The following is a 57087-nucleotide window of genomic DNA, read 5'->3' as shown; positions in this document are numbered from 1 at the left end:
GAGCGGTCCGGTCAACGCGGCGGCACCCCACCCGGTGCGGCAGAAGGAATTCGCGAAGACCCTCGCGTCGATTCTGCACCGTCCGAGCGCGGTGCCCACGCCCAAGCAGGCCCCCGGCCTGCTTCTCGGGAAGCAGGGCGCTCGCGAACTCGCGCTGAGTTCGGCCGCCTTGGTCCCCCGGGCCCTGGAGAACCGCGGGTACACGTTCCGATTCGATCACCTGGAGCCAGCACTCCGACACACCCTGGGAAGGACCTCGCATTGACCCCACCGCACGAACCGTCCGGGAACCGGCCCACTTCCGAAGGCCTCCCGGGCGGCGACGCCCTTGACTCCACGGCGTCGAGCAACGAACCCGCCACGATCACCGGAGCGCTGCCCGAAGTCATCGTCTCGGACGAAGCGGACGCACCCAAGGCGACCAACAACCTGAAGACCGGATTCATCCTCGCGTTCGTCTCCTATGGGCTCTGGGGATTTCTGCCTCTCTACTTCGCGGCGATCAAACCGACCGGGGCATTCGAGATCCTTGGATGGCGCATCTTCTTCTCGCTGATCCTGTGCGTCCTCCTGGTGACCGTGACGCGCTCCTGGGGCAAGGTCGCGGCCGTGTTCCGGAACAAACGGGTCAACTTCACGCTCGGTCTGGCCGGCGGGATCGTGTCCATTAACTGGCTGGTCTACATCATCGCGACGACGACCGGGCACGTTCTGGAAGCTTCGCTCGGATACTTCATCAACCCCGTTGCGACGATCGTCCTCGGGGTCTTCGTGCTGCACGAAAAGCTTCGTCGCCTCCAGTGGGCGGCGGTGGGTGTCAGCCTTGTCGCCATCGTGGTACTGAGCGTGGAGTACGGCGCGCTGCCCTGGATGTCCCTGGCGATCGCGGGCAGCTTTGCGCTCTACGGGCTCGTCAAGAAGAACGTGGGTGGTCGCGTCGACTCCCTCACCGGGTTGACCTTCGAGACCGCGTGGTTGTTCATTCCGGCCGTCGTCGCGCTGGTCCTGGTCCAAACCGTGGGCGGAGGGCTTGCCTTCGGTCATATCGGCGCCCTGCGCACGACCCTGCTCGTGGGCACCGGCGTGATGACCCTGGTGCCGCTGCTGACCTTCGCCGGTGCCGCGTCCCGGCTCCCGTTGTCCTACGTGGGGATGGTCCAGTACTTCAACCCGGTCATGCAGTTCCTGGCCGGGTACCTGTTGCTGGGGGAGGAGATGACCACGGGCCAATGGTTCGGTTTCGCCATCGTGTGGGTCGCGATTCTCCTGCTCATCATCGACGCCGCGCGGGCCGCACGGACGTATCGTCGGGCGGTGCGCCGTGCTGGACGGTCCGGCGAGTCCTGACCGCCCGGGATCGCTGATGGTGCGGCTCATGGAGGTATGTGCTGGCGGCCACTGAACTCTTTGGTACGATTTCGTCGCTGGCCTATCCCGGTCCAGCACGACCGCCCCCTCGAGAGGCTCACATGACCAACAACAATCGTTCCGGGAATGCCCAGGACATGCCGTGGGCAGACGATTCGGGCAGCCACGATCCGGAGAATGCCGAAACGGCCGTCGGCGACGTCGTCACCAAGAGTCGGTTGCCCAAGCCGGAGTCCAAGCGCTCCATCCTTCTGGGCGCCCTGTTCCTCATGGCCACCTCGGCCATCGGCCCGGGATTCATCACCCAGACCGCGACCTTCACCGTGAAGATGGGGGCCGCCTTCGCGTTCGCGATCTTCCTGTCGATCATCGTGGACATAGCGGTCCAGCTGAATGTGTGGCGCGTGATCGGCGTGAGCGGTCTTCGGGCCGGCGAACTCGGGAACAGACTCCTGCCCGGAGTGGGTGTGCTGTTGGGGATCTTCGTGGTCTTCGGCGGGTTCGTGTTCAACGTCGGCAACGTCGCGGGCGGCGGCCTGGGCATCAATGCGATGACCGGGCTCGATTCCACGTGGGGCGGGATCCTGACCGCGGTGCTTGCGGTCCTGGTCTTCCTGTCCAAGAAGGCCGGGGTCGCTCTCGACAAGATCGTGGTGGTCCTCGGCGTCGTCATGATCCTGATTACCGGGTACGTGGCCGTTGTCTCCGGCCCGCCCATTGGTGATGCGCTCCGCCAGACCGTACTGCCTGACACCGTCGATGTCGCCGTGATCACGACCCTGATCGGGGGAACCGTGGGCGGCTACATCACGTATGCGGGCGCGCACCGAATGATCGACGCGGGTGTCTCCGGGCCCGACGACGTCCGTTCCATATCCAACGCGTCCATCACCTCGATCATCGTGACCGGTGTGATGCGCTACCTCCTGTTCCTGGCCATCCTGGGTGTCGTGGCCGGAGGCGTCGCGCTGACGAGCTCGAACCTCGCCGCCGAGGCGTTCCAGCACGCCGCCGGAGACATCGGTCTGCGCTTGTTCGGCGTGATCCTGTGGGCCGCCTCGATCTCGAGCGTCATCGGGGCCGCCTACACCTCGGTTTCGTTCATGACCACTCGGGAGACCAAGACCTGGATCCGCAATGCTCTGACGGTCGGCATGATCGTGCTGTCGACCCTCGTGTTCATGACCCTGGGGAAGGCTCCGGGAACCTTGCTGGTCATCGCCGGAACGATCAACGGACTGATCCTTCCGCTCGGGTTCACGGTGATTCTGGTGGTCGCCATCTTCCGGCGTGACCTGTTGGGTGGTTACAAGTATCCCAAGTGGTTGTCCTCGGCCGGCGTCCTCGTGTGGCTGCTGACCCTCTACCTCGGCGCGGGGGCGGTCGGGAAGCTCTCGACCCTGTGGAACGGGTAGGGCAGGTCAGCTCGCCGGACCAGCCCGCGCCACCGCGGCCGCGTCGACGCGGCCGCATCAATGCGACCGCCTCGGCGCGCGTGGTGGCCTATCCGGCGTTGCCGACCACGCCCATCACGGTCCCGGCGGCGATTTTCTCGCCCGGTGTGATGGACCCCCGGCGGAAGACGCCCGCGGCCGGTGACTCCAGCGGCATCTCGGTCTTCATCGCTTCCAACGTCGCGAGGGTCTGACCCTCGTCGACGGTTTCTCCGTCCTCGACCTCCCACCTGACCAATGAACCGTTCAAGGACGCGCTGACCTCGACCTCCGAGGCGTCGGTGCCGCTCGAGGAAGCGCCCTGTGCGGCGTCGTCGGGGGAGAACCGCACCCCTCCGAGCCCTTCGGCCAGACCGCGGCCCAGGGCGGACAAGGCGTCGGCGGGGAACCTGACTCTGGTCAATCTGCCGTCGACCTCTACCCCTGCCGTGACCGAGCCGCGGGACCCCGTGTCCTGGTCTCCGAACAACGTGTTGTCCGCGTACCGGGGTGCCGCGTACCCACCGTCGGGTTCCAGGCTCGGCGTCAGGACCTCCTCGATCCAGGTCGTGTAGATCGCGAACGGGGAATTCGTGAAGTCCTCCTGGTCGAGGACCGCGCGGTGGAAGGGGAGCGTCGTAGAAACCCCGGAGACCGTCAATTCGGCCAGCGCGCGTCGCGCTCGAGCGAGCGCCGCATCGCGGGTTGCCCCGGTGACGATGAGCTTGCCCAGCAAGGAATCGAAGTCACCGGCAACCGTGGACCCTGCCACGACCCCCGCGTCCCACCTGATGCCCGGTCCGGTGGGAACGGTGATGCCCGAGATCGTTCCGCCCGCCGGGAGGAACCCACGACCGGGATCCTCCGCGTTGATGCGGAACTCGAGGGAGTGCCGTTGCGCACGCGGTGCTTCCTCGAAAGGCAGGCGTCCGCCCGCGGCGACATCGAGCTGCAAACCCACCAGGTCCACTCCGTAGGTTTCCTCCGTGACCGGGTGCTCGACCTGGATCCGCGTGTTGACCTCGAGGAACGAAATCAGACCGTCGGAAGCCACCAGGAACTCGACGGTCCCGGCATTGACGTATCCGGCCTCCCGGAAGATCGCGGCAGAAGCCCGTTCGATCTCCGTTCTCTGCTCATCGCTCAGGAAGGGGGCCGGGGCCTCCTCCACGAGCTTCTGGTTCCGGCGCTGGAGGGAGCAGTCCCGGGTGCCCACCACCACGACGCCGCCGTGCGAGTCAGCTACCACCTGGGCCTCCACGTGACGTGGCTTTTCCAGGAAGCGCTCCACGAAGCATTCGCTGCGACCGAAGGCGCCCTGGGCCTCGCGGGCGGCTGATTCGAAGGCGGACTCGACGTCGGCGATGTCCTTGACCACGCGCATGCCCCTGCCGCCGCCGCCGTGAGCGGCCTTGATGATGATGGGCAAGCCGTGCTCTTCCGCGAAGGCTCGGGCCTCGTGAGCATCGGCCAGTGGGCCATCGGTTCCGGGAGCGAGGGGTGCTCCGGCGGACGTGGCGATCTCCCGGGCGCGGATCTTGTCTCCCAGTGCCTCGATGGTTTCGGGGGAGGGCCCGATCCAGGTGAGGCCGGCGCCGGCGACGGCTCGTGCAAAGTCCGCCGACTCGGCCAGAAAGCCGTACCCCGGGTGGACGTCGGTTGCCCCGGAACGCTGCGCGATGTCGATGAGCTTGTCGATGTTGAGGTACGTCTCTGCAGGGGAATCCCCTTCGAGGGCGTAGGCCTCGTCGGCGAGGTGAACGTGTGGGGACTCGGCGTCCGAATCCGCGTACACGGCGACGGTTCCGATGCCCCGCTCGGCGCAGGCGTGCAGCACGCGGACTGCGATCTCGGACCGATTCGCGATCATGACTTTGCGCATGGTGTTTTCTCCGGTGTGTGTGATGGGCATGAGTTAGGAAGCATCGAGGACGAGTCGGATCAGCGAGCCGGGAGGCGCTTGTGCCAAGAGGCGGAGGTGGTCCGGCTCCACGATTCCGATCACGGGATAGCCGCCGGTCACGGGATGGTCCGCCATGAAGATCACTGGATTGCCGGACGGTGGAACCTGGACGGCCCCCTCCACGATGCCCTCACTGGGCAGTTCGCGGCCCTCGGCCTCGGCGGTACGTTCAAGGGGAGAAGGCAGCTCGCCCGTTTCCGGGTCCGGTGACCATCGTGCGAGCCGGGCACCGACCCTGTTGCTGGCCTCCGTGACGTTCCACGTCGTTTCCGCCAGCTTGCGCACCGATGCGGAAGTGAACCAGTCGAGCCGTGGGCCGGGCGATATTCGGATGTCCGTGACCTCCCGTCCCAGTGGCAGGCCAACGCCGGACGCCGGCGAGTCGACGGAGCGGCGTGGCTGGTGACCACAACGGACGACGTCGTTCTTGGCCAGCGGTTTCGGACCGAGAGAAGCCAGCGTGTCCGTCGCAGAACTTCCCAGAACGGGCGGGGTCCTGATTCCACCGCGCACGGCAAGATAGAACCTCAACCCCCGGTCCGGTGAGCCGATGGTGAGCCTTTGCCCGGCGAGAAGAGCGAAGGGGCGGTTTCCGGGCACACGGACGGCGGCGTCCGAATCGCGGATCCTCAGGTCACCTTCGGCACCGGTGACAGCCAGCACGACGTCACGGAGCGCGGTGACTGACAACTGCCCGGCCGTGTTCTCGAGTACTGCCTCCGAGAGGTCGTTGCCGACCAATCGGTTGGCCGATTCGGCGGCCGCGGGGTCGGCCCAACCCGAGGGGCTCACTCCCCAGCCCGTGTGTCCCTGACGGCCCCGGTCCTGGACCAAAGTCGCGAGCCCGGGACTGTCGATGCGCAGGGCGTCGCTCGCGCCGTCCTTTTCCTCGTCCGGGACGGCTGTCCGATTCTCGGTCGAGTGGTGGTCCTTGCCGGGGACGATGTCCCGTGACGCATCAGCCTTGTCCCGGACCGTCACAGACTCCCGACGCGGGCAGAACCGAACGGTCGTGCCGGGCGTGATCAGGGCCGGCACTTCTCGTTCGAGGTCCCACACGCCAGCATCGGTGGTTCCGATCAGCTGCCAGCCGCCGGGCGACGCGCTCGGGTACACCGCGGAGAATTCACCGGCCAGGCCGACCGAGCCCGCCGGAACCCTGGTCCGCGGGCTGCTGCGTCTGGGGACGGTCGGCGGAGCCTCACCCTCGGCGGCGACGAGGTAGGCGAATCCCGGGGAGAAACCGGAGAACGCGGCCCTCCAGGTGGTTTCGCTGTGGCGGCGCACGACTTCCTCCACGGAGGCACCCACGAGCCGGGCGACGTCGTCCAGGTCCTCCCCGCTGTACTCCACCGGGATCTCGACCACGCTCGCTCCGACCGTGAGTCCTTCTTTCCCGGGCATGCTCGACAGGTGGCGCACGTACGCCCGTTGTTCCGCCGGCGAGAGAGGGCAACGGAACCGCACCAGCAGAGTCGATGCCGCGGGAATGAGTTCGAGCTGGCCCCGCAAGGGATCTTCGGAGAGAGCCGTGTGCAGGGAGAGAACGTCTTCGATTCCGTCGCAATCGACCAGGAGGGCGGAGCAGCCCGTGGGGTGTATCCGACGGGCCTGCCGATTCAGCATCTGTGCTCCTGTCATCTCGCCGCCATTGCTTGTTTCATCGTAGACGACGGGACAGCCGTGAGAACGGGTTGTCCACAGACCGACGGCCGCCCCGCGCGAAGTGCGGGGCGACCGTCGGGGTGCGTCGTTGATGCCGAGCGGGAGCGAATCAGCGGTAGGACATCTTCCACTTTTCCTCGACGTGCGTCGTCCTCACTTGGACGAGGATGTTGTCGTCATCCTTGGTCGCGTCGGGGAAGGAAACATCCTTTTTCTGCCCCTCGGAGACGTTCTCGTGAAAGGTCCGGTTGCCCTTCAGGTCGTAGGCCTCGATCTCGAAGGATTCGTGACCCAGGTTCTCGAAGGTCGCGTCCTTCTTCGGGCCCTGATAGACGTAAGCAACGGTCCCGTTGCTTTCGAGGGGCTTGTCCCCTTCCGACTGGATGGCATTCTTGTCGTACAGCTTGACCTCCCAGGAACCTTCGGTCGCGTCCATGTGGAATCCCTTGGGGTTGCCGTAGAGGCCGTCCAGATCGATCCAGCTCGATCCGGCCGAGGTGTCGATGTCATTGGCGTACAGGCCCGAGTCCTCGCCCTTGTCGTCCATTCCCCAGATGGCGAAGTTGGACTCGCCCTCGAACCAATATTCGGCGTAGTAGACGTGGCCGTCCTTGAGCTTGTCCGTCTTGACTCTCTGATCGCCCTCGCCGGAGAGCGTCTCGACAGGTTCGGCGTCATTCCCGGGAATATTGGCCTGATCCGGGCGCGAGCCCGAGGGTGCGGAACCCGTCCCGGAGGCTTGGGGCGAGCCACTGGCGGTGCTGGACTCCGTGGCGTACGACGACGCCGTCTGTGATTCCTCCGGGTCCCCGGACTTTCCGATGATCCCGGCCAGAACGAGAACCAGGGCGACGATCAGGACCAGCAGGATCGCGCCGATGATCGACAGGATGCCTGCGGTCGTCGTGAAGAAGTTCTTTTTTCGCGGTGCCTGGCCGCCGGGATAGCCGCTCCACTGGGTGCTGCCGCCCTGGCCCGGCCCGCCCTGGCCACCGTTCCAGCCGCCGTTCCAACCGCCGGACGTGCCATGGGGCGAGGCTCCCGCCGTGGGCTGCTGGGCTCTGTCCGAACCTTCCTGCGAGGATTGGTCCTCCGGGGGATGCTGGGAGCCCTGGGTGCGGTCGCCGAATCCGCTCTGCCCCTGGTCCTTGGGGGATGAACCGTCCGCTTCGGGTTCCGGCGGGATGAACGAGGGGTCGTCGGGGTGATCGGAGGGAACGGGGTTGCCGTTGTCGTCGACCCAGAAGGGCCATCCTTGGGGTGCGGGACCCCAGCTGGGATCGGGGCGCCACCCGGGGTCCGGCCTCCATCCCTCGGGCGGGGGCGGCCAATGCGGTGGGGGATTGAACCGTAGTGACATAGGAGGATTCCTTTGGAAAGAAATGTGATTAACGATTCAAGTGTGGCATGAATGCTCAAAACTTTCTCAGAATTTTGTCCGCGTCAGGTGGCGCATTGTTCAGTCGTATGACGACGTCGTCGCCGGTGCGGACCCAACCGAAATCCTGGGATTCGCTTCCGAAGATCGCGCATCGTGGGAACCACAGGCGGCCACCCCATAGAGTGGAGGGCATGGAAGACCCCATCTCCCCGAAGTCCTCAACGCCCCCGTGGGCATCCGGAGAACAGCCGACCCCGGCCTCGCAGCCCGGATGGCCCCCAGCGGCCCGGGAAGCAGGGTCGGGGCGCGGTGACGGCACGGAAGAAGCGGCTCGCGCCTACCAAGCAGCCGGAGCCCCCAAATTCAACGATGTCCCCGTGGAACCGTTGCCGTACCACCGTTTGTGGAAAGCGGATCCCTTTCATCGGTGGTGGAAGCCGCTGGTCGAATTCTGCATTTCCGGCCCTGTTTATCTCGTGCTGGCCATCCTTGTCTCCATACCGATGCTCGTGGCACCGCTGCTGACCGGATCCGCGCCGGTGACCATCGGCCCCAATGGTTATCCGGAAGGGATGTTTTCGAGCCCCTTCACTTTCCTGATCATGTTCTTGAGCATTGCCCTCATGGCCCCGTGCGTGATTCTGGGGCGACTCATCATGGGGCCCCGGCCGCTGGGTCTGCTCTTCTCGGTCGCCGGGAGGCTGAGATGGACCTGGCTGGCAACCTGTCTCACCATCGGATTCGTCCTCTTCGTGATCGTCCAGGGGCTCACGGTCCTGCTGTCGGCGGCCACGGGCGAGGAGACGCCGACGCCGAGCTTCGACCCCCGAACCGGCGTGTGGATTCTCCTGATCATCCTGATTGTGGTGCCGATTCAGTGCGCCGCGGAAGAGATGGTGTTCCGAGGATTCCTCATGCAAACGGTCGGCCGGTGGCTCAAGCATCCCCTCTGGGCTGTCCTCCTTCCGGCGCCGTTCTTCGTCCTGAGCCACGGGTACGGCCTGTGGGGGCTGATCAGCGTCGGGATCCTGGCGGTGATCGCAGGCGTGCTCTGCATCGCCACGGGCGGGCTGGAAGCCTCGATCGGCCTGCACGTCGGCAACAACGTGACCACTGTCCTGCTGGGTCTCTTCGGGCTCGCCGACCCGTTCGGCGCCGTCGCAACCGGTCCTTCGGACGCCATCGTGACCCTGGTGGTCGAAGGGCTCTATGCGGTCCTCGTCCTCTGGGCCGCACGACGTCGCCGCATTCCGGCCCGGCGCGACCCCGCGGTCACCTGGCAGGCCTGGCCGGGCTGGGCCCTGCAGAATGCGGGCGTTGGCCCCCGCGTCCCCACAACTCACTGACAATCAGGAGGAACCCATGACCGACCACGGCCCCGGAACCGCACCCCTCGACCCGCGCGGCAATGCGGAGGATCTCGCACACTTCGTCGCAGCGTCGCCCTCGTCCTACCATGCGGTTCGTCAGACGGCCCGGCGACTGGAGGCTGCAGGCTTCGTCCGACAACACGAAACGGAAGATTTCGACGGTGGCCCGGGCGGACGGTACGTCGTCCGGGACGGAGCCATCGTTGCCTGGTACACCCCGGCCGCGGCGACGCCTGACCAGGGTTTCAGGATCGTGGGGGCACACACCGATTCGCCGACGTTCAAGGTCAAGCCGCAATCGTCGATCGATCGGTTCGGGTGGCACCAGATCGGCGTCGAAGTATACGGCGGCGCTCTTCTCAACTCGTGGCTGGATCGTGAATTGTGCCTTGCCGGTCGGCTGAGCGTGAGAGCGGATGATGGGCGAATCGAGGAGAAGCTCGTCGCGACAGGGCCGGTAGCCCGCATCCCCCAGCTGGCGATTCACCTCGATCGTTCCGCCAATGAAGGCCTCACATTGGACCGCCAGAACCATGTTCAGCCCGTGTGGGGCGCGGGGGACCCGCCGAGCGACGTCCTGGGGTATCTCGCCGCTCACGAGGTGAACGGTGAAACGATCGATCCGGGGTCGGTGACGGGGTACGAGATTGTCCTCGCCGACACCCAGGAAGGCCGGCTCTTCGGGCAGAACCACGAGTTCCTGGCATCAGGTCGCCTGGACAACCTCTCCTCGGTCCATGCCGGGCTCGAAGCACTCGTCCGCGCATCCGACGGCGAAGCAGCACGGGACGAGACCCTGGTCCTGGCCGCTTTCGATCACGAGGAAATCGGGTCGTCCTCGCGCTCCGGGGCAGCCGGGCCCATCCTCGACGACGTCCTGGTCCGGATCGCGGCCGCACGCGGCGGAGGGCCGGCCGAATACCGACGCGCGCTCGCCGGCTCCGTGTGCCTTTCGGCGGATGCCGGTCACTTGGTGCATCCGAATTACCCCGGACATCACGACCCCGTGAACCAGCCGAAGCCGGGCGCGGGCCCCTTGCTCAAGATCAATGCGAACCAGCGGTACGCGACCGACGCCGTCGGCGCGGCGATCTGGGCGCGAGCATGCGAGAGTGCCGGTGTCGGGTATCAGGAATTCGTGTCCAACAACGATGTTCCGTGCGGCTCGACGATCGGGCCGATCACCGCCACGCGCCTGGGCATACGGACCATCGACGTCGGACTCGGGCTTCTGTCGATGCACTCGGCCCGCGAAATGTGCCACGTCGAAGACCTCTGGGCCCTGGGGCGGGCTCTCGAAGGCTTCTACCGCAACGACTGAGCGCCGGCAACGCACGACGCCGCCCCGAGCTGCCTGCCGCGACATGCTTCTCGCGACTCAGGACGGCCCGGGGCGGCGTCGTGCGGCGTGACGATTACTCCTTGGGGAAGCTGGCCGGATGGGCCCCGGCCATCTCCTCGACCACGCGAATGACCTGGCACGAGTACCCGAACTCGTTGTCGTACCACACGTAGACGACCACGGAGTTGCCGGAGACGATCGTTGCCAGACCGTCGACGATGCCGGCCCTGCGCGATCCGACGAAGTCCGTCGAGACGACTTCGTGCGAGTCCGTGTAATCGATCTGCTTCCGCAGGGTCGAGTTCAGGGACATGTCACGCAGGTAGGCGTTCAGCGAATCCTTCGAATCGGGCGCCTCGTCCAGTTGCAGATTCAGGATTGCCATCGACACGTCGGGGGTGGGAACGCGGATGGCGTTGCCCGTGAGCTTCCCCTTGAGCTGGGGGAGCGCCTTGGCCACGGCCTTCGCCGCCCCGGTCTCGGTCAACACCATGTTCAATGCTGCCGATCGGCCTCGGCGGTCTCCCTTGTGGAAATTGTCGATGAGGTTCTGGTCGTTGGTGAACGAGTGCACGGTTTCGACGTGGCCGTGCGAGACGCCGTATTCGTCGTCCAGAACCTTGAGGACCGGCGTGATCGCGTTGGTCGTGCACGAGGCGGCGGAGACGATGCGGTCGTCGTCGGAAATGATGTCGTGGTTGACCCCGCAGACGATGTTCTTCAGCTCCCCCTTGCCCGGAGCGGTCAGGAGAACCTTCGCCGCGCCCTTGGCCCGGAGATGCTGGGACAGCCCCTCTTCGTCCCGCCAGCGGCCCGTGTTGTCGATGATCAGGGCGTTGTCGATGCCGTACTCGGTGTAGTCCACGGTGGCCGGGTCCGAGGAGTAGATGAACTGGATCGGCACGCCGTTGGCGGTCACGACGTTGGTTTCGGGGTCCACCTGGATGGTTCCGCGGAATGCTCCGTGGACCGAGTCGCGACGCAGCAGGGATGCCCTCTTGAACAGGTCCTCTTCGCCGTTCTTGCGCACGACGACGGCACGCAGATTCAGTCCCGACCCGAGGCCGCGCTCGATCAGGATGCGAGCCAGGAGCCGGCCGATTCGGCCGAAACCGTAGAGCACGATGTCCTGGCTCTTGCGTTCCTCCTGGCCCTGGAGGCCGACGACGTCGGCGAGCTGGTCGCGCAACCATCCTTTGACTTCGGAGTCATTGCCTTGGGTCTTGTGCAACTTGTTGAGCCTGGCCAGATCCACGGAGGCCGGGCCCAGTTCGAGTTCGTCCAGCGCCTCGACCAGCGGGTACGTCTCCTCGAGGCTGAGTTCGACCGTATCGATCTGCCTGGCCCAGCGGTGGGCCTTGATGATGTCTGTGACCGACTGGTTGAGCAGGCTGCGGCCGTGAATGTTCACGACCACGCGGTTCTCGCGGTGCAACCGACCGATCAGCGGGATCATGGCTTCGGCGAGCTCTTCGCGGCGGGACCATTCGGTGGGGGTGACAGGGCTGGTCACGGTTAGACCTTCACTTTCTCGTTCCGGGGCTTCGCTGACCCGGACGTGATCTTCGAACGCATGCTCGTGCTGAGCATTTTCCAGCGTAGATGATCGCGGCGGGCAATTTTTGCGAAATGTGGGGTTTGTGGATGGAAAACAACGTGTCGCGTGCCACATTTGAAGATCGGTATCCACGACCCTTCACAAGGATGGTCCCTCGGCTTCCGGCCTCGATAGACTGAGCGCATGCTAACTGTGATCGGCGAGGCACTCGTAGACATCGTGAAGAAGGGCGGGGAGGTTCCCAGAACCCACCCCGGAGGCAGCCCCCTGAACGTTGCCGTGGGGCTGTCCCGGCTGGGTCACAGGACCAGATTCATTGGCAGGTACGGCCGGGACGAACACGGCAACGTCATCGACGAGCACCTTCGGGACTCCGGGGTCGAACTGCCGATCGGTCCCGACGACGAGCCGACGTCGGTCGCCGAGTCCGAACTCGACGAAACCGGTGCCGCATCCTACGATTTCCGGCTGGACTGGAATCTCGAAGCGGCTCGCGACAGATTGGGCGAGCTCCTGGCGGAGACCGATCTGCTGCACGTCGGCTCGATTGGGGCGATGCTCGAACCGGGAGCCTCGACCGTTGTCGAGGCCGTCCGCCAAGCCTCGCCGCACGCTCTGATCGCCTACGATCCCAACTGCCGTCCGACGATCATTCCCGACTCGTCCGAGGCCCGGGAGCGGGCCGAATCCGTGGTCACCTCCGCCGACGTCGTGAAAGCATCGGACGAGGACCTGCTGTGGCTCTATCCTCACCGTACGGTCGAGGAATCCGCCCGGGCCTGGCTCGAAGCCGGGGTGGGCCTCGTGGTGGTCACCCGCGGAGAGTGGGGCCCGTGGGCCATCAGCCGGGGCTCCGGCGGGAACGGGGTTCGTCTCCAGCCTCCCCGCGTGGAGGTCTCGGATACCGTGGGCGCCGGAGACTCCTTCATGGCCGCCCTCCTCTCGGCCCTGGTGGACCGGGGCATCTGCGGCGCACGGAGCCGAGAAGGACTCGATGCGCTGACGGCCGTGGACTTGCAGGATCTGCTGCGGCGAGCGGTCGTGGCGGCCGCCGTGACCGTTTCCCGGAAAGGCGCCGACTCGCCGAGCCGTGAAGAACTGGAAGAGTATCTGAAGCGAGAGAAGGAGAACGAGAATGCTGGATCGTGAACCGTACGCCGGTCTGCCGCAACTGCCCGAATTCACGCTGACCTCTGATGACGTGGCAGAAAACCAGCCTCTGGCGCTCGACCAGGCCTCAGGCGCCATGGGTATCGAAGGCGGCAAGGACATCGCTCCCCATCTTTCATGGTCGGGAGCCCCGGAAGGGACCAAGAGCTACGTGGTCACCTGCTTCGACCCCGATGCTCCCACCCCCTCCGGCTTCTGGCATCTGTGCGTGTCCAACATTCCCGCGGACGTCACGGAGCTGCCGAACGGTTGGGCTTCGCGAGCGATCGACGGTGCCGTCAAACACCTCAACGACGGCGGCAATCGCGAATTCACCGGGGCCGCGCCGCCTCCCGGTCACGGCGCACACCGGTACATCTTCTGCGTGACTGCGGTGGACACCGAGAAGCTCGATGTCGATGAGAGCGCCAGCCCCGCCGTCGTGAACTTCAACCTGTTCTTCCACGGAATCGGACGGGCGTTCCTGACCGGGACCTACGAGGTCACCGCGTGATCAAATTGATCGCGACCGACTTGGACGGGACCGTCCTCGGCCCGGACTTCAAGTTTCGCGATCGCACGCTCGATGCGTTGCGTGCCGCCCGGGCCGCCGGCGTGGAGATCGTCTACGTCACCGGGCGGCCGCACCGTTGGCTCGACCCTGTCCGGGAGCAACTCGAATACGACTCCGTCGCGATCTGTTCGAACGGGGCCGTGGTCTACGACGTCGCGCGGGAAGAGGTCGTCCAGGCCGAGACGGTGCCCACGGACGTGATCCTCGACCTGCACTCGGAACTCCGTCGGTTTCTGCCCCATGCGCACTATTCGACCGAGACCCTTGAAGGGGTGGTCTCGGAGCCCGGATGGCCGCAGACGAATCTGCTCGAAACCGGGAAACGAACCATCGGCGACCTGCCCGACCTCCTGTCGGAGAAGTCTCGCATCATCAAGTTCCTGGTCCGGGACGACTCCATGGACCCTCGCGCCCTCTACGACGTCGTGCGCGAAGCGGCCGAGGACAAGGTCTCCGTCACGCACGCGGTGGCAAATATGCCGCTCGCGGAAATCGGGCAACCGGGACTCTCCAAGGGGCGGACCCTGTCGCGTTGGTGTGCCGCAGAAGGCATCGGCCCGGAGGAGGTTCTGGCCTTCGGTGACATGCCGAATGACACCACGATGCTCCAATGGGCCGGCCACGGTTATGCCATGGCCTCGGGGTGGCCAGATGTCATCCAGGCCGTCGGGCGGACGTGTCCCGGCTTCGAGGAAGACGGCGTCGCACAGGTCATCGAGGAGCTGCTCGAGCGTGACTGAACGGCAGGATGCGCGCGCCGTCCGGATCCTTGCCCATCGTGGGCTGGCCGTGGACGCGGACGAGAACTCGATCCGGGCTTTCCGGGCCGCGGGCGACGTGGGAACGCGGTGGATCGAAACGGATGTTCACACGACGTCCGATGGCGTCGTCGTCGCGATCCACGATCCGGACATCGAACGCGTTGCCGGGAAACCGGGCGACGTCGCGACGACGGATGCCTCGGATCTGGCCGCCCTTCGTATGGTCGGCGGGGAAGCGATTCCGACCATGGCCTCAGTCTTCGAGGCCTGCCCCGACCTGTGTTTCAACATCGATATCAAGGACGAGGCGTCGGTCCTTGCCCTGCCGCGGGTCATCGACCGGGCCGAGGCGTGGGACCGAGTGCTCATTGCTTCCTTCTCCGAGTCCCGACGTCGTCGCGCGATGCGTCATGCCCCGGATGGGGTCCCCTCGAGCGCCGGATACGGCGGCATCGCGGCATTTCGCCTCGTCAGCGCCCTTATGCCGGTCAAGGCATGTGTGCGCGTGTGGCCCGTGGTCCGCCGAGCCCTGAGGCCGTGGATCGCCGCCTTCCAGGCCATGCAGGTTCCGATGTCGCACAAGGTCGGTCCCTTCCGGGTCCCGGTCGCGGACCGCAGGTTCATCAGGGCCGCCCACGCCTGCGGCATGCGCGTCGACGTCTGGACCGTGGACGACCCGCGGGACATGGAGCGCCTCGTCGGACTCGACGTCGACGGGATCGTGACCAACAGACCTGACCTGGCCTTCGCCGTCCTCGATCGGCTCTGAGTCCGACCCGGCGGCCGCACACCGGCCCCATGAGTCACCATCGACCCCCGGCCGCGCAACGATCCCGAGCACGTCGACCCCTTGAATTCTCCGCGTGGTCCGGAGCGGAGCCGATCTCCTCGTTCGCTGTTCGCCTCAAACCCTGGCCATTGCCCTGCGCGCGTGTACACCATGGGGTCACCCAATGATGCGTGAGGAGCGACACCATGGAATACACCCGTCTCGGCAACTCCGGTCTGTACGTGTCTCGTCTGGCCCTGGGAACCATTACCTATGGCCAGGGTGGAGGCTTCGAGAAAATTGCCGGTGTGGATGCGTCGGAAGCGCGGAAACAACTGGATGCCGCTTTCGACCGCGGCGTCAACTTCATTGATACCGCGAACATCTACAGCGCCGGTGACGCCGAAAAGGTCCTGGCCAAGGCGCTCGGCGGTCGACGCGATGACGTGATCCTGACGTCCAAGGCCAGGTCACCGGTCGGTGACGGCCCGAACGATTCGGGCGCCAGCCGCTACCACCTGACGCGGGCCGTGGAGGACAGCCTGACGAGGCTCGGGACAGACCACCTGGACCTGCTCTACATCCACCAGTGGGACGGTCAGACGCCTGTTCGCGAAACGGTCGAGACGGCCAACGAACTGATCGCCTCCGGCAAGATCCGGTACTGGGGCGTCTCCAACTACACCGGTTGGCAACTGACCAAAACGGTTTACGAGGCAAAGGCCCTGGGCCTCACCCCGCCGGTCGAGCAGCAGGTCTACTACACGCCGGAGGCGCGCGAGATCGAATACGAGATCCTGCCCGCGGCGCGGGACCTCGGGGTCGGGACCTGGGGCTGGTCGCCGTTGGGCGAGGGCCTGCTCAACGGGAAGGTTCGACGAGGGGAGGAAACCTCGTCCGCGACGAGGCAGGGAACGGGGTGGCCCGAGCCCCACGTGACGGACTGGGACCGCGCTTATCGCGTGATCGATGTTCTCGACGAGACGGCCCGTGAGCTCGGGTGGGGTCTGCCCCAGGTGGTCATTTCCTGGCTCCTGGGCCGCCCGGGGGTCGACGGCATCGCGATTGCGGCACGCGAATTCGACCACTTGATCGAAGACCTGGACGCCGCAGATCTTTCGTTGCCCGACGACGCCCGCCGACGCATCACAGAAGCCTCCCAACTGCCGGCCTACTATCCCGTGTGGCACCGACTCCTCAACGGTATGGACCGTCCCGACCCGGCCGATCGGCCGTTCTTCGACGAACACCGCGCGAGCGTGCTGGGGGAGTAGTTCCGGAGGTCTATCCCAGGGGCGAGGGGTGTTCCGTGGCGTCCGGTTCCAAAGGGTCGTGGCCCACCGAGCGACGTCGGCGCGCGATGAAGGTCATCAAGTGGTAGACCACGAGGGTGGCCCCCGTGCCCAGGGCGATACCGGCGAATTGGAGACCGAAGATGTCCCAGGTGTAGTCGGCGATGCCCACGATCAGGGCGACCGCTGCGGTCGTCAGGTTCACCTGATTGGAGAAATCGACGCGGTTCTGCACCCAAATTCGTACGCCGAGCATGCCGATCATGCCGTACAGGACGGTCGCGGCTCCGCCGAGAACTCCCGCGGGCACGGTCGCCACCGCGGCACCGAAGACCGGCATGACCGACAGGAGGAGAGCGACGACGGCCGCGACCCAGTACGCGGCCGTCGAATAGACCTTGGTCGCGGCCATGACGCCGATGTTCTCCGCGTAGGTGGTGGTCCCGGAACCTCCGCCGGCTCCAGCGACCGTGGTGGCCAGGCCATCGGCCATGATGGCACGTCCCGCATAGTGGTCCAGGTTGGTCCCGGTCATCAGGGCCACGGACTTCACGTGACCGATGTTCTCGGCCACCAGGACGAGGACCACGGGCACGAAAAGTCCGGCGAGGGCGAGATGGAATTCGGGGGCGTGGAAGTGCGGAAGGCCGAAGAGACCCTCGGTCTCCCACGCCTCACTGATCGACCCGAAGTCGACCTCACCCCGGCATACCGCGGTGATGTACCCGATGACCACGCCCAACAGGATCGACAGCCGGCCGAGGATCCCACGGAACAGAACTGAGATCAGAACGATCGAGGACAGGGTCACGAGCGCGGTCACGGGCGCCTTCATGAAGCTGTCCTTGGCTGACGGCGCCAGGTTGAAGCCGATCAGGGCCACGATCGACCCCGTGACCAGGGGAGGCATCAGCGCCTGGAGCCAGGCCGTCCCGGCAACCTGGACGACGAGACCGATGACGAAGAGGGTCAGCCCGGACATGACGACGCCCCCGAGAGCGCCGCCGGGGCCGTACTGGTTCATGGCCGCGCCGATCGGTGCGATGAATGCGAAGGAGGATCCCAGGTAGGAGGGGACCCGTCCCGCCGTGAGGAGGAGGAACAGGAGCGTTCCGACGCCGGAGAAGAACAGCGTGGTGGCCGGAGGGAAACCCGTGAGCAGCGGAACCAGGAACGTGGCCCCGAACATGGCGACCACGTGCTGGGCTCCGATGCTGATGGTGCGCCCCCACGCGAGCCTCTCCTGGGGAGCGACGACCTGCCCCGGGGCGACATGTTTCCCGTCCCCGTGGAGCGACCACTTCAGGCCCAGCTTCTGGAACGTCGAATCGGATGAGGGTGCAGCGCTCACGCGTACTCCTGAGTCGTTTCATGGGTCGATGGCCGGGGCACCGGGATGCGATTCGGGCCAATGGTGCACGAACGATTCTACGGACTCGCGGACCCGCTCAACGCGTTGTCCACATGTCAGGGGTTCGTCTCGGCGTCGTCGGACGACGACGCGGCCGACCGGATACACCGAGGGCGGGACTCCCCGTCGGGAATCCCGCCCTCGTCGTGTGAGGCAGTCGGCCCTACTTGAGCCCGCGCATCATCGTGAGGATCGGCTTGCGGAAGAACCACAGGATCACGCCGGCGACGACGCTGATCAGACCCATCGTGAGGAAGTACGGGACCTCGTTCGGCTCGGAGTAGAACTGTGCGAGCCAGCCCGACATCGCCGTGCCCATCGCGACCGATGTCCAGTACCACGCCATCATCTGCGCCTTGTGTGCTTCGGGGGCGAAGCGCGTGGTCGCGGATGTGCCTGTCGGTGAGAGCGTGAGTTCGGAGATCGTGCACACGAACAGGATCAGCACGAGCCACCAGAGGCTCACGATGTGGTGACCCGCCGGGAGCAGGAAGATCAGGAATGCGATGCCGACGCCGACCATGCCCAGCGAGAACTTCGTGACCGTGGACGGCTGGCGGTTCCCCAGCTTGGTCCACATGGTCGCGAAGACGGTCCCCAACAGGATGATGAAGACGGGGTTGATCGACTGGAACAGACCCGGCTTGAATTCGAGCCCGAACAGGTGCCAGTCGAGGCGGCTGTCCGAGTACACGGCCATGACGGTGAACTGCTGCTGGTACAGGGACCAGAACACGGCGTTGCCGATCCACAGCGGGATGAAGGCCATGACCCGGGAGTGCTCGGTCTCGTCGGTCTTCTTGCTGCCGATCAGGATGTAGCCCAGCACGATCGCGCCGGCCAGGGTCAGACCGATCACCCAGTTGGAGATATTGCCAGGCGTAATGAGTCCGAGCATGCACAGGATCAGAACGATCACGACGGCCACGACGAGGCCGCCGACGAACATGCCCTTCTGTCGTCCATTCGCCGGGTTGTTGACGTAGTGGACGCTCTCGGGCAGGTTCTTGCGGGTCAACGCATACTGCAGGAGGCCCAGCGCCATGCCGATCGCGGCGAGCAGGAATCCGAAGTGGAAACCGAAAATGCCCCAACCGGTATTGGTGAACAGCGGCCCCACGAGGGCGCCGATGTTGACGCCCATGTAGAAGACCGTGAAGCCGGCCTCCCGTCGCATGTCCTTGACGTCATAGAGAGAGGCCACCAGAACCGACGCGTTGGTCTTGAGGCAGCCGGAACCCACCGCGATCAGGATCAGTCCAATGATCACGCCGGCGAAGTTGGGGATCAGGGACAGGGCCAGGTGGCCGAACATGATCGCGACCGCGGAATAGAACAGCGTCCGTTCCGGGCCGAAGACCCGGTCGCCCAGGTATCCGCCGAGGATGGCCATGAGATAGACCATGCCGCCGTAGGCGCCGATGATGCCGGTGGCCGCGGCCTTGTCGAGGCCGAGGCCGCCCTCGGCGGCCGAGTAGTACAGGTAATAGACGAGAATGCCTTGCATCCCGTAGAAGGAGAAGCGCTCCCACATCTCCACGGAGAAGAGATTGGCGAGCATTCGCGGGTGGCCGAAGAAGGTTTTTCCGCTCGGGTTCCGAGGGTCTGCTTCTGTGCCTTCAGCGATGTGACTGGACATCGGGTAGCACCGTTCATTTGTTGGATGTTTAAGTTTGCCGTCCGCAACTCTAACCCCAAAGTGTGAAGCGGCGCATAATCGGGTGTGGTATGAGCGGGGTGCGGACCCCCTGGTCAGGCCCAGTCTCGGCGGCGATTCATGCCTCTCTCGCGGCCATGTCGCCTCATGGTCACCAAAATTTTGGATGACGATGAGCGACTATGTGATTAGCATCATGACTATGAGAGGTACCAGGCAACTCGTCAAGGAGCTCCGGGCCTCGGGTTCGGAATCGACCGAGGTCGAGGTCAAGTCGGGTCTGCACGGCTTCCCGAAATCGGCTTTGGAAACCATGAGCGCCTTCGCCAACGGGACCGGTGGAACCATCCTCTTCGGCCTGACCGACAAGACGTTCCGGCCCGTCAAGGGTTTTGATGCTCAGCGGGTCCACGACGCCGTGTCCAATGCCGTCCGGTCCAAGCTCACCCCGCACCCCTCCGTCGAATTGTCGGTCGAGGAATTCGAGGGGGTCAGGGTCGTCCGCGCCGACGTCGAGGAGCTGCCCTACTTCGACAAACCCTGTTTCGTCGCGGCCAAAGGCGCATATGGCGGTTCGTACATACGTATTGGAGAAGGCGACCACAAGCTCTCCGAGTACGAGGTCAGCCAGCTCAGGGACAACCGAATCCAACCGGGATACGACCGGGAACCGGTCGAGAACGGAAACCAGGACATACTCCACACCCAGGCGGTCGACAACCTGCTGGCCAAGGCCCGGGCCAGAACGCCGGCGGCATTCAGCGGCGTCGAACCCCGCATAGCCCTCAAGCGACTGAACGTCACCCACGATTCCGCCCGAAGGGCCCGACCGACCCTCGCCGGGCTCCTCGCGCTGGGCGTCTATCCCCAGGAGTTCTACCCCCAACTGAACGTCACCTTCGTGGCGGTGCCAGGAACTTCTCTCGGTGAGGTGGATGCGGGCGGTGTCGCCTTCACGGACAACCAGTCCTTCAATGGACCTATCCCCTCGTTGATCAACGCGTCCGTGGATGCCGTGCGTCGAAATTCCAATCGCGCGGCCATCATTTCCGCCGAAGGTCGCCGGGACGTGTACGACTATCCGGACGTCGCCGTGCGCGAGGCCATGACCAATGCCCTGATGCACCGGGACTACAGCCCGTACGCGCGCGGCATTCAGGTGCAGATGGAGTTGTACTCGGACCGGCTCGAAATACGGAACCCGGGCGGTTTGTACGGGGGAGTGCGTGTCGAGGAACTGGGGCGGGTCTTCACGTCGTCGTCGCGCAACGCGGCGTTGGCGAAGTTGCTCGAGGAAGTCGAGATGCCCCGGACCGGGGCATCGGTCTGCGAAAACCGTGGGTCGGGCATCGCCCGCATGGCTTATGCGATGCAGAGGGCGGGCAAGCCGGCGCCGGAATTCAGGGTCACGCCGACGTCGGTCACCGTGATCTTGCGGCTGGCCCCCGCACCGTCCGTCCCCGATGCACCACCACGATCGGAGGAGTACGTGGACGTCTCCGGGGCGACCAAGGCGTCGGATTCCCGGGAGCAGCAACTGATCGACCTCTTGGCCCGCGGGCGCGACCCGGTCACGAGCCAGCGGGTCCAAGACGCTCTGTGCCTGTCCCAGTCGGCGGCAAACCGGTTGCTTCGGCAGATGATCGATTCCGGCCGCGTGCTGCCCACCGCACCTCCGCGCAGTCATCGAAGAGCATACGTGCTGGCGAAAGGCGCAGTGGGCGCCGCGGTTCCCGACCGCGTTCCTAGCGGGAGATCACTACCTTGACTGCTTGGTGATCGGCCGCGTTCGCGAACAGGTCATAGGCTTCTTCGAACTGGTCGAAGCCGAAACGGTGCGTGGCCATCTTCCGCGCCTCGAGCTTGCCCGAGGAGACCATGCTGAGCAGTTTGTCGACGGTCGAACAATCCACGAGACCCATGGTCACGGTCACGTTGGAGATCCAGAGATCCTGGATCGGCAGGTCGACCGGCTTGCCGTGCACGCCAACGTTGGCCACGGTCCCGTACGGGCGGACGATGTCGAGGCAGGTGCGGAAGGTCTGCGGTATGCCCACCGCCTCGATCGCGACGTCGACGCCGAGACCGTCCCGGGACAGAGCCTTGATCTGATCGATGGCGTCCGGGTCACTCGCGTTGACCGCATCCGTGGCACCCAACTCCAGTGCCTGGTCGAGTCGGTTCTGATCCATGTCGACGGCGACCACGCGTCCAGCACCGCACAGACCCGAGGTCATGACCGCGCCGAGACCCACCGGGCCCGCGCCGACGACCGCGACGGTGTCACCCGGTTGGGTGCGGCCGTTCAGGACGCCGATCTCGAATCCGGTCGGCAGCGCGTCCGTCAGGAACAGGACGTCTTCGTCGTCGAGCCCCTCGGGAACGCGATGCACCGACGTCTCTGCGAAAGGCACTCGCACGTATTCGGCCTGCGTGCCGTCGATGAGGTGGCCGAAGACCCAGCCGATGCCTCCGAGGGTCTGGCAATGCGATGGCTGGTTGACCTTGCAGTAGGAGCACTTGCCGCAGTTCGTGACGGCCGGAATGATGATGCGGTCACCTGGTTCGAGATCGGTGACCGCGGACCCCACCTCGGTCACGGTTCCCACGGCCTCGTGTCCCAGGATCCTGCCGTCGGTGACCGCCGGGACGTCGCCCTTCAGGATGTGCAGGTCGGTGCCGCAGATCGTGGTCGTGTCCACCCGGGCGATCACGTCGGTGGGATCGACGATGCTCGGGTTGGGGACCTCTTCCCACGCCTTGGACTGGGGACCGTGGTAAACAAGAGCCTTCATTGTTTTCTCCTAAACTCAGACTCTGCCAATAGTTGTGTCATGAGGTTTTTCTGCCTCGATTTATATGATATTGAGCCGGAGGCCAAAAAGACCTCAGGGCCCCGGCATCTCGCGGATGCCGGGGCCCTGAGGCGGAGAATGAGCGGGGGCCTCGTCGACCGGGCCGGCCCCGGGCGTGTCGTGGCCCGCGGGTCAGGACAGGGCGTCGTCGACGAGCGCCTTGGCCTCCTTCTGGACCTCGGCCAGATGTTCGTCGCCCCGGAAGGATTCCGCGTAGATCTTGTAGACGTCCTCGGTTCCGGAGGGGCGGGCCGCGAACCAGGCGTCATCCGTGACGACCTTCAGGCCGCCGATCGGTTCACCGTTGCCCGGGGCCTCCGTGAGTTTCGCGGTGATGGGCTGACCGGCGAGTTCGGTGGCCGTCACATCGGCCGCGGACAACTTCTTGAGTCGAGCCTTCTGCTCCCGGTCCGCGGGGGCGTCGATGCGCGCATAACTCGGCGCACCGAATTCCGCGGTCAGCTCCGCGTAACGCTGAGAGGGAGTCTTGCCGGTGACCGCGGTCATTTCGGCCGCGAGCAGGGCCAGAATGATGCCGTCCTTGTCCGTGGTCCACACCGAGCCGTCCTTGCGGAGGAAGGAAGCCCCCGCCGATTCCTCGCCGCCGAAGCCGAGCGAACCGTCGATGAGTCCCTCGACGAAGTACTTGAAGCCCACGGGCACCTCGACCAACGGCCGGCCCAGGGACTCGGCGACCTTGTCGATGATGCGGGAGGACACCAGCGTTTTTCCGACCCCTGCGTTGCCGGACCATTCCGGACGATGGCGATACAGGTAGTCGATCGCGACGGCCAGGTAATGATTCGGGTTCATCAGCCCGGCGTCGGGAGTCACGATGCCGTGGCGATCCGCGTCGGCGTCGTTCCCGGTCGCGATGCCGAACTCGTCACGGGATGCGACGAGTGACGCCATCGCGTCGGGGGAGGAGCAATCCATGCGGATCTTCTCGTCCCAGTCCAGGGTCATGAAGGCCCAGCGGGGGTCGACCTCCGGGTTCACGACGCTCATGTTGAGGCCGAAGCGCTCGGAGATCGTGATCCAGTATTCGACGGCCGCGGAGCCCATCGGGTCGGCCCCGATGCGCAACCCGGAATCGCGGATCGCGTCCAGGTCGATGATCTCGGGAAGCGCAGAGACGTAGGAGGCCATGAAGTCGAAGCGACCGGTCGTGTCCGCGGCCTTGGCGCGTGCGAGAGGTACGCGTCGCACCTCCTTCAGGCCGTTCTCGAGCAAGTCATTGGCGCGATCGGCGATCCAGCTCGTGGCGTCCGAACCGGCGGGACCCCCGTGGGGAGGGTTGTACTTGAAGCCACCGTCCGTCGGGGGATTGTGGCTCGGAGTGATCACGATGCCGTCCGCACGTTCTGCCGAGGGATCGGCATTGTGAGTCAGAATCGCGTGGGACAGGGACGGTGTGGGCACGTAGCCGTCGTTGGAGTCGACCAGAACTCTGACCCCATTGCCTGCCAGGACCTCGAGCGCCGTGTCCTGGGCGGGGCCGGACAAGGCGTGGGTGTCGCGTCCCATGTAGATCGGGCCCTTGTAGCCCTGAGCGGATCGATACTCGACGATTGCCTGGGTGATCGAGGCAATATGTGCCTCATTGAAGGATCCCTTGAGCGCGCTTCCTCGGTGTCCCGAGGTGCCGAAGGCGACACGCTGACCCGGATCGGCCGAGTCGGGGACCACGGAGTAGTACGCCTGGGTCAATTCTTCGAGGTCAACGAGATCCTCGGGACGAGCTGGAGTTCCTGCACGGTTAGCCATGTCTTAAACCTAACTCTTTGCGGCTGTGCCACCGCTGAGAAACGGCTCGAAAGGCCACCCGAACTGCGGTGGCCTCCACGGTGGGCCGGGACCCGTGGGTCGTCAGGACAAGCCCTGGGAATGGAGCGCGCGCTGGCGCTCGGCCAGCAGCTCGCGATGTTCCGGGGTGTCCGCGGCGTCGGCGGCCGGGCGCCCGAAGGCCGTCAGCGTCGCCTGGTCGATCAGTCGAGCGGCCGCTCGGGCGGTCCGATGATCCAAGTCGAACTCCGGGATGGCCCCGACGACGTCCATGATCGCCAGCTTGCCGCTCTGGGCGATCCTCTTGACGGCCTCCAGCAGAACGATCATGGGCACACCGAGGGACGACGGCGAACTGACTCCCGGCGCCTGATAGCCGGGCAGAACATCCATGTCCACGCTGAGATACACGAGATCCAGGTCCGCCAGCTGCCGGTCCACGAATTCGAGCACGTCCTGGATGCGGCATTCGGCGCACTCCTCGTCCTTGAGGTAGGAAAGCTCGAGGTCGCGCGCGTGCTCGAACTGGGCGCGGGTGTTGGAGACTTCGCTGACGCCGACGACGCTGCACGAGAAGTCGCGTCCCGCCTTCTTCTCGTCCGTGATGACCTGGCGGACGGCGGTGACCGCGGTGGGCTGGGGTGTGTTGCGCACCGCGAAATGGGAATCGAAGCTGATCATGCCCCACTTCTTGACGCCGTTCAGTTCGCCGGAGGCGGCGAGCCCGGAGTAGGCCGCGTAGGTGGTCTCGTGACCACCGCCGAGAACGACCGTCATTCTGTGCTCGGGAATGATCTCGGCCAACTTGTCCGCGGCGTCGGCCTGGGCCTTTTCCATGTCGTGTCCGTCCACGGCCACGTTGCCGCGGTCATGGACGATCTGCCCGCCGTGGAAGGCCAGTTCGGCCAGGGCGTGGCGGATCTGGAACGGCCCCTTCGCCGCTCCGGGGCGGCCTTGGTTCCGGATCGTGCCCTCGTGGGACTCGAATCCGAAGATCGCGAGACCCTTGGGGTCGTCTTCCTTCTGGACCCGACCGGCGTAGACCATGTGGTGCCACCGGGTGTGGATTGCTCCCGGGCCTTCGTCTCTTCCCATCCACGGTGTCGTCTCCATGACCGGTTCCTCCGAATCTGAAATGTCGCCTGTCTTGACCACAGGTAACACTCAGTGTGACGCAAAAGGCAAGTACTGGGCCCGTGTCGTCCCGAATCCTGGGACCAATCGAGATTTCTCCCCCAATCCGGGACGGGGGCGTGCGCCCTCGTGGTGCGTCGGCGTCGCGGGGTAAGTTGGACGAAGAGCAAACGACGAGTGCGGTTCTCCGCCTCGGGTGAGGAGCAAGCATGGAAGAGAACGTTCCGAACGTGAAAGTCGACGACATCCCGGAGGGCGCCAAGATCCTCGACGTCCGCGAGGACTACGAGTGGGAAGAGGGGCACATCGACGGGGCCCAGCACCTTCCCCTGGACCAGGTTCCCGCGCGATACGGCGAGATCCCCTTGGACGAGGACGTCTTCGTGATCTGTCGCAGCGGAGGCCGCTCCCTCCGAGCCACCGCTTACCTCAACCAGTACGGATTCGACGCCTTCAACGTGGTGGGTGGCATGGGCGCATGGCAGGATGCGGAAAAGCCCATGGTTTCCGAAAACGGTCAGCCCCCGCAGGTTCGATAGGCGGAGAATCCATTCGATGAAGTACACCTACCTGGGGCCCGAGGGGACGTTCTCCGAGGCCGCACTGCTTTCTGTGCCCGGAGCCGATGACGCCGAGCGCATCCCCTCGGTCTCCGTCCCGGCCGCGTTGGCCAAGGTGCGCGACCGCTCGGTCGACGCCGCCATGGTCCCGATCGAAAATTCTGTCGAAGGCGGCGTCACGGCCACCTTGGACGCCATCGGGGCAGGCGACGACCTGCGGATTGTCCGGGAAGTCCTGGTTCCGATCCGCTTCGTCCTCATCGGGGCCCCGGGAAAAACCCTCGACGACGTGCGCGTGGTATCGACCCATTCCCATGCGTGGGCACAGGTCCGCGGCTGGATGGACGAGGCGCTGCCCGAGGTCGACTACCTCCCGTCCAGCTCAACGGCCGCGGCCGCGGTCGCCTTCCTGGACAACGAGGCACCGGGGTACGACGCCGCCGTGTGCTCCCCGATCGTTCCCGAGCAGCATCCCGAACTGAACCTGCTGGCGACCGACATCGGCGACAACGTCAACGCGGTCACCCGCTTCGTTCTGGTGACCGCGGCCCGCAACGGGTTGCCGCGGCCGGAACCGACCGGGGCCGACAAGACGACCGTGGTGGTCCCTCTGCCCGAGGACAGCGCGGGCGCCCTGATGGGCCTCCTCGAACAATTCGCCGCCCGAGGGGTCAATCTTTCCCGCATTGAGTCGCGACCCACGGGTGAGGCGCTGGGATCCTACTTCTTCTCGATCGACGCCGAGGGACACTTGGACAACCTCAGAATGCGCAACGCCCTGCGTGGGCTGCACCGGGTCTCGCCGGGCGTGAAATTCCTCGGCTCCTATCCTCGGGCCGACGGCAAGGAACCTCTCCTCGACACCCACCACTCGGACGAGGCCTTTTCCCGTGCGGACGAGTGGGTGGACAATCTCTGACCCGGTCCGACGGGCCGTGCGGACACGCTCCGTTTGACCCGATTTTGCGGATACTGAACACTTAAGGGCGACGAATACGAGGGAGAGACCACATGCGAGTTACCGGTTGGTTGCAGGCGGGCGTCATTATGCTCATCCTGGGTATTTTTGTGGGCGCCTACGGCGTCGGCATCTGGGCGCTCGTGGTGGGGCAGGACACGGACGCCGACAGCGGCGCGAAGATCGCCTCGCCGATCATGATGCTGTGTTCGGTGCCCCTGCTCGCGGTCGGTCTGGGCATGACCATCACCGGAATCATCTCGGAGAAGTGGCATTTCGAGGACATGATGGAGAAGCGCTCCGAGGAGGCCGCCGTCACTTCCGCGTCCCGTTCAGCTGACGAATCGACCCCAACGCCACCGCGGTGAGCCCGAGGCGCCGGTTCTGCGCAGGTTGGCCAGGCTGCGGAACGGCGTGATGTTCTCCGGGTACGTGTTGACGGCCAGGACGGCCGGCCTCACCTCGGCCTCGAGGCGCCCATAGGTTCCGAGCAAGTCCCCGTCCAGCTCGACCGGCTGGGGACTGGCTCCGAAATCGACAACCACTTTCTTGCCGTGGATGTGTTCGATCACGGGCAGACCGTTCCTGCGCCTCGAAATGACCTGGCTGGTCAGCGAGGCCCAACCGATGAGATTCCTCGGCGTCATCAGAATGACTTCCAGGAGACCGTCGTCGGCCGTGGAATCCGCCGCGAGGTGGAGGCCCGCCGTGATTTCACCGCAGTTCGCCACCAGAACCGAGCGGATCTTCCGTCGAATCGGATCCTGGTCGTCGATCTGGATGACCACGGGATGCCGCACGGAGACCAGGTTGCGCAACCCCGCCTCCACATAGGCGAGCCACCCGAATTTCGACTTCAGGTCATCTCGGGTGTCGGTCATGATTTGGGCGTCGAAACCGGCGCCGCCCATCACCAGGTAGGTCAGGTGGTCCCGGGTTCCGTCCGTGCGTGTTGCCTGGAGGCCGATCATGTCGATGCGCCGCGGTCGGCCGTGCAAGGCGGTATCGATGCAGGAGTGCAGGTCGGAGAGGCTCATCTCCAAGTTCCGTGCCAGCAGGTTCCCGGTTCCCAACGGGATGATGCCCATGCCCACGGTCGAGTTCTCCAGGACACCGGCGACCTGGCGCACCGTTCCGTCGCCGCCCATCGCGATGACCAAATCGCACCCGTCCTCGACGGCCTGCTCGGTCATTCCGCGGCCGGGGTCCTCGGGGGTGGTCTCGTAGAACCTGGGCTCCGGCCAGTCGATCGAGCGTGTCGCGTGGGCCAGTGCGTCGCAGGAGAACTGGGCCAGGGACTTCGCGGGGTTGTACACCACGCCCACCTGTCGCGGCACGCCCGGCTCAAGGCGGGGCCGCCACGGAACGGGTTGTGTCAGTACGGGAGGGCGTCCGCGCCACGAGGTGACGACGCTGGCCGCAGCGGCTGCGGCCAGGCTCAGGAAGCCCACCACACCCAGGGCTTTTCCGGAAGGTCGCATGGTCCCCAGGTTACCGGCCTCGCGACCGTTTGAGCCGGTGGTTCAGGTGATTGCGCACCGCGGGCCACTCATCGCGAACGATCGAATACGAGCACGTGTCGCGCAGGGAGCCATCGGGCATCCGGCGGTGATTGCGCAGGATTCCGTCCAGCTGGGCCCCGAGGTCCTCGACAGCCCGCCGGGACTGCCGATTGAATTTGTGGGTCTCGAAGCGCACGCTGATGCATTCGAGAACGTCGAAGGCGTGGGTCAGCAGAAGCAATTTCGACTCGATGTTCAAACCGGTCCGTTGCGTGGATGCGGCATTCCAGGTGTGACCGATGCTCACCCGCGGAGCTGACCAGTCCAGGTCGTAATAACTGGTCACTCCCGTGATCTTGCCGTCCGAGAGGCGCCGCGCGGCGAACGGAATCATGGAGCCCTTTTCCTGGAGGTCCAGCCGACGGCGTATTTCGGCCGCAACACCGTCGGGCCGGGGCACCGGGGTGTACCAGAGGTTCCACAGTTCGCCGTCGCGCACGGCGTCCTGCAGATCGGAGCAGTGTTCGGGACGCAGTTGTTCCAGGTGGACGGTCTCGCCATCGAGGGTCGGCGCCGTCAGAGTCTCCGGCGCAGGAGGAACGAGGTCGGAGTTGTTCATGGGACCCAGCGTATCCCTCGTTGTCCACCGCGAGAGGTTGTCCACAGGCTGATCCTGCGACGTGGGAACCTCGTCGGCGTTGCGGTAGGTTAGGGGTCGTGATCGACATTAATCTTCTTCGCGAAAATCCAGACCTGTTCCGGGCCTCTCAGCGGGCCCGCCAGTCCGACGTCGGGCTCGTGGACCAGATCCTCGAGGCCGATGCCCAACGTCGGCAGTCGATCAATGAATTCGAATCCCTGCGGGCAGAGCAGAAGTCCTTCGGCAAGAAGGTCTCTCAGGCGCAGGGAGAGGAGAAGGAAACCCTCCTGGCCGAGGTCAAGACGCTCGCCCAAAAGGTCAAGGCCGCGGAGAATGCCTCGAACGAAGCCCAGGCGACACAGGATGAACTCCTGTCGCGCATGGAGAACCTCATCATCGACGGCGTTCCGACGGGCGGCGAAGAGGACTACGTGACTATCAAGACCGTGGGGGAGCCCAGGGACTTCGCCTCCGAGGGGTTCGAACCGCGTGACCACCTCGAGATCGGGGAGCTGCTCGATGGCATCGACATGGCCCGCGGTGCCAAGGTCTCCGGGGCACGGTTCTATTTCCTGAAGGGCGCGGTCGCGAGGCTCGAACAGGCGCTGCTGTGGATGGCCCTCGACCAGGCGACCAAGGCCGGTTTCATGATGCTCACCACACCGACCCTGGTTCGCCCCGAAACCATGGCCGGAACCGGTTTCAACGTCAAGCACGACGACGAAATCTACCGCCTGGAACGAGACGACCTGTACCTCGTGGGAACCTCCGAGGTGGCCATTGCGGGGTACCACGCGGACGAGATTATCGACTTCGAGTCGGGCCCCCGGAAATATCTGGGCTGGTCCACGTGTTACAGGAGAGAGGCCGGCTCCGCCGGCAAGGACACCCGCGGCATCATCCGCGTCCACCAGTTCAACAAAGCGGAAATGTTCGTGTACTGCCCGGTGGAAGAAGCCGAGGCGATGCACGAGAAGATGTTGGCATGGGAAGAGGAGATGCTGACCAAATGCGGCCTCTCCTACCGCGTGATCGATACCGCCGCGGGTGATCTCGGTTCCTCGGCCGCCCGCAAATTCGACTGCGAGGCCTGGATCCCGACCCAGGGAACCTACCGAGAACTGACCTCGACCTCGAACTGCACCACTTTTCAGGCCAGGCGGCTCAACATCCGTGAGCGCAAGCCCGACGTCGTCGGGCCCAACGGAAAGACCAAGAAGGGCGGCACCCGCACGGTGGCGACCCTCAACGGGACGCTGGCAACCACCCGGTGGCTGGTTGCGATTCTCGAAACGCACCAGCTGCAGGACGGATCGGTTCGGGTCCCGGAGGCGTTGCGCCCCTACATGGGTGGGATGGACGTGATTCCCGCGGTCACCCAGAAGTAGGAATGGTGCCGGCACGCCGCCCGCTCGTCCGGACCACGGGTTCCATGAGGAACCGGGTCCGCGTACGGCCGGGCGGCGACGCGTATTTTGGACAGAACACTTTAACCGCCGATTCATCGCGGATTCGCTGAATCGGCACGCACCCGTTATACCGGGTGGATCAGATGAAAGCATGGAATTGATGACTCAAGAAACAGTTCGCCCGCCGGTGCAGGAGCGCTGGCACAAAGAAGCAGGGGTGAAGTATTTGGTGGCCCTCGACGTGGACGGCACCCTCGTCGACCACGACGGCCACATGACGGAAGACGTCAAGCACGCGGTACGCGCCGTGGCGAAGGAAGGGCACCACGTCGTCGTCTCGACCGGTCGCTCGAAGGGCGCCACATTGCCGATCGTGGAGCTCGCCGGCATGGGCACCGGGTACGCGGTCAGCTCCAACGGCGGCGTCACCCTGGAGATCGATCCGCGGTACCCGAGTGGGTACGAGATCGTCGACGCCGTGACCTTCAAGCCCGCGAAGGCGCTCGCGGCGCTGGGTGAGAAGTTGCCGGACGCAAAATTTGCCCTCGAGGCCGCCGACGGATCCTTCTTCTCGACCGCCCACTTCCAGGACCGCAGCTTCGGCATGGAGGCGCAGACGGTCTCCCTGGAGGACCTGCTCGACATGGAGGCCGTTCGCGTGGTCGTGTTCTCGACCGAAACGGACATCGACTCGTTCGCCCGCATCATCGACGAGGTCGGCCTGCACGGAGTGACCTACTCGGTCGGCTGGACCCCCTGGCTGGACATTGCGGCCCACGGCGTCTCGAAGGCGTCGGCGCTCGAACAGATCCGCAAGCGTCTCGGAGTGGATCCGGCGCACACGATCGCGATGGGCGATGGACGCAACGACATCGAGATGCTCGAATGGGCCGCCCGCGGCATCGCGATGGGGCAGGCCCCGGACGAGGTCGTACAGGCTGCCTCTGAGGTCACGACCTCGGTCTACGACGACGGCGCGGCCCACGTGCTGCGAACGCTCGTGGACTGATGCGACCCTGTGCCGCGGCGAGCCCGAAGGCGCCGAATGAAAATTTTCGCGTCGTCATGGATGCGGGCCGGCGAGCATGACCGTAAGCTCGTGCTGAGAAACCAGCCCTAAGGAGACCCATGAAGATCGCCGTAGCGCAGATCAACAGCACCGAGAACGTCCCGGAGAACCTTCGGAAGGTTCAGGACGGCGTCCGCCGAGCTTCCGAAGAAGGGGCCGGCGTCGTGGTTTTCCCGGAGGCAACCATGGCGGCCTTCGGGAGCCGGCTGTACGACGTCGCCGTGCAACACGCCGAGACGTGGAAGACAGAGATGCAGTGGCTCGCGGCGGAGCAGGAGATCACCGTGGTCACGGGCGAATTCGCGCCTGCCGACGACGGCAAGGTGCGCAATGTCCTGGCCGCCTACACCCCCTCGGGAGAGCGACTCGATTACGCGAAGATCCACCTGTACGACGCCTTCGGGTTCAAGGAATCCGATGACGTCGCTCCGGGCAACGACCCCCTCGTGATCAACGTCGACGGCGTTCCGGTGGGGCTCGCGCTGTGTTACGATATCCGATTCCCCAAGCTGTTCGCCGAAATGTCGCGCAAGGGCGCACAGGTTTGCCTGGTCGCCGCCTCCTGGGGTGCGGGCCCGGGAAAGGTCGAACAGTGGGAGACCCTGGCACGCGCCCGTGCCCTGGACAGCAATAACATCGTTGTGGCCGTGGACCAGGCGGACCCCCAGGTCTCGGGCGTGCAGGTCAGCCCCAAGGCCCCGACCGGGGTGGGACACAGCATCGTCTCGGATCCGTTCGGCCAGACGATCGCCTCATTCGGTGAGGACGAGGAAATGCGCGTTGTGGAGCTGGATCTCGACGTGGTCGAAAAGGCTCGCACCGCGATACCCGTGCTGGAGAACGCCCGCCTCGGTTACTGAGGCCGCACCCGCCCGGGTCATATTCCGTCGAACCCCCGTCGTCTCGGGTCGAAGCGTTGACTTGGCACCCCGTCGTTGAAATTCTTAGTAAAAGCATTCCGGCTTGCCGGTCAAGCGGTGGAGGATGTGGAACGGTGGTGTCGACGAAATACAACAGAACCGGGGCGTGTCTGCTCATCCTGGCGTTGTCGGCATGGGCCACGGCAGGATGCACCGACGCGACCAGTGACTCGAGCGTTGCGAGCCTTCCCGCGGAGTCGAGTGCGTCGTCGTCCGAACCCGCGGGGGACTCCTCGTCCCCGTCGGACAACTCCGAGAAGGATTCGTCGGGGAAGCCCAAAAAGCTCGAGACAATCGATGATCCTTGTGCCGACGAATGCGTCAAGGGCGGAAGCATCGAGGTCGATCACCCCGTGTACGGCGGCATGACGGTCGTGCCCTACTGGAAGAAGCAGTCCGACGACCAGGAATCCCCGCGGGGGAGCGCGGCCTATGCCCTGTACCAGAAGGGCAAATCCGTGGGATACGTGGAGGACACCGACCGGCAGCTTCTCTGGTTCGGTACGAGGCCGGTGGGAGAACCCAATCTGGACACGTGGAACCTCGAGAACAATTCCAACGTCGACAAGTACGGGAACGTGTACCTCAGCTACAACGGCGGCGTCACCGTGCTGACGCCCACGGATCAGGGCTACAACTCCTACGAGTCGTTGCCGAGCGAGCCCAACGCGTTCGAGAACGCTTCGTTGAAAATCGACCCTTCGGGCGAGCCCACGCTGACCTTTGACGAAGACGGTATATCGAAAGATCACCACTGGGACGGCAATCAGTTCGTCGAAACACGGGGTGAGCAACACCCCGAGTGACCGCCGAGCCGCGGATCAGCTGTCGATGACGTAGACGGCGCGCGTGCCCGGTTCGAGCGCCTCGAAGCTGTGCTCGAGGTCGCCCGCGAAGGTCAGAAAATCTCCCGGCTCCAGAATGGCCTCCTCGCCGTCGCACACGGCGCGGGCTTTCCCGGAGGCAAGGACGATGTGCTCGACCGTTCCCGTCTGATGGGGGTTCGACTCCCGGGCACGGCCGGGTTCGGCGCTGATCAAGTAGACGTCGCGCCGCTGGCCGGTCTGCCCGGCGGACAAGAGCGCCGCGGAATAGCTCGCGTTGGACGAAGGCAACTGGGGCAGGTTTTCGAGCCTGACCAGGGAGATGCGGCCCCTTGGCGGGTCGAGGAGCTGGGCAAGCTGCACGCCGTACGACGTCGCGAGCGCCCACATGGTCTCTACGCTCGGGTTTCCGGTTCCCGCCTCGAGCTGGGAGAGGGTCGACTTGCTGACTCCGGCTCTTTTCGCCGCCTCGCTCAAGCTGAGCCCATGGCGGGCGCGTTCCCTCTGCAGGGCCTGTGCCATCCGGAGTTTCTGTGCCTCCGATTCCTCGGGGGCATCGGGCGTGCCGGGATGCTCGACGTCGAAGTTCATGTCTCCAATATATTGGACGTTTGTAGGGTTTGACGAACGTTCTCACCGAGGGGCACCATAATAACCATGCGTTCGGTATACAGAACGGTCTTCGGGAAGATCCCGCGGGCCATAGCCCCCACCCAGCGACGCAGCGCGCTGGCCATATTTCTGACGCTCGCCGCGGTGGGCCTGTCCTATGGTGCGCTCTCGCAGTCCTCGGGCTTCGCGCTGTGGCAGACCGTTCTGCTGGCCGCTCTCGCGACCGGCGGGGCCGCCGAACTGACGTTCGTCGGTGTCATTGCCGCGGGCGGTGCTCCCGTATTCGCCGTCCTCGGGGGTCTGCTGGTCAACTCCCGCAACTTCGCCTTCGGCCTGAGCGCGGGCGAATATGTTCCGCGAGGGTGGCGCCGGCTTCTGGCTTCTCACCTCGTCAACGACGAAACCATTGCCTTCGCTCGCTCCGTCAGAGGCAGACAGGCCAGGTGGCAGCACTTCGTGTTCATGGCCATTCTGCTCTTCCCGGCCTGGGTCGGAGGTGCGGCCCTCGGCCAGTTGCTCGGTTCCGTCGTGGACGCCGATGCCCTCGGTCTCGACGCCGCGTTCCCCATCATTCTGTTCTGCCTGGTCGTCCAGGACCTCAAGAATCCTCTCCTGGCCATCATGGCCGGTGGCGGCGCCGTCCTGGCCGTGGCGGCCACTCCGGTGCTGCCTATGGGTCTCGGTGCCGTTGCCTCGCTCGTGGTCCTGATTCCAGCCGCCTCCTTCCTGTGGACCAAGAATCGCTTGCGCCGCAGCGACAGGACGCTCGAGAGGAGCGAAGTATGAGTGTCTTTCCTTTTCTGGTGGCCCTGGCAGGGCTCGTGGTCGGCACGTACCTTCTCCGCTATGTGGGCGTGCGCATCGGTTCACTGTCCGGGACCGATGAAGACGCCGAGGAGCCCACAGTGGCCCGGCTCTGGATGGATCGGGCCACCGTGGTTCTCATTTGCGCGGTCGCCGCGACCACGATGGTCTTCGAAGGACAGGATCTCGCCGGCCCCTCACGCATCATTGGCACCTCGGTCGGGATCGCGGCCGCCATCGTGAAGGTTCCGCTCCTGATCTGCGTGATCCTCGGGATGGCCGTGTGCGCCGGACTCAGACTGCTCGGCGTCGCGTGAGCACGTCGGCGATGTGATCCAGGGCTTCCTCGTTCTGCAGCGAGGAGCGGTCTCCCAGGTCCCGTCCCTGGTACAGCTCGCCCAGAAGGCGGCGGGTGATCTTCCCCGACCTCGTCTTGGGAATGTCACGAACCACGACGACGTCCTTCGGCTTGGCAATCGGCCCGATCTCTCGTGTCACGTGGGCGCGGAGCGCGTCGCGCAACCCGGCCTCGTCGAGGTTCTCAGGGTCCGTGATCGTCACGAAGGCGATCGCCGCATGGCCGGTGAGCTCGTCCTCCACGGGGCAGACCCCGGCCTCGATGACCGTCGGGTGCGTCACCAGGGCCGATTCGATTTCGATCGTCGAGAGCCTGTGTCCGGAGATGTTGATGACGTCGTCGATCCGCCCCAGGATGTAGGTGTCGCCTTCCTCGTCGACCTTGGCCCCGTCCCCGGCCAGGAACCAGCCGCGCTCGCCGTAGTGCTTCCAGTACGAGTCCAAGTACCGCTGGGGGTTCCCCCACACGGTTCGCGCCATCGAGGGGCCGATCCCGTCCACCACGATGAATCCCTGGGTCGAGGCGGGTACGTCGTCGCCGTTCTCGTCCACCACGCGGGTCGAGACGCCGGGGACGGCGCGCGTGGCGCACCCCGGCTTGGTTCTCGTGTGCGGTGCATGGTCCGGAAAGGTTCCGGCCGGCGCGAACTGGGGGTCGTGGGGCCGTGGTGAGCACACGGTCGAACCGGTCTCGGACTGCCACCACGTATCGACGAACGGAACCTCTCCGTTGCCGACATTGTCCCGAAGCCAGCGCCACGCCTCAGGGTTGATGGATTCGCCGACAGATCCGAGGAGGCGGACCGAGGCCAGGTTGTAGCTTGCGGGCAGACCGTTCGGGAAGGCGCCCATGAGAGAGCGGATCAGCGTCGGCGCCGTGTAGTAGTTGGTGACCCCGTAGCGTTCGATGATTTCGAAGTGGCGCCCGAAATGCGGGGTGTTGGGGGTCCCCTCGTAAATCACCTCGGAGACGCCGTTGAGCAGTGGTCCGTAGATCTCGTAGGTGTGGGCCGTGACCCAGGCCAGGTCGGCCGTGCACCAGTGGACGGTCGAATCCACCTTGGACATGTCGTTCTCGGCGGACAACTCGTCCGGGCGCACCTCGCCCTGTTCGTCCAGGGTCTCGGGAAGCAGATCGAACAGGAGCGCATGGGTGTACGCAGTCTGAGTCAGGTACCCGCCCGTCGTGTGCACGAGGCCCTTGGGTCGTCCGGTGGTTCCGGAGGTGTAGATGATGAACAGCGGGGTTTCGGCGTCGAAGAATTCCGGCTCGTGGACCGTGGAGGATGCCTCGAGCAGGTCGTGCCACCAGACGTCGCGCCCGGGCGTCCACGGAACGGCCTGCTCGTCCTTGGAGCGGAAGCCTTTGTCGGAGGGGGACAGGGGGACCCCAGCGGGGGTCTTGCGTCCGGGTCGGGAGGTTCTGCGCACGACGACGACGTGCTCGATCGAGTTCTCGCCGGCGCACGCGTCGTCGGCGTTCTGCTTGACCGGAACCACGTGTCCGCGTCGATTCTGTCCGTCCGTGGTGACCAGGACCTTGGCCCCGGTGTCCTCGACGCGGAACCTGAGCGCCTCGGCGGAGAAACCACCGAACACGAGGGAGTGCACGGCGCCGATGCGCGCGCAGGCAAGAGTGATGATCACGGTCTCCGGGATCACCGGTAGATAGATCACGACTCGATCTCCCTTCCCGACGCCCAGGGACAGCAGGGCGTTGGCGGCTCGGGAGACCTCGTCCTTGAGCCGAGCGTAGGTGTACACCTCGCGGTCGCCGGGTTCGCCCTCGAAATAGAGGGCCACGTGCTGGCCACGGCCGGCCTCGACGTGTCGGTCCACGCAGTTGTAGGCCGCGTTCAGCTTTCCGCCGTCGAACCAGGCGATCTCGGGGACGCTGAATTCGGGGAGGCCGTCGTCGTCCGTGCCGACGATGCGCGGCCTCTCGAACCGGTGCGCGGTGTGCCACGGCTCGGCCCAGTCGAGGCGGGCGGCCTGCTTCTCCCAGAAGGCAACCCGGGCGTCGTCGGATTCCTCCGCCGGGTTCGGGGTCGGGGAGTGCGGGTCGGAGAACACGAAGTTCTTCGGAAGAGTCATGATCGTTCCTATCCGTTGCGGATGCTCTACGACGCGGCCGGGGCAGTGCCCCACCGGCGCTGAGTCCATCGTTCAAAGATTCCTATCAGGGCATCGGTGATCTTGCCCAGTATTGCCAGCAGAATGATCGCCAGAATGAGACGGTCGGTGCGGCCGTTGCTCTGCGAATCGGTCAGGAGGAAACCGAGGCCCATCGAGGCACCGACCAGTTCCGCGGCCACCAGGAAGAGCCAGGCCTGGGCCAGGGCCAGCCGGAGCCCCGAGACCACGGACGGCATCACCGCCGGCAACTGGACCGTGGTGAAGAGCCTGATCCCGTGGATGCCGAAGGACCGAGCCGCTTCGATCAAGTGGTGGTCCACGTGCTTCAGGGCCCCCGCGACCGTGGTGTAGACCGGGAAGAAAGCGCCGATGGCCACCAGGATCACCTTGGAATTCTCACCGACGCCGACCCACAGGAGCATGAGCGGGACCCAAGCCAGGGAAGGGACCGCGCGGATCGCGCCGATGGTCGGCCCGGCAAGGATGCGGGTCCATCGGGAGAGGCCGATCAGGGCACCGATCACGAGCCCGAGCGCGCTGCCGATCACGAAGCCCAGGATCACGCGCTGGGTCGAGATACCGACGTGCTGCCAGAGCTCGTGCCGGCGCATCAGTTCGATGCCCGCGGCCGCGACCTTCGACGGGCTCGGCAGCTGAATCGGGGTGAAGACGCCGGTGGTCGAGAGCAGGTGCCACGCCACGAGGACGAGCAGGGGAAGGACGACCCCCAGGCCGGCCATGGTCCAACGGTTCTTCGGAAAGCTTGTCACGCTCTATTTCCCCTTGATCCGCCGGGCGGCCGCGGATGCATCGGCGGCTCGGGCATACTTCTTCTCGATGATGTTCTCGACGGCGTCGTCCGCATCCTTTCGCTCCGACACGTCCCCCGAATCGACCAGGATCGGCGCGATATTGCGCAGCACCCGGAGCTGGTCGTCGCCCGGTACCGGGTCGATATCCAGGTGGGTGCGGTCCCAGACCGTGCGGGCGACGTCGTCAGATATGCCAGCCTCCTCGGCGAACACCGCGATGGCTTCCTCCCGGTGACTGATGGCCCATTCGCGCGCGAAGGCGTACATGTCGATGACGAGTTGGGCTCCTTCCGGGTTCTGGTCGAGGAATTCCTCACGGGCATTGAGGAATCCCCAGGTGTTGAAGTCGAGATTCCGGTAGAACAACTCGTCGCCGCCTTCCTCCTGGGCCGTCGCCATGATGGGGTCCAGCCCCGCCCAGGCGTCGACCTGGTGCGTGTCCAACGCGGATCGTCCGTCGGCGTGCTGGAGATTCACGATGGTCACATCGTCGGCCGACATCCCGGCCTCATCGAGGGCCTGGATCAGGAGGAAGTAGGGGTCCGTGCCGAGGGTCGCCGCAATACTGCGACCGGCGAGATCCTCGACGCCGCGAATGGGAGAGTCCGGGGTCCTGGCCAGGGCCGACCACTCGGGCTGGGAGAACAGGCCGATCGTCGTGATCGGCGCACCGTTGGCACGTGCCAGAAGGGCAGCCGAACCCGCGGTCGAACCGACGTCGATCGCGGCACCGATCAGGCTCTGGTTGGCCTTGTTGGAACCGGCAGATTTCAACCAGGAGACGGACTGCCCGATTCCTTCGGCGGCGGTTTCGAGCCACTTCTTCTTGCGCATGATCAGCGACAAGGGGTTGTACGTCGCGTAGTCCAGGGTGATGCTTCCGGAAGCATCCGCGTTGATGACGCCACGGCCGGCTCCTTCGCCGGACATGCATCCGGACAAGGTCAGGGCGACGGCGCCGAGGCCGACGCCTTTGAGGGCGTCGCGACGGGAAAAGGTGGTCATCGGGATCGGGTCCTTGCTGGGCATGGGCGGTTCACGGGCTCGACGTCGTGGGGCTAGTGCGCCGTGGTGTCGACGCCGAGCAGCCCCAGAAGGTGTCCGCGCATTCGCGCCAGATCCGAGTCCTCGCGAGAACGGGGTCGAGGGAGGTCGACCTCGATGTTCTCCACGATTCCCGCCGGCTCACCTGGGGCCGGGCGCCCCAGGACGATGACATGGTCGGAGAGGTACAGCGCCTCGTCGACGTCGTGCGTGACGAGCAGAACCGTGGTGGGGTCCTGCCGATGCAGATCGAGGAGCAGATCCTGCATCTTGAGTCGGGTCAGGGCGTCGAGCGCGCCGAAGGGTTCGTCGAGCAGGAGCACCTGCGGATTCCGGGCCAGGGCCCTGGCCAGGGCCGCGCGCTGGGCCATGCCGCCGGAGACCTCGCCCGGCCGGTGGTTCGCGTGCGGGGTCAGACCGACGAGCTCGATCAGTTCCGCAACACGTTTCCGGCCGCGGGACGCGGGGGTCTTTCTTGGCAGGCCGAGGGCGACATTGTCCGTGATCGAACGCCAGGGCAGCAGGCGGGGCTCCTGGAATCCGACGGCGCACCGAGGATCAATGTCCCGAACCGGGCTGCCATCGATCGTGACGGAGCCCTCGGTTGCGGTGTCCAGCCCCGCCGTCGCGCGCAGGAGAGTGGACTTGCCGCACCCGGACGGCCCGACGACGGCGACGATCTCACCCGGTTGCACCGTGAAACTCACGTCGCGAAGGACCTGAGTACGCGTCCCGCCACGGGACGAGGTGCCGAAAGACTTCCCGACATCGTGGAATCGGACCGACGCGACCTCGGCCTCCAAGGCACGGGTGTCCTCCGGGGCGCGGGCCGAACTCACAATCAATCACTCCATCGAACCCTGGCGTTAGCACCGTATTCTCCCCGGGCCCTGTGGAATATGCGGGCCATTGCGGGGGAGAAGGTTGCTGCGACGTCGTCGAGCCAGGTCTCTCGGTCGCTCTGGATGGTTTTCCACTCCAGATTAAGCGTGCCCTCCGGGGCCGCTCCAACTCGGCCCGGACTGTTTCGACAGATGAAACGGCACGCGTCAAAGTGCGTCATCAGGGCGGTCGATCGGTCCGTGCCGAGAGTGGGCAGTCTGCGGCTCCACCGAGGGGCGCATTGCGCGTGGTTGTCATCACGTTATCGTGGCAAGCGGCCTCGACGGCTCAATGGAAGAGCCTCCTCGGGTCCCGGCTGATACGACCGTGATCGCACAGTGCGGTCGCGGATTGATCGAACCGGCATCAGGTAGTGGATCAGTCGCGTCAGGAGATTCGGTGTCAGAGGGAGCAACCAGAATGTTTGGGGTAGCGGCCGGTCTGGGGCTGCTGAGGTGTGTCTTGGGGATCGGGGTGCTTCCGCACTCCTCGGAAAGTGCCGTCAACATCGTCGCCGGCGTCGGAATCCTGACTTTTGTCATCGCAGGAGTCGTTGCCCAATCGGCCAAGAACAAGAGAGATCGTTGGGCCGGGCGACAAGCGGACTTGAACAGCGAATAATTCGTCGCCAGCACAAAGGCGCGGCGCACTCGTTCGGTTTTCGACGGTACCTTCGGAAATATGGTGCTGGTTCCCCGATTCGGTGGCAGTTACCCCTGTTACGTGGCGGTTCAGCGGCCACGTAACAGGGGTAACTGCCACCGAATCGGGTAAGCGCCAAGCTTTGGCGACTGCTCCTCGCGGTCTCCTCGGAAACGTCCCTTGCCTGTGGCTCTCATGGGGGCCTCGTCGCTTGTTGACGCCAGACCTCGGAATTGACGCACATCACACCAGGTGCCATATTAGTGAACGAACGGTCGGTAATTCCCCGCAGGCCGAACAGTTGGAACCGAACGCCTGAACAGGAGCTTCCATGCCCGAAATGCCAGCAGCCTTTCTCGTCGGCGGAGCCCGCACCCCGGTCGGGCGGTATGGGGGTGCCCTGTCCTCGGTCCGGCCCGACGACCTTGCGGCACTCTGCATCAAGAGCGTCGTGGAAGAGGCGGGCATCAACCCCGCCGACGTCGACGAGGTCATCCTGGGAAATGCGAACGGTGCCGGCGAAGAGAACCGCAACGTCGCACGCTTGGCCTGGTTGCTCGCGGGGTACCCGGACACCGTGCCAGGGATGACTGTCAACCGCCTGTGTGCCTCCGGAATGTCGGCCATCACCACGGCGTCGCAAATGATCAAATCGGGGGCCGCGGACATCGTCGTCGCCGGCGGCGTGGAATCGATGTCCCGCGCACCCTGGGTCATGGAAAAGCCCACCCGTCCCTTCGCCAAGCCTGGGGAGGCCTTCGACACCTCGATCGGGTGGCGTTTCGTGAATCCCAAGTTCCTGGACGGCCCCCTGTCCCGCGACGGCAAAGCCACCTATTCGATGCCCGAGACCGCGGAAGAAGTGGCCCGCACCGACGGAATCACTCGCGAAGAGGCCGATGAATTCGCGGTGCGCTCGCAGGAGAACGCGGCGGCCGCCATCGAGGCCGGGAGATTCGCGGACGAAATCGTCCCGGTCGAGGTTGCCGGCCGGAAGGGCGAGATCACCGTGGTCGATACGGACGAAGGCCCCCGCCCCGGCACGACCGCCGAGGCCCTGGGCAAGCTCAGGCCAGTGGTCGGTGGGGGATCCGTGGTCACCGTGGGCAACTCGTCCGCGCTCAACGACGGCGCGTCGGCCATCATCGTGGCCAGCGAGAAGGCTGTCGAGAAATACGGCCTCACGGCGCGCGCACGCGTGGTGGACGGTGCATCCGCCGGTGTCCCACCGGAGATCATGGGCATCGGTCCCGTGCCGGCGAGTCGGAAAGTGCTCGAACGTTCGGGGTGGGACATCGATGATCTGGGGGCGGTCGAGCTCAACGAAGCCTTCGCCACGCAGTCTCTCGCCTCGATCCGCCGCCTCGGACTGAACCCTGACATTGTCAACCGCGACGGCGGTGCGATCGCCCTGGGACACCCCCTCGGCTCCTCCGGGTCCCGTATCACGATCACCCTGTTGGGCCGCATGGAGCGCGAAGGCGCGTCCAAGGGCCTCGCGACCATGTGCATCGGCGTCGGGCAGGGCGCGGCATTGCTTCTCGAAAGGGCGTAAACCATGGAATTGACCGGAGACTTCACCGCAATCGAGATCGAGAGCCGCGAGGACAGGCTCCACGTCCGCCTCAACCGGCCCGAAGTCCGCAACGCGATCGACGCGACCATGATCGAGGAGCTGCACAGGGTGTGCGCCCACCTCGAGGCTGAGCCCAAGATCCTGATCCTGTCCGGGACGGAGGTCAACGGCAAGGGGGTTTTCGCGTCCGGCGCCGACATCGCCCAGCTGCGCGAACGCCGTCGTGACGACGCCCTGCGCGGGATCAATTCGCGGCTGTTCGACCGGCTGGGAAGCCTCCCCATGCCCGTCATCGCGGCGCTGGACGGATACGCCCTCGGCGGCGGTGCCGAACTCGCGTGGGCGGCGGACTTCCGCATCGGAACACCCCAGACCAAGGTCGGGCAGCCCGAAACCGGACTCGGGATCGTGGCAGCGGCCGGCGCCATGTGGCGTCTCAAGGAGCTGGCAGGGGAGCCTCTGGCCAAGGAGCTGTTGTTTGCGGGTCGTATGCTGGACGCCGATGAGGCCCTCGACGCCGGGCTCATCACCGAAATCCACGAGCCCCAAGATCTTCTCGACGCCGCCCACCGACTCGCGGACCGCATCGCCAAGCAGGATCCCCTCGCGGTTCGCATCGCCAAGGGCGTGTTCCACGCGCCCCGCGAGGCCCACCCGTACGTGGACGAGCTCGCTCAGGCGGTTCTGTTCGAGTCCCCCGCCAAATTCGATCGCATGCAGTCCTTCCTGGACCGCAGAAAGGAGCGCACTCAGTGAACGCTCTGAACAGCCAGAATGTCCCCGAACGTGTCGGCGTGTTGGGCGGGGGCCGCATGGGCTCCGGCATCGCCCACGCGTTCTTGATCTCGGGGGCCCACGTGGTCGTCGTCGAGGTCGACGACGCCGCCGCACGGGCCGCCCGCGAACGCATCGAGAAGGACCTCGGTGCGTCCATCGACCGCGGCAAGATCGAGGGTGCGGTCGGGGAGTGGAGCGCCCATCTGGAGGTGGCCACGGATGCCTCCGCATTCGCCGACCGCGACCTCGTGGTCGAGGCCGTGCCGGAAGTCTGGGACCTCAAAGTCGAGTCCCTGCGCCGCGCCGAGTCGAACATGGGCCCGGACGCGTGGCTGGCGACCAACACGTCGTCGATGTCCGTGGATGGTCTGGCCGAGGAACTCGAACGCCCCGATCACTTCTGCGGCCTGCACTTCTTCAACCCCGTCCCGGCATCCAAGCTCGTGGAAGTGGTGGTCGGTGAGAAGACCTCGGAGCAACTGGCTTCTCTGACCCAGGACTGGGTCAGTGGGCTGGGCAAGACCCCGGTCACCGTGCATGACGCCCCGGGCTTCGCTTCTTCGAGGCTCGGGATCGCCCTGTCCCTGGAAGCCATTCGCATGGTCGAGGAAGGCGTGGCCGCGCCCGAGGACATCGATCACGCCATGACTCTGGGCTACAAGCACCCCGTCGGCCCGCTGGCGCTGACCGACATCGTGGGCGTGGACGTACGACTGGATATCGCCGAGTACCTCGAGTCTCGGTTGGGGCCGAGGTTCAGCCCGCCCCAACTCATGCGCGACATGGTCGAACGCGGCGAACTCGGCAAGAAATCGGGCAAAGGCTTCTACACGTACGAGTAGAGGCTGGGGCCAGTAGAGGCTGGGGCCAGGCGCGGCATGGTCGGCTCCTGGCCCCGGTTCGATCAGTCGAAGAACCCCTCCGGCGCGGGTTTGAGGTAGTTGCTGATCCGCACGGTGCACAGGCGCCGTCCGCTGTCCACGTGCGTCATGACGACTTCGTGACTCGTCATGGATCGCCCGAGCTTGATGGGGGTTGCGACGGCGCGCACCGTGCCCTCCGAGGCCGACGAATGATGGGTCGCGTTGACCTCGATGCCGACGGCGATCTTCCCGAACTGCGCCGCGTGCAGGACCGCGGCCCATGAGCCGCAGGATTCGGCCAGAGCAATGGACGCTCCACCGTGCAGGATTCCGTGGCCCTGGCGATTTCCGGCGACCGGCATGGTGGCCACCACGCGCTCGGGGGTCTGCTCCTCGAACTCGATCCCGAGCTTGTCATCCAGCTCTCCCGGATCGATGCGACCCACCGGGGTGTCTCGCTCGCGTTCCTCCGGGCTCCGGTGTTCTGCCCTGTTCGCGTGGTCGTCCAATGGGACCTCCTTGTGACTCTTTGTCGCGCCGGATTGTGGCGCGGGACTGTGACGTGGGTTATCCTGACAATAATTACTGACCGAACGTTCGGCTACTTTATCGCAGGGAGTGAATTCACCCGTGACCACCCAAACCCGTAATGAGGCTACAACCACCCAGGCCACCGAGATACTGCCGAGTTACGTCCGGGGTCAGTGGTGGCGGCCCGACGATCCGGAGCGGGCGGCCGACGTCGTCGACGCGGCGACCGGGGAACCCTTGGTTCGCGTCAGCGCCGAGGGCCTCTCGACGGCCGATGTGGTTCGGTACGGGCGGGATCGCGGCCAGAAGTCGCTCGGGGAGCTGACGATCCACGAGCGCGCGCTCATCATCAAGAAGCTCGCCTTGCATCTCAATGAGCACAAGGACGAGCTCTACGAGGTCTCGTTCCGGACCGGTGCTACCGCCAAGGACCACTTGATCGACACCGACGGCGGCATCGGAACCCTCTTCACCTTTTCCTCCAAGGCCCGCCGCGAGTTGCCCAATTCTCGGGTGATCGTGGACGGGAACGTCGAACAGCTGTCGGCGGACGGGAGCTTCCTGGGCGAGCACATCTACACCCGCCTCCCCGGCGTCGCGGTGCAGATCAACGCCTTCAACTTCCCGGTGTGGGGGATGCTCGAGAAGTTCGCTCCAGCGTTCATCGCGGGCGTGCCGAGCGTGGTCAAACCTGCGACGCCGACCGCATACGTGACCGAGAAATGCGTGCGGCTCATGGTCGACTCGGGCCTGCTGCCCGATGGAGCGATTCAGCTGATCTCCGGCTCCGCCCGCGACCTGCTGGACCACCTGGACATGCGTGACCACGTTGCTTTCACCGGATCGGCCGCGACCGCACAGGCCCTGCGCCAGCACCCCAACGTGCTCGAGGGTGGCGTGCGCTTCACCGCCGAAACCGACTCCCTCAACGCCGCCATCATGGGGCCGGATGTCACCGAGGACTCCCCGGAATTCGCGGCATTCATCAAGTCCGTGGTCCTGGAGATCAGTGCCAAGGCGGGACAGAAGTGCACCGCGATCCGTCGCGTGATTGTGCCCGACCAGATGCGCCAGCCCGTCGTGGAAGCGCTCAGGGTCCGCATCGCCGAGCGCGGCGTCGTCGGCGACCCGCGGGACAAAACGACGACGGTCGGCGCCCTGGCCTCTCCTGACCAGCGGGAAGAGGTCGTGAAGGCCGTACGGCGACTGACCGACGCCGGAGGCACAGTGCGCGTCGGCGGGCCGGACGCACTCGACAGCGTTCCGTCCGAGGGTGCGTTCTTCCCCGTGACCGTGCTCGAATTCGACGACGCGCGCACCCCCGAGGTCCACAGCGTCGAGGCCTTCGGCCCGGTGACCTCGGTCGTGGGCTATTCGGGGTCGGTTGACGAGGCGGTCGAGCTCGCGGCTCTGGGCGCGGGCTCGCTCGTGGCCACGGTTTGCACGCACGACCCTGAGACGGCCGGTGCCTTCGCCGCCGGGATCGGATCCCACCACGGCCGCGTTCTCTTCCTGGACCGCGACGACGCCAAGACCTCGACCGGTCACGGTTCGCCCATGCCCCAGCTGGTGCACGGCGGCCCGGGTCGAGCAGGTGGCGGCGAGGAACTGGGCGGCGTCCGCGGCATCAAGCACTACATGCAGCGCACGGCCGTGCAGGGTTCGCCCGATCTGCTGACCGGCGTGACCGGGGTGTGGCACTGGGGCGCCCGGGCGCAGACGGTGACCCGCGACGACGTCGAAAACGGCACCGGCACGCACCCGTTCCGGAAGTCGCTGGCCGAACTGCGCATCGGCGACCAGTTCCGCTCCGACCTGCGCAAGGTCACCCTGGACGACATCACCGAATTCGCGGAGTCCACCGGGGACACGTTCTACGCCCACACCAATGAGGAAGCGGCGGCAGCCAATCCGTTCTTCCCCCGACGGGTCGCCCACGGCTACCTGCTGGTCTCGTGGGCCGCGGGCCTGTTCGTGGAGCCGGCTCCGGGGCCTGTACTGGCGAATTACGGGCTGGAGAATCTGCGATTCATCACCCCGGTCACCTACGACGACTCGTTCCGCGTGACCCTGACGGCCAAGCGCATCACCCCGCGCGTCACGGACGACTACGGCGAGGTCGCCTGGGACGCCCGCCTGACCAACCAGGACGACGAGATCGTGGCGACCTACGACGTCCTGACGCTGGTCGAGAAGGAGTAGCGGGTCGGGGCCGGGAACGCCGGGCGCTGACCCGGGTTGAGCGTGTGGTGGCCCGGCCACGGGGAGGTGACCCGGCCACGGTGTGCGTTGGGTGGTGGGTGCCTGATTCAGTGGCGCTTTCCGTCGTTAGGCGGCGGCTAAACCGCCGCCTAACGACGGAAAGCGCCACTGAATCGGTTAAACGCCACGTAGAAGGGGCCGGTGAAGGGCTGTAGCGTATCCGGGATCGGCGGGCAAGTGCCACTCATTCGGGTGAGTGCCACCTGGGAGGGCCGAGCGAGAGCTCGGAGACAACCCGTTGCAGCCCCGACCACCGCAGGAACCCCCGCCCCATCGGGTAACCGCCACGTAGTAGCAGCTCCGCAGTCCATCAATTTTGTTGGCCAAGGCCTTCTGGCTCGTCGAAGTGGCAATCCCGTGCGAGAAACGGCGCGAGGTGGCGATTGTGAGCGGATTTCGTGGCAAAAAAAGCACAAAGCTGCCACCTCGGGGGAGGGGGTGCACAAAGCTGCCACCTCGGCCAGAACCGCTACGCATCTCACCCGTTGGCTACGCCCGCAACCCCTCCAGGACCATCTTCACCGCGGTGTCGGCCAGCTGGTCGGTGGTTCCTGGCCCTCCGGGCTGGTACCAGTCGACGATCGAGTTGATCATTCCGAGGATCAGGCGCGGGGTGGACTTTCCTGAGATGTCCTCGCGGAGGTCTCCTTCGTTCTGGGCCTGCCGGACGAGTTCCTCCACGGTGCGGGTGATGCGGCGTCGCCGTTCGAGGGCCGCGATCTCCACAGGTGAGTTGCCGCGCAGGCGCAGGAGGAGGGTCACGTAGGGCATCTGGTCCACGAGTACCCGGATCGAACCGCGGATCACCCCTTCGAGCTGGTCGATGCCGCGGGAGTCCGGGGTTCGCACCTCGCCCATTGCCTTCTCGAGTGAGTCCAGCGCTCGGAGCAACGCCTCCTCGAGAATCTCCTCCTTGGAGTTCACGTGGTGGTAGATCGCCGACTTCGAGATGCCGAGGTGGTTCGAGAGCATGCCCATCGAGGTGGTGTCGTACCCGTACTCGTTGAAGACCTGGACGCAGACCGAGATGAGCTTCTCTCGGTCGTATCCCGGGCGTCCTCGCCGCGCACCATTGCTCGGTGCTGCGGAGGTGCCGGTTTCCTGGTCCTGGGTGGCGGGCACTGTGGGCATGTTCTGTCTCGTCTTTCTGCAGGGTCCATCACGAGATTACCCGACGGCGCCGCGCGCACCGCGTGGTCCGGCGCACGACGCCGTCGGGCCCGGCTGGCGCCGTACGGGCCCGGGTGACGCCCCGGCCCGTACGGGGCATCTCGAGGTTACTTGTTCCTGTGGTCGTAGACGCGGCGGATCTTGCCCGAGGACCGTGCCAAGGTCTCCGGTTCGGCGATGTCGATGAGCGCCGACGAACCGATCTTGGTCTTGATCTCCGACAGCAGCTTCTTCCCGTCCTCGATCGCTTCCTCGCGGGTCGCGTCCTCACGCCGCTCGATGTGGATCGTCATCTGGTCCATCCTGTTCGGGCGGTCGATCTCGAGCGTGAAGTGCGGCGAGAGCGAGGGGAGATTGAGGGCGAGCTCCTCGATCTGTGTCGGGAACAAGTTGACTCCGCGGAGAATGATCATGTCGTCCGAACGGCCCGTGATGCGGCCCATCCGCCGGTGCCCGGGACGATCCGTCCCGGGAAGCAACCGGGTGAGGTCATGGGTTCGGTACCGAATGATCGGAAGCGCTTGCTTGGTCAAGGACGTGAACACCAACTCTCCGGGTTCGCCCAGGTCGCACACGCGATCATCGAACGGGTCGATGATCTCGGGCCGGAAATGGTCTTCCCAGATATGGGAACCGTCCCGTGTCACGGCGGACTCGCCGGCCACTCCGGGGCCCATGACCTCGGACAGCCCGTAGATGTCGCACGCGGTGATGTCGAAGGTCCGCTCGATCTCCCGACGCATCTCGTCGGTCCACGGCTCGGCGCCGAGCACCGCGCGCTTGAGGGAAGTGTCCCTCGGGTCCACCCCTGCCTTCCGGAACCCGTCGGCGATGGCCAACAAGTACGTCGGGGTCGCGAGGATCGCGTCGGGTTCGAAGTCGCGGATCAGTTGGACCTGCTTGTCGGTCTGTCCGCCGGACATCGGGATGACCGCGCACCCGAGCTTCTCGCCGCCGTAGTGCGCGCCGAGCCCACCGGTGAAGAGGCCGTACCCGTAGGCGTTGTGGATCTTCTGCCCCGGCTCGACGCCCGAGAAACGGAAGCAGCGCGCCACGAGGCTCGCCCAGGTGTCGAGATCGTCCTGGGTGTAGCCGACCACGGTCGGCAGTCCGGTGGTTCCGGACGACGCGTGGACGCGACGAATCTCGCTCATCGGTACGGCGAAGGACTTGAACGGGTAGGCGTTCCGGAGGAATTCCTTGTCCGTGTAGGGGAACTTGCTGAGATCCGAAAGCTCCTGGAACTGGCTCGGATGCACGCCGTGTTCGTCGTAGAGCTCGCGATAGGCCGGAACGTTCTCGTAGGCGTTGTGCAGAGTCCACTTGAGGCGTTCGACCTGGAGGGCCTCGATCTCGTCCCTGCTCATCAGCTCTTCGGGGTCGGGCTGCGTGGGATCGGCGGAGGCGGTGGGGGAGTAGGGATTGTCGATGGAACACGTGGTCATGGGGTTCACACTTTCTGGCGTTGGGGGACGGTCCGGCTCCGGCCGCGGAAGTGGGCGACGACGTCGTCGTCGGCGGTGACGGTGACGTCGTAGAGGCCGCTGCGACCGGTACGGGCTACCTCTTTGGCTTCTGCGGTCAGGACTTGATCCGGACGCCCGGAACGGACGAAATCGATCTGAGCGCCTTGGGCGACGGTGATCGTGCTGCCGTCCCCCTCGGGGTCGTTGCAGGCCATGGCGAAACACGTGTCCGCCAGGGAGAACACCATGCCGCCGTGGGCGATACCGAATCCGTTGAGCATCTCCTCCCGCAGCGTCATGCTGATGACCGCGTGACCGTACTCCGCACGGTGGACACGGATGCCCAGCCATTCCGAGGTGCGGTCGTTGGCCAGCATGGGGTGATCTGGCATGTTGCCCTCCTCACAATATATGACCGAATGGTCAGTAGGGAATCGTTAAATTGACACTGTGTCAACCGGGACCTTCTTGTGTTGACGACCACAGTCTACCCCTATATCCTGAACGAACGTTCGGTATTTATTTCATTGGAGGACGTCATGACCCACACCGACGACGCCGTCGCCCCGGAGCAGGAGCACTTCGACGCGCTCATCGCGGATGACTCCCGCATCGAACCCCGGGACTGGATGCCCGAGGCCTACCGAAAGACTCTGACCCGCCAGATCTCCCAGCACGCCCATTCGGAGATCATCGGCATGCAGCCGGAGGCCAACTGGATCACGCGGGCCCCGAGCCTGAAGCGCAAGTCGATCCTCATGGCCAAGGTGCAGGACGAGGCGGGCCACGGCCTGTACCTCTACTCCTCGGCCGAAACCCTCGGCACCCCGCGGCCGGTCCTCAACGATCAGCTGCTCACCGGACGCGCCAAGTACTCCTCGATCTTCAATTACCCGGCGCGGACCTGGGCAGACATGGGCGCCATCGGCTGGCTCGTGGACGGCGCCGCGATCTGCAACCAGGTTCCGCTCTGCCGGGCGTCCTACGGCCCCTACGGTCGAGCCATGGTGCGCATCTGCAAGGAGGAATCCTTCCACCAGCGGCAAGGATGGGAAATCCTGTACGAGCTCTCGCACGGGACGGACGCGCAGAAGAAGATGGCGCAGGACGCCGTCGACCGTTTCTACGGCCCCGCACTGCAGATGTTCGGGCCCCCGGACGCGGATTCGCCGAACTCCCAGCAGTCCATGGCCTGGAACATCAAGCGTTTCAGCAACGACGAACTGCGCCAGCGCTTCGTCGACATGATCGTGCCCCAGGCCGAGGCCCTCGGGCTGACCCTCCCGGACCCCGACCTGGTCTGGAACGAGGAGCGTCAGCACTACGACTACGGCGAGCTGGACTGGGACGAATTCATGTCCGTGATCAAGGGGCGCGGCCCGTGCAGCGTCCAGCGGATGAAGCGGCGTCGTGAGGCCCACGAGAACGGGGCCTGGGTCCGGGAGGCGGCCGCGGCCTACGCCGAACGACAGGCCGCCCGCGCGGCCGAGGCCGCAAACCACGAAGACCACGAAACCGAGACCGCGCCGAGCTCGCAACGACCGGCCGCCCAACTGATCGGAGCCTGACCACCATGGCCGAAGAAACCCACCAGAATCAGCAGACGGCCTGGCCTCTCTGGGAGGTCTTCGTTCGCTCCTCGCGCGGCCTCTCCCACGTGCACGCCGGGTCGTTGCACGCCCCCGACGCGACCATGGCGGTCCGCAATGCGCGCGATCTCTACACGCGGCGCAATGAGGGAACCAGCGTGTGGGTTGTGGAGGCCGACGCGATCACGGCGTCCGACCCCGATTCCAAGGGCGGCTACTTCGAATCCGCCCAGGGCAAGGCCTACCGCCACGCGACGTATTACACCAAGTCCGAAGGGGTGAAGCACCTGTGAGTACCTTCGCATCCCAAGAATCGGCCACCAAGATCAGCGCGGGTGAGTCCATCAGCTCCGAATCCATCGCTGAATCCGGGGCCACGGCCTCCGAGGACGTCGCTCAGTACGCGATGCGGCTCGGCGACGACGCCCTGATCCTCTCCCAGCGTCTCGGGTGGTGGATCGCGCGGGCCCCCGAGCTGGAGGAGGACATTGCGCTGTCCAACATCGCGCTGGACCTCATCGGGCACGCCCGGTTCCTGCTCACCTACGCGGGAACCGCCTGGAACAAGAGCGAGGACGACCTCGCCTACTTCCGGCCCGAGGAGGAGTTCCGTTCGTGCCGGCTCGTCGAGCAGGAGAACGGCGACTTCGGCCAGACCATCGCCCGGCAACTGATCTTCTCGATGTATCAGTACGAGCTGTACAAGGCACTGGCCGAATCCTCCGATCCGACGCTCGCGGCCATCGCTGACAAGGCGGTCAAGGAAGTCGAGTACCACGTGGACCACGCTTCGCAGTGGATCCTCCGGCTGGGGCTCGGCACCGAGGAATCCCGGCGACGCATCGCCGCGGGGCTCGAATACATGTGGCCCTACGTCGAGGAACTGTTCACCGACGACGAGCTGATCGACCGTCTGGACGGCGTCGCGGTGCGGCCGTCGAGCCTTGAGGAAGCGGCGATGCGCGGCATCCGGTCGGTCCTCGCGGAGGCCGAACTCGAGGTGCCCGAGGTGGCCCAGGCCAGGCTCACCAGCGAAGTGCGTGACGGTTCCTACTCGGAGCACCGCGGGTACATTCTGGCCGAAATGCAGTCCCTGGCCAGGCAACACCCCGGAGCGACGTGGTGATCGCGATGGCAGCCACGAGCATCCATACAGCACCGGACAAGGACTCGGCCGGTCTGGCCCGCGAGTTGCCCCTGGGCCCATCACGTCGGCCGCACGATGCCGCCGACGCCGCCCTGTGGGACCGTGCCGCGGCGGTCTGCGACCCGGAGATACCCGTCCTGACCCTCGCGGACCTGGGAGTTCTTCGGGACGCCTACGTCGACGGCGACCAGGCCGTCGTCGTCATCACCCCCACCTATTCGGGGTGCCCCGCGATGGACACCATGGCCGACGACCTGGTCGCGACCGTCTCCACAGCCGGGTACCGAGACGTCCGCGTGGAGAAGGTTCTGCGACCCGCGTGGACCACCGACTGGATGAGCGAGGCCGGAAAAGCCAAGTTGGCCGAATACGGGATCGCGCCGCCGACCGGTGAGAGCGCTCCTGGACACAACAGCGGCCCGGTCAGGCTGACGCTGTCCGTCAAATGCCCGCATTGCGGTTCCCTCCGAACGCGCGAGATGACCCGATTCGGTTCCACCTCGTGCAAGGCCCTCTGGGTTTGCAACGAGTGCCTCGAGCCCTTCGACTACTTCAAGGTTCACTGACATGACCCAGACCAGCACCCACCGTTCCGACGTCGAGAACGAAGCCTCCGCGCCCGAGGGGAGCGGGCGACGTCGCGCCACGTTCAACAAGCTCCCCGTCACCGGTCTGCGCAAGCTGACAGACGAATCCGTCGAAGTCTCTTTCGGCGTCCCCGACGACTTGGTCGAGGACTACGACTACCTCCCCGGACAGTACGTGGCCCTCCGCGCCGAGATCGACGGCCAGGAAGTGCGCCGCTCGTACTCCATCTGCGCAGAGCCGCGCCCCGGAGAGATCCGAGTCGCGATCAAGAAGGACATGGGCGGGTTGTTCTCCACGTGGGCCAACGAGGAGCTGGCCGTCGGGGACGAACTCGAGGTCATGAACCCGCAGGGCGCCTTTACCTCCAGGACCCGGGTCACCTCGATGAACCACCCGGACGAACTGGCCCGGCACGAGGTCCGCGAGGACAAGAACGCCCACGTGGTGGCCATCGCCGCCGGATCGGGGATCACGCCCATCATGGCGATCGCCCGGTCCCTGATGAAGGCTTCTCCCACCGCGAGCGTCGATCTCGTCTACGCGAACAAATCCTCGATGGACGTGATGTTCGCGGAGGAACTGGGCGACCTCAAGGACAAGTACCCGTCACGGATCGCCCTGCACCACGTCCTGTCCCGTGAACAGCGTGTCTCGCCCCTCATGTCCGGCCGCATCGACCCCGACAAGCTGGACGAACTCCTGGACAAGGTGATCCCGGTCGATGCAACCCAGGAATGGTTCCTGTGCGGACCGTTCGAGCTCGTGCAGCTCTGCCGTGACGCGCTCGCGGCCCGAGGGGTCCCGGAGGAGAGGATCCGTTTCGAACTGTTCACGACCGGCAAGCCGGAGAAACCGGCCGGGCAGCAGGGGCGAGAAGTGGTCGCCGATCCCGAGGGCGAGAACATCAGGATCACCTTCAACCTGGACGGCAATACCGGAAAGGTCGAAACACCCAAGTCGGCCAACGAAACCGTGCTCAACGCCGCGCTTCGTGTCCGTCCCGACGTGCCCTTCGCGTGTGCCGGCGGCGTGTGCGGAACCTGCAGGGCCAAAGTCCTCTGCGGCGACTTCACGATGGAAGAAAACTTCGCCCTGGAGAAGGATGAGATCGAGGCCGGCTACGTCCTGACGTGCCAGACCCGACCGACCTCCGACGCCCTGGACGTCGACTACGACGCATAGCTCGTGCGCGGTGCGCCGCTTCGGGCCAGTTGAAAGGACCTCGACCATGATCGACCTGACCATTTCCGATGACATCGCGGAGATCGTGCTCAATGCTCCGAGCAAGCTCAACGCCCTGGACGCCGAGGACCTCGCAGAACTGTCCGAGGCCTATCGGGAGGCAGAGAACGCCGAGGTCCGGGCGCTCGTGCTGCGCGGCGAGGGCCGCGGGTTCTGCGCGGGCAGGGACATCTCGTCGGTGGATCCGGCACACGACGACGTCGAGGGCTACCTGGGGCATCGGGCCACGGCCCTCTTTCGCCAGATCGCCGCGTTCTCAGCCCCGACCTTTGCCGCGGTGCACGGCGCGTGCCTCGGCGTCGGGCTCGGTCTGGCGATCGCGAGCGACGTCGTCTACGTCGCCGAGGACGCCAAGATCGGGTCGCCGTTCGCCAACCTCGGGGCGACGCTCGACTCCGGAGGCCATGCCCTGTTCTACGAGAGGCTCGGGGCGCACCGGACCCTCGACCTGATCTACACCGGGGAGATGATGAGCGGGGCCGAGGCGGTCACCGCCGGGCTCTTCTCCCGCTCCGTGCCCGCGGAAGAATTGGTGGACTTCACGATGCAACGGGTCCGGAAGGTGTCCCAGGGGGCGACACAGGCGTACCTGGTCTCGAAGGCTCTGGTAGGTCAGCTGCGTGACGAGCGGGCGGGCCTCTGGGATTCCATGGCGGCCGAATCCGCCGAGCAGGCACGACTGTGCTCGACCGCGGACTACGCGGAGGGGTTCTCGGCGTTCCAGGAGAAGCGAAAGCCGCGTTTCACGGGGGAGTAGAGACTCGGGCACTGTCTGTGCGGAGCATTGTCCCGACGTAGCCGGTGCCGTGCCGCGCGGCCCCGTAACACAGTGCAAACCGAGTAACACAAGCACACAGGATGGTCTGGAATCCGAGGTGTTACATACGCTCATGGAAGGAAAGATCAAGAGTCCCAACGCGCAAGCTCTGGCTGGTTGGGCGGCAACCCTCTCCCGTAGCGGGGTGCCCCAGATGATGATCTGGCACCGTCGGCGCGACGACCGGCGGACATGCAAGTACGGCGCGAGAACCGGCGCCACCGCGTGAATGGTTGCGTCGATTCTCGGGAGACGGGAAGTCGGCGCAGGGCTCGGGCACGCGGAGAACCATGGAGTCCCTCCAGGCACCGAAAGGAATCCCGATGTCGGACAAGAAGCGCATCGCCATCAACGCCTTCGACATGACGTGCGTGGGCCACCAGAGCTTTGATCTGTGGCGCCACCCTCGTTCGCGGGCCACCGAGTACAACACCCTCGAGTACTGGACCGACTTGGCCAAGACGCTCGAGAAGGGTCTTTTCGACGGGATCTTCTTGGCCGACGTCGTCGGGATCTACGACGTGTACCGCAACTCGGCGGCACCCTCGATCCGTGGTGGGGCGCAGGTTCCGGTCAATGACCCGTTCATGCAGATCTCCGCGATGGCCGCGGTGACCGAGAACCTCGGCTTCGGTGTGACCAGTGCCGTGACCTACGAGCAGCCGTACACGCTGGCCAGGAAGTACGCGACGCTCGACCACCTGACCAAGGGGCGCGTCGGCTTCAACGTGGTCACGTCCTACCTTCCGTCGGCCGCGGAGAACCAGGGCCTGCCGCGCCAGATCGAGCATGACAAGCGCTATGAGATCGCCGACGAGTTCCTCGACGTCTGCTACAAGCTCTGGGAAGGATCGTGGGAGGACGACGCCGTGGTCAAGGACCGCGAAACCGGCGTCTACGCCGACCCGTCCAAGGTCCACCCGATCCAGCACGAGGGCAAATACTTCACGGTCCCCGGAGCGGGACTCACCGAGCCGTCCCCGCAGCGAACCCCCGTCATCTTCCAGGCGGGAGCCTCCTCGCGCGGCCAGGCTTTCGCCGGCAAGCACGCCGAGGCCGTGTTCGTGGGCGGGCTGCGCCCGGATCTGACCCGGTTCATGACCGACAAGATCCGTGACGAGGCCGAGAAGGCCGGTCGTCAGCGCGACGACGTCAAGATCTTCGCGATGCTGTCCGTGATCGTCGACGAGACCGACGAAAAGGCCCAGGCCAAGTACGAAGAGTACCTCCAGTACGTGTCTCCCGAGACCTCCCAGGCGATCATCGGCGGCTGGTCCGGTGTCGACCTGTCCCAGTTCGGCGAGGACGAAGTGCTCAACTACATCGAGACCGATTCCATTCAGTCCTTCCTGACCCCGTTCACCCTCCAGTCCAAGGACAAGGAGTGGACGCGCGAGGACATTGCGAAGCACTGCGCGATCGGCGGGATGGGCGACGTCATCATCGGTGGTCCCGAAAAGGTTGCCGACGAGCTCGAACGCTGGATCGACGAAGGCGGCCTGGACGGAATCAATCTCGCCTACCACGTCTCGCCCGGGTCCTTCGAGGACTTCGTCGAGTTCGTGGTCCCCGAACTCCAGAAGCGCGGCCGCTACCGGACGAGCTACGAGGGATCCACCTTCCGCGAGAACCTCTACGGCGAAGGGCGGGTTGCGATCGACGAGCACCACCCGGCCGCGGCGTACAAGGGGTCGTATGTCGGCAAGCCGTCGACCGAGGACACCCCGGCGCGCCCGGTCGAGGAGGACGCCGCGGCCTGATCGGTCGGGAAGTGGCGCCGTGTCTTGGCTCGGTCGGGGAGTGGCGCCCCGACGCGGTCGGGTGCGGCGCTTCGTCTTGACTCGTCGGGGGCGGCATCATAACTCGGTCGGGTGTGGCGCCGCGTCGTGGGCGGGTGTGGTCGGCAGCTTCCGTTGTCCGCCGCGAGGTGGCGAGGTGGCGAGGCGGCGAGGTGGCGGTTTTGTGCGGCTGATTCCACGAAGTGGCAGTTTGGTGCCGTTCTCTTCGCGAGGTGGCAATCTCGTGCTGTTTTTCCGGCGAGGTGGCAATTTTGGGACGTTTTGGGCCGGTTTTAGTCCCAAAACTGCCACCTCGAGCGCCGACCTGCACGTAACTGCCACCTCGCGCCCTCGACCGCTCGAAGTTGCCACCTCGGCGGGGGCGACTCGAACGAAACTGCCACCTCGCGCGCCGGCCTGCACGTAACTGCCACCTCGCGCCATCGACCGCACGAAACTGCCACCTCGGTCCGGGACGACGACGTCGATATGCCCCGTCACGTGCGTGCTTCGGCACAAAATTGCCATCTCGGCCCCTGATCGCACGAAATTGCCACCTCGGTCGAGGGCGAGCTGCACGAAACTGCCACCTCGCGCGTCGGCCTGCACGAAACTGCCACCTCAGCCCCCGGCCCCCCGGCCC

At 65.5% G+C, this 57087-nt stretch carries 52 protein-coding genes and 2 riboswitches (1 of these 54 only partly in view); of the genes, 32 read left to right on the top strand and 20 right to left on the bottom strand.

Annotated features, from left to right (window positions below; genetic code table 11):
* From EWU68_RS06225 to EWU68_RS06215, 3 genes are all read left to right on the top strand, one after another.
* Positions 1-265, top strand: partial view of a TIGR01777 family oxidoreductase gene (locus tag EWU68_RS06225; RefSeq protein WP_129315257.1) — the 3' portion only. Its footprint begins 1193 nt before the window's first position; 265 of the gene's 1458 nt are visible here — the last part of the coding sequence; its start codon lies beyond the left edge, outside the window; its stop codon occupies positions 263-265.
* Complete coding sequence (gene rarD, locus EWU68_RS06220; RefSeq protein WP_238692349.1) at positions 262-1347, top strand: EamA family transporter RarD; 1086 nt, start codon at positions 262-264, stop codon at positions 1345-1347. The genes EWU68_RS06225 and rarD overlap by 4 nt, the downstream gene beginning before the upstream one ends.
* Before the next feature lie 122 nt (positions 1348-1469).
* The gene (locus tag EWU68_RS06215) at positions 1470-2783 is read left to right on the top strand and encodes an NRAMP family divalent metal transporter (protein WP_238692348.1); all 1314 of its coding nucleotides are present in this window, start codon (positions 1470-1472) and stop codon (positions 2781-2783) included.
* Between the two features lie 88 nt (positions 2784-2871).
* On the opposite strand, the gene EWU68_RS06210 is transcribed toward EWU68_RS06215, so the two are convergent.
* The 3 genes from EWU68_RS06210 to EWU68_RS06200 all read right to left on the bottom strand — a co-directional run bounded on the left by EWU68_RS06210 (position 2872) and on the right by EWU68_RS06200 (position 7789).
* The gene (locus tag EWU68_RS06210; RefSeq protein ID WP_338049676.1) at positions 2872-4713 is read right to left on the bottom strand and encodes an acetyl/propionyl/methylcrotonyl-CoA carboxylase subunit alpha; all 1842 of its coding nucleotides are present in this window, start codon (positions 4711-4713) and stop codon (positions 2872-2874) included.
* 3 nt (positions 4714-4716) lie between these two features.
* The gene (locus EWU68_RS06205) at positions 4717-6405 is read right to left on the bottom strand and encodes a 5-oxoprolinase subunit B/C family protein (RefSeq protein WP_170288133.1); all 1689 of its coding nucleotides are present in this window, start codon (positions 6403-6405) and stop codon (positions 4717-4719) included.
* 133 nt (positions 6406-6538) lie between these two features.
* Positions 6539-7789 (bottom strand): hypothetical protein, encoded by a 1251-nt coding sequence (locus tag EWU68_RS06200; protein WP_129315255.1) that lies wholly within the window; start codon positions 7787-7789, stop codon positions 6539-6541.
* Positions 7790-8001: 212 nt separating this feature from the next.
* On the opposite strand from EWU68_RS06200, the gene EWU68_RS06195 reads away from it, so the two are divergent.
* Both EWU68_RS06195 and EWU68_RS06190 read left to right on the top strand, forming a co-directional pair.
* Positions 8002-9156, top strand: a complete 1155-nt coding sequence (locus EWU68_RS06195; protein WP_162421466.1) for a CPBP family intramembrane glutamic endopeptidase — start codon at positions 8002-8004, stop codon at positions 9154-9156.
* Between the two features lie 16 nt (positions 9157-9172).
* The gene (locus EWU68_RS06190; RefSeq protein WP_129315253.1) at positions 9173-10501 is read left to right on the top strand and encodes a M18 family aminopeptidase; all 1329 of its coding nucleotides are present in this window, start codon (positions 9173-9175) and stop codon (positions 10499-10501) included.
* A gap of 94 nt (positions 10502-10595) precedes the next feature.
* On the opposite strand, the gene EWU68_RS06185 is transcribed toward EWU68_RS06190, so the two are convergent.
* Entirely contained in the window at positions 10596-12035 is a 1440-nt protein-coding gene (locus EWU68_RS06185; RefSeq protein ID WP_274542739.1) for a glyceraldehyde-3-phosphate dehydrogenase, read from the bottom strand.
* Positions 12036-12263: 228 nt separating this feature from the next.
* On the opposite strand from EWU68_RS06185, the gene EWU68_RS06180 reads away from it, so the two are divergent.
* From EWU68_RS06180 to EWU68_RS06160, 5 genes are all read left to right on the top strand, one after another.
* Positions 12264-13229 carry a carbohydrate kinase family protein gene (locus EWU68_RS06180; protein WP_129315252.1) on the top strand — a complete coding sequence of 322 codons (966 nt, stop codon included), beginning with the start codon at positions 12264-12266 and terminating at the stop codon, positions 13227-13229.
* A complete protein-coding gene (locus tag EWU68_RS06175) occupies positions 13216-13743 on the top strand; it encodes a YbhB/YbcL family Raf kinase inhibitor-like protein (protein WP_129315251.1) in 528 nt (175 codons plus the stop codon). Before EWU68_RS06180 ends, EWU68_RS06175 begins: the two co-directional genes overlap by 14 nt.
* Entirely contained in the window at positions 13740-14543 is an 804-nt protein-coding gene (locus EWU68_RS06170) for an HAD family hydrolase (RefSeq protein ID WP_129315250.1), read from the top strand. Before EWU68_RS06175 ends, EWU68_RS06170 begins: the two co-directional genes overlap by 4 nt.
* The gene (locus tag EWU68_RS06165) at positions 14536-15333 is read left to right on the top strand and encodes a glycerophosphodiester phosphodiesterase family protein (RefSeq protein WP_162421464.1); all 798 of its coding nucleotides are present in this window, start codon (positions 14536-14538) and stop codon (positions 15331-15333) included. The genes EWU68_RS06170 and EWU68_RS06165 overlap by 8 nt, the downstream gene beginning before the upstream one ends.
* Positions 15334-15539: 206 nt before the next feature.
* On the top strand, positions 15540-16607 hold the full coding sequence (locus EWU68_RS06160; protein ID WP_129315248.1) for an aldo/keto reductase: 1068 nt from the start codon (positions 15540-15542) through the stop codon (positions 16605-16607).
* A gap of 10 nt (positions 16608-16617) precedes the next feature.
* Here the strand turns inward: EWU68_RS06160 and EWU68_RS06155 are convergent, their stop codons facing one another.
* Positions 16618-17976 carry a uracil-xanthine permease family protein gene (locus EWU68_RS06155; protein ID WP_129315247.1) on the bottom strand — a complete coding sequence of 453 codons (1359 nt, stop codon included), beginning with the start codon at positions 17974-17976 and terminating at the stop codon, positions 16618-16620.
* A 223-nt stretch (positions 17977-18199) separates the two neighbouring features.
* Entirely contained in the window at positions 18200-19675 is a 1476-nt protein-coding gene (locus EWU68_RS06150) for a peptide MFS transporter (RefSeq protein WP_129315246.1), read from the bottom strand.
* A 220-nt stretch (positions 19676-19895) separates the two neighbouring features.
* Between EWU68_RS06150 and EWU68_RS06145 the strand changes: the two genes are divergently transcribed.
* Positions 19896-21461, top strand: coding sequence for an ATP-binding protein (locus tag EWU68_RS06145; RefSeq protein WP_162421462.1), 1566 nt, complete (start codon positions 19896-19898; stop codon positions 21459-21461).
* On the opposite strand, the gene EWU68_RS06140 is transcribed toward EWU68_RS06145, so the two are convergent.
* From EWU68_RS06140 to hutG, 3 genes are all read right to left on the bottom strand, one after another.
* On the bottom strand, positions 21439-22488 hold the full coding sequence (locus EWU68_RS06140) for a zinc-dependent alcohol dehydrogenase family protein (RefSeq protein WP_129315244.1): 1050 nt from the start codon (positions 22486-22488) through the stop codon (positions 21439-21441). The two genes, EWU68_RS06145 and EWU68_RS06140, sit on opposite strands and share 23 nt — an antisense overlap.
* Positions 22489-22680: 192 nt before the next feature.
* Positions 22681-24315, bottom strand: a complete 1635-nt coding sequence (gene pgm / locus EWU68_RS06135) for a phosphoglucomutase (alpha-D-glucose-1,6-bisphosphate-dependent) (protein ID WP_129315243.1) — start codon at positions 24313-24315, stop codon at positions 22681-22683.
* 102 nt (positions 24316-24417) lie between these two features.
* Positions 24418-25446 carry a formimidoylglutamase gene (hutG, locus tag EWU68_RS06130; RefSeq protein ID WP_129315242.1) on the bottom strand — a complete coding sequence of 343 codons (1029 nt, stop codon included), beginning with the start codon at positions 25444-25446 and terminating at the stop codon, positions 24418-24420.
* Between the two features lie 230 nt (positions 25447-25676).
* Between hutG and EWU68_RS06125 the strand changes: the two genes are divergently transcribed.
* The 3 genes from EWU68_RS06125 to EWU68_RS06115 all read left to right on the top strand — a co-directional run bounded on the left by EWU68_RS06125 (position 25677) and on the right by EWU68_RS06115 (position 27353).
* Entirely contained in the window at positions 25677-26006 is a 330-nt protein-coding gene (locus EWU68_RS06125) for a rhodanese-like domain-containing protein (RefSeq protein ID WP_129315241.1), read from the top strand.
* A 16-nt stretch (positions 26007-26022) separates the two neighbouring features.
* Positions 26023-26946, top strand: a complete 924-nt coding sequence (pheA, locus tag EWU68_RS06120) for a prephenate dehydratase (RefSeq protein WP_129315240.1) — start codon at positions 26023-26025, stop codon at positions 26944-26946.
* A gap of 92 nt (positions 26947-27038) precedes the next feature.
* Entirely contained in the window at positions 27039-27353 is a 315-nt protein-coding gene (locus EWU68_RS06115) for a hypothetical protein (protein ID WP_129315239.1), read from the top strand.
* On the opposite strand, the gene EWU68_RS06110 is transcribed toward EWU68_RS06115, so the two are convergent.
* A complete protein-coding gene (locus EWU68_RS06110) occupies positions 27318-28466 on the bottom strand; it encodes a diacylglycerol/lipid kinase family protein (protein ID WP_129315238.1) in 1149 nt (382 codons plus the stop codon). The genes EWU68_RS06115 and EWU68_RS06110 overlap by 36 nt on opposite strands.
* Before the next feature lie 10 nt (positions 28467-28476).
* On the bottom strand, positions 28477-29106 hold the full coding sequence (locus EWU68_RS06105) for a GNAT family N-acetyltransferase (protein ID WP_129315237.1): 630 nt from the start codon (positions 29104-29106) through the stop codon (positions 28477-28479).
* 98 nt (positions 29107-29204) lie between these two features.
* On the opposite strand from EWU68_RS06105, the gene serS reads away from it, so the two are divergent.
* The 4 genes from serS (at position 29205) to EWU68_RS06085 (ending at position 33331) form a co-directional block, all read left to right on the top strand.
* Positions 29205-30515, top strand: coding sequence for a serine--tRNA ligase (gene serS / locus EWU68_RS06100; protein WP_129315236.1), 1311 nt, complete (start codon positions 29205-29207; stop codon positions 30513-30515).
* Positions 30516-30696: 181 nt separating this feature from the next.
* Positions 30697-31545, top strand: coding sequence for an HAD family hydrolase (locus EWU68_RS06095; protein WP_238692347.1), 849 nt, complete (start codon positions 30697-30699; stop codon positions 31543-31545).
* A gap of 119 nt (positions 31546-31664) precedes the next feature.
* Positions 31665-32465, top strand: coding sequence for a carbon-nitrogen hydrolase family protein (locus EWU68_RS06090; RefSeq protein ID WP_129315234.1), 801 nt, complete (start codon positions 31665-31667; stop codon positions 32463-32465).
* Between the two features lie 134 nt (positions 32466-32599).
* Positions 32600-33331: a hypothetical protein gene (locus EWU68_RS06085; RefSeq protein WP_129315233.1), complete on the top strand. Its 732-nt coding sequence runs from the start codon at positions 32600-32602 to the stop codon at positions 33329-33331.
* Positions 33332-33346: 15 nt separating this feature from the next.
* On the opposite strand, the gene EWU68_RS06080 is transcribed toward EWU68_RS06085, so the two are convergent.
* A complete protein-coding gene (locus EWU68_RS06080; RefSeq protein ID WP_129315232.1) occupies positions 33347-33940 on the bottom strand; it encodes a helix-turn-helix domain-containing protein in 594 nt (197 codons plus the stop codon).
* Positions 33941-34006: 66 nt separating this feature from the next.
* Between EWU68_RS06080 and EWU68_RS06075 the strand changes: the two genes are divergently transcribed.
* Together EWU68_RS06075 and EWU68_RS06070 are read left to right on the top strand one after the other, a co-directional pair.
* Positions 34007-34747 carry an AzlC family ABC transporter permease gene (locus EWU68_RS06075; RefSeq protein ID WP_129315231.1) on the top strand — a complete coding sequence of 247 codons (741 nt, stop codon included), beginning with the start codon at positions 34007-34009 and terminating at the stop codon, positions 34745-34747.
* A complete protein-coding gene (locus tag EWU68_RS06070; protein WP_129315230.1) occupies positions 34744-35082 on the top strand; it encodes an AzlD domain-containing protein in 339 nt (112 codons plus the stop codon). The genes EWU68_RS06075 and EWU68_RS06070 overlap by 4 nt, the downstream gene beginning before the upstream one ends.
* On the opposite strand, the gene EWU68_RS06065 is transcribed toward EWU68_RS06070, so the two are convergent.
* Genes EWU68_RS06065 through EWU68_RS06050 form a run of 4 tightly spaced genes read right to left on the bottom strand, consistent with a single transcriptional unit; the run spans position 35060 to position 39953 of the window.
* Positions 35060-37216: an AMP-binding protein gene (locus tag EWU68_RS06065; protein WP_129315229.1), complete on the bottom strand. Its 2157-nt coding sequence runs from the start codon at positions 37214-37216 to the stop codon at positions 35060-35062. The two genes, EWU68_RS06070 and EWU68_RS06065, sit on opposite strands and share 23 nt — an antisense overlap.
* A 26-nt stretch (positions 37217-37242) precedes the next feature.
* Positions 37243-37998, bottom strand: coding sequence for an ABC transporter permease (locus EWU68_RS06060; protein WP_129315298.1), 756 nt, complete (start codon positions 37996-37998; stop codon positions 37243-37245).
* A gap of 33 nt (positions 37999-38031) precedes the next feature.
* Positions 38032-39075, bottom strand: coding sequence for an aliphatic sulfonate ABC transporter substrate-binding protein (locus EWU68_RS06055; protein WP_129315228.1), 1044 nt, complete (start codon positions 39073-39075; stop codon positions 38032-38034).
* Positions 39076-39128: 53 nt separating this feature from the next.
* Positions 39129-39953 carry an ABC transporter ATP-binding protein gene (locus EWU68_RS06050; RefSeq protein ID WP_238692346.1) on the bottom strand — a complete coding sequence of 275 codons (825 nt, stop codon included), beginning with the start codon at positions 39951-39953 and terminating at the stop codon, positions 39129-39131.
* An 8-nt stretch (positions 39954-39961) separates the two neighbouring features.
* Positions 39962-40086, bottom strand: a riboswitch (SAM riboswitch).
* A 309-nt stretch (positions 40087-40395) separates the two neighbouring features.
* Between EWU68_RS06050 and EWU68_RS06045 the strand changes: the two genes are divergently transcribed.
* The 4 genes from EWU68_RS06045 to EWU68_RS06030 all read left to right on the top strand — a co-directional run bounded on the left by EWU68_RS06045 (position 40396) and on the right by EWU68_RS06030 (position 43833).
* Complete coding sequence (locus tag EWU68_RS06045) at positions 40396-40617, top strand: hypothetical protein (protein WP_129315227.1); 222 nt, start codon at positions 40396-40398, stop codon at positions 40615-40617.
* A gap of 352 nt (positions 40618-40969) precedes the next feature.
* Positions 40970-42193, top strand: coding sequence for a thiolase family protein (locus tag EWU68_RS06040; RefSeq protein ID WP_129315226.1), 1224 nt, complete (start codon positions 40970-40972; stop codon positions 42191-42193).
* Between the two features lie 3 nt (positions 42194-42196).
* Entirely contained in the window at positions 42197-42970 is a 774-nt protein-coding gene (locus EWU68_RS06035; RefSeq protein WP_129315225.1) for an enoyl-CoA hydratase/isomerase family protein, read from the top strand.
* Positions 42971-42975: 5 nt separating this feature from the next.
* Positions 42976-43833 carry a 3-hydroxyacyl-CoA dehydrogenase family protein gene (locus tag EWU68_RS06030; protein WP_156265514.1) on the top strand — a complete coding sequence of 286 codons (858 nt, stop codon included), beginning with the start codon at positions 42976-42978 and terminating at the stop codon, positions 43831-43833.
* A 62-nt stretch (positions 43834-43895) separates the two neighbouring features.
* Here the strand turns inward: EWU68_RS06030 and EWU68_RS06025 are convergent, their stop codons facing one another.
* The gene (locus EWU68_RS06025; RefSeq protein WP_129315223.1) at positions 43896-44363 is read right to left on the bottom strand and encodes a PaaI family thioesterase; all 468 of its coding nucleotides are present in this window, start codon (positions 44361-44363) and stop codon (positions 43896-43898) included.
* A gap of 121 nt (positions 44364-44484) precedes the next feature.
* Here EWU68_RS06025 and paaZ point away from each other — a divergent pair, with 121 nt between their 5' ends.
* Complete coding sequence (paaZ, locus tag EWU68_RS06020; protein WP_129315222.1) at positions 44485-46587, top strand: phenylacetic acid degradation bifunctional protein PaaZ; 2103 nt, start codon at positions 44485-44487, stop codon at positions 46585-46587.
* A gap of 549 nt (positions 46588-47136) precedes the next feature.
* Here paaZ and EWU68_RS06015 read toward each other — a convergent pair.
* The 3 genes from EWU68_RS06015 to paaI form a co-directional block, all read right to left on the bottom strand.
* Positions 47137-47778: a TetR/AcrR family transcriptional regulator gene (locus EWU68_RS06015; RefSeq protein WP_129315221.1), complete on the bottom strand. Its 642-nt coding sequence runs from the start codon at positions 47776-47778 to the stop codon at positions 47137-47139.
* A gap of 146 nt (positions 47779-47924) precedes the next feature.
* Entirely contained in the window at positions 47925-49262 is a 1338-nt protein-coding gene (locus EWU68_RS06010) for a phenylacetate--CoA ligase family protein (RefSeq protein ID WP_156265502.1), read from the bottom strand.
* A gap of 5 nt (positions 49263-49267) precedes the next feature.
* Positions 49268-49675: a hydroxyphenylacetyl-CoA thioesterase PaaI gene (paaI, locus tag EWU68_RS06005; protein ID WP_129315219.1), complete on the bottom strand. Its 408-nt coding sequence runs from the start codon at positions 49673-49675 to the stop codon at positions 49268-49270.
* Between the two features lie 147 nt (positions 49676-49822).
* Between paaI and paaA the strand changes: the two genes are divergently transcribed.
* From paaA to EWU68_RS05970, 7 genes are all read left to right on the top strand, one after another.
* Entirely contained in the window at positions 49823-50851 is a 1029-nt protein-coding gene (gene paaA, locus EWU68_RS06000) for a 1,2-phenylacetyl-CoA epoxidase subunit PaaA (RefSeq protein WP_129315218.1), read from the top strand.
* Between the two features lie 5 nt (positions 50852-50856).
* Positions 50857-51165 (top strand): 1,2-phenylacetyl-CoA epoxidase subunit PaaB, encoded by a 309-nt coding sequence (gene paaB, locus EWU68_RS05995; protein ID WP_129315217.1) that lies wholly within the window; start codon positions 50857-50859, stop codon positions 51163-51165.
* Positions 51162-51998 carry a 1,2-phenylacetyl-CoA epoxidase subunit PaaC gene (paaC, locus tag EWU68_RS05990; protein WP_129315216.1) on the top strand — a complete coding sequence of 279 codons (837 nt, stop codon included), beginning with the start codon at positions 51162-51164 and terminating at the stop codon, positions 51996-51998. Before paaB ends, paaC begins: the two co-directional genes overlap by 4 nt.
* A gap of 5 nt (positions 51999-52003) precedes the next feature.
* Positions 52004-52585, top strand: coding sequence for a 1,2-phenylacetyl-CoA epoxidase subunit PaaD (gene paaD, locus EWU68_RS05985; RefSeq protein WP_129315215.1), 582 nt, complete (start codon positions 52004-52006; stop codon positions 52583-52585).
* A 1-nt stretch (position 52586) separates the two neighbouring features.
* Positions 52587-53789 carry a 1,2-phenylacetyl-CoA epoxidase subunit PaaE gene (gene paaE / locus EWU68_RS05980; protein ID WP_129315214.1) on the top strand — a complete coding sequence of 401 codons (1203 nt, stop codon included), beginning with the start codon at positions 52587-52589 and terminating at the stop codon, positions 53787-53789.
* Positions 53790-53835: 46 nt separating this feature from the next.
* Positions 53836-54606, top strand: a complete 771-nt coding sequence (locus EWU68_RS05975) for an enoyl-CoA hydratase/isomerase family protein (RefSeq protein WP_129315213.1) — start codon at positions 53836-53838, stop codon at positions 54604-54606.
* Positions 54607-54750: 144 nt separating this feature from the next.
* Positions 54751-54873, top strand: a riboswitch (SAM riboswitch).
* Between the two features lie 116 nt (positions 54874-54989).
* A complete protein-coding gene (locus EWU68_RS05970; protein ID WP_129315212.1) occupies positions 54990-56426 on the top strand; it encodes an LLM class flavin-dependent oxidoreductase in 1437 nt (478 codons plus the stop codon).
* The last annotated feature ends 661 nt before the right edge of the window (positions 56427-57087 follow it).

Source organism: Rothia koreensis (assembly GCF_004136575.1).
GTDB lineage: Bacteria > Actinomycetota > Actinomycetes > Actinomycetales > Micrococcaceae > Rothia > Rothia koreensis.
The sequence above is the reverse complement of the archived record's forward strand: the minus strand, read 5'-3'. Positions and strand labels throughout refer to the sequence as shown.

Bases quoted from the DNA above. Each gene is read 5' to 3' on its own strand.
- paaE (WP_129315214.1), top strand. From the start codon at position 52,587: ATGACCCAGACCAGCACCCACCGTTCCGACGTCGAGAACGAAGCCTCC.
- pheA (WP_129315240.1), top strand. From the start codon at position 26,023: ATGAAGTACACCTACCTGGGGCCCGAGGGGACGTTCTCCGAGGCCGCA.
- EWU68_RS06190 (WP_129315253.1), top strand. From the start codon at position 9,173: ATGACCGACCACGGCCCCGGAACCGCACCCCTCGACCCGCGCGGCAAT.
- EWU68_RS06140 (WP_129315244.1), bottom strand. From the start codon at position 22,488: ATGAAGGCTCTTGTTTACCACGGTCCCCAGTCCAAGGCGTGGGAAGAG.
- EWU68_RS06145 (WP_162421462.1), top strand. From the start codon at position 19,896: ATGAGAGGTACCAGGCAACTCGTCAAGGAGCTCCGGGCCTCGGGTTCG.
- EWU68_RS06205 (WP_170288133.1), bottom strand. From the start codon at position 6,405: ATGACAGGAGCACAGATGCTGAATCGGCAGGCCCGTCGGATACACCCC.
- EWU68_RS06210 (WP_338049676.1), bottom strand. From the start codon at position 4,713: ATGCCCATCACACACACCGGAGAAAACACCATGCGCAAAGTCATGATC.
- EWU68_RS06090 (WP_129315234.1), top strand. From the start codon at position 31,665: ATGAAGATCGCCGTAGCGCAGATCAACAGCACCGAGAACGTCCCGGAG.
- paaI (WP_129315219.1), bottom strand. From the start codon at position 49,675: ATGCCAGATCACCCCATGCTGGCCAACGACCGCACCTCGGAATGGCTG.
- EWU68_RS05970 (WP_129315212.1), top strand. From the start codon at position 54,990: ATGTCGGACAAGAAGCGCATCGCCATCAACGCCTTCGACATGACGTGC.
- EWU68_RS06065 (WP_129315229.1), bottom strand. From the start codon at position 37,216: ATGACTCTTCCGAAGAACTTCGTGTTCTCCGACCCGCACTCCCCGACC.
- EWU68_RS06160 (WP_129315248.1), top strand. From the start codon at position 15,540: ATGGAATACACCCGTCTCGGCAACTCCGGTCTGTACGTGTCTCGTCTG.
- paaB (WP_129315217.1), top strand. From the start codon at position 50,857: ATGGCCGAAGAAACCCACCAGAATCAGCAGACGGCCTGGCCTCTCTGG.
- EWU68_RS06040 (WP_129315226.1), top strand. From the start codon at position 40,970: ATGCCCGAAATGCCAGCAGCCTTTCTCGTCGGCGGAGCCCGCACCCCG.
- EWU68_RS06105 (WP_129315237.1), bottom strand. From the start codon at position 29,106: ATGAACAACTCCGACCTCGTTCCTCCTGCGCCGGAGACTCTGACGGCG.
- EWU68_RS06115 (WP_129315239.1), top strand. From the start codon at position 27,039: ATGCGAGTTACCGGTTGGTTGCAGGCGGGCGTCATTATGCTCATCCTG.
- EWU68_RS05975 (WP_129315213.1), top strand. From the start codon at position 53,836: ATGATCGACCTGACCATTTCCGATGACATCGCGGAGATCGTGCTCAAT.
- EWU68_RS06070 (WP_129315230.1), top strand. From the start codon at position 34,744: ATGAGTGTCTTTCCTTTTCTGGTGGCCCTGGCAGGGCTCGTGGTCGGC.
- EWU68_RS06195 (WP_162421466.1), top strand. From the start codon at position 8,002: ATGGAAGACCCCATCTCCCCGAAGTCCTCAACGCCCCCGTGGGCATCC.
- EWU68_RS06015 (WP_129315221.1), bottom strand. From the start codon at position 47,778: ATGCCCACAGTGCCCGCCACCCAGGACCAGGAAACCGGCACCTCCGCA.
- EWU68_RS06010 (WP_156265502.1), bottom strand. From the start codon at position 49,262: ATGACCACGTGTTCCATCGACAATCCCTACTCCCCCACCGCCTCCGCC.
- EWU68_RS06095 (WP_238692347.1), top strand. From the start codon at position 30,697: ATGACTCAAGAAACAGTTCGCCCGCCGGTGCAGGAGCGCTGGCACAAA.
- paaA (WP_129315218.1), top strand. From the start codon at position 49,823: ATGACCCACACCGACGACGCCGTCGCCCCGGAGCAGGAGCACTTCGAC.
- EWU68_RS06215 (WP_238692348.1), top strand. From the start codon at position 1,470: ATGACCAACAACAATCGTTCCGGGAATGCCCAGGACATGCCGTGGGCA.
- EWU68_RS06175 (WP_129315251.1), top strand. From the start codon at position 13,216: ATGCTGGATCGTGAACCGTACGCCGGTCTGCCGCAACTGCCCGAATTC.
- EWU68_RS06150 (WP_129315246.1), bottom strand. From the start codon at position 19,675: ATGTCCAGTCACATCGCTGAAGGCACAGAAGCAGACCCTCGGAACCCG.
- EWU68_RS06125 (WP_129315241.1), top strand. From the start codon at position 25,677: ATGGAAGAGAACGTTCCGAACGTGAAAGTCGACGACATCCCGGAGGGC.
- EWU68_RS06055 (WP_129315228.1), bottom strand. From the start codon at position 39,075: ATGACCACCTTTTCCCGTCGCGACGCCCTCAAAGGCGTCGGCCTCGGC.
- EWU68_RS06200 (WP_129315255.1), bottom strand. From the start codon at position 7,789: ATGTCACTACGGTTCAATCCCCCACCGCATTGGCCGCCCCCGCCCGAG.
- paaD (WP_129315215.1), top strand. From the start codon at position 52,004: ATGGCAGCCACGAGCATCCATACAGCACCGGACAAGGACTCGGCCGGT.
- EWU68_RS06060 (WP_129315298.1), bottom strand. From the start codon at position 37,998: ATGGCCGGCCTGGGGGTCGTCCTTCCCCTGCTCGTCCTCGTGGCGTGG.
- EWU68_RS06180 (WP_129315252.1), top strand. From the start codon at position 12,264: ATGCTAACTGTGATCGGCGAGGCACTCGTAGACATCGTGAAGAAGGGC.
- EWU68_RS06075 (WP_129315231.1), top strand. From the start codon at position 34,007: ATGCGTTCGGTATACAGAACGGTCTTCGGGAAGATCCCGCGGGCCATA.
- EWU68_RS06035 (WP_129315225.1), top strand. From the start codon at position 42,197: ATGGAATTGACCGGAGACTTCACCGCAATCGAGATCGAGAGCCGCGAG.
- pgm (WP_129315243.1), bottom strand. From the start codon at position 24,315: ATGGCTAACCGTGCAGGAACTCCAGCTCGTCCCGAGGATCTCGTTGAC.
- EWU68_RS06080 (WP_129315232.1), bottom strand. From the start codon at position 33,940: ATGAACTTCGACGTCGAGCATCCCGGCACGCCCGATGCCCCCGAGGAA.
- EWU68_RS06110 (WP_129315238.1), bottom strand. From the start codon at position 28,466: ATGCGACCTTCCGGAAAAGCCCTGGGTGTGGTGGGCTTCCTGAGCCTG.
- hutG (WP_129315242.1), bottom strand. From the start codon at position 25,446: ATGGAGACGACACCGTGGATGGGAAGAGACGAAGGCCCGGGAGCAATC.